The 56,739-nt window shown below is 68.7% G+C and carries 54 protein-coding genes, 1 tRNA gene and 2 pseudogenes (2 of these 57 only partly in view); 27 read left to right on the top strand and 30 right to left on the bottom strand.

Annotation, left to right across the window (positions count from 1 at the left end; all coding sequences use genetic code 11):
* Positions 1–143, bottom strand: partial view of an alpha/beta hydrolase gene (locus YWM_RS0109225; RefSeq protein WP_028850492.1) — the 5' portion only. Its footprint begins 775 nt before the window's first position; only the first 143 of its 918 coding nucleotides appear in the window; the start codon lies at positions 141–143; its stop codon lies beyond the left edge, outside the window.
* Positions 144–328: 185 nt separating this feature from the next.
* Between YWM_RS0109225 and YWM_RS0109220 the strand changes: the two genes are divergently transcribed.
* Both YWM_RS0109220 and YWM_RS22835 read left to right on the top strand, forming a co-directional pair.
* Complete coding sequence (locus YWM_RS0109220; RefSeq protein WP_052344707.1) at positions 329–1,954, top strand: flavin-containing monooxygenase; 1,626 nt, start codon at positions 329–331, stop codon at positions 1,952–1,954.
* Positions 1,955–1,981: 27 nt separating this feature from the next.
* Positions 1,982–2,281, top strand: coding sequence for an EthD family reductase (locus tag YWM_RS22835; RefSeq protein WP_052344706.1), 300 nt, complete (start codon positions 1,982–1,984; stop codon positions 2,279–2,281).
* Positions 2,282–2,340: 59 nt separating this feature from the next.
* Here the strand turns inward: YWM_RS22835 and YWM_RS0109210 are convergent, their stop codons facing one another.
* Genes YWM_RS0109210 through YWM_RS0109200 form a run of 3 tightly spaced genes read right to left on the bottom strand, consistent with a single transcriptional unit; the run spans position 2,341 to position 5,106 of the window.
* On the bottom strand, positions 2,341–3,108 hold the full coding sequence (locus tag YWM_RS0109210; RefSeq protein WP_028850490.1) for a crotonase/enoyl-CoA hydratase family protein: 768 nt from the start codon (positions 3,106–3,108) through the stop codon (positions 2,341–2,343).
* Positions 3,105–3,863 (bottom strand): SDR family NAD(P)-dependent oxidoreductase, encoded by a 759-nt coding sequence (locus YWM_RS0109205; protein ID WP_028850489.1) that lies wholly within the window; start codon positions 3,861–3,863, stop codon positions 3,105–3,107. Before YWM_RS0109205 ends, YWM_RS0109210 begins: the two co-directional genes overlap by 4 nt.
* A 37-nt stretch (positions 3,864–3,900) precedes the next feature.
* Positions 3,901–5,106, bottom strand: coding sequence for a thiolase family protein (locus YWM_RS0109200; protein ID WP_028850488.1), 1,206 nt, complete (start codon positions 5,104–5,106; stop codon positions 3,901–3,903).
* 143 nt (positions 5,107–5,249) lie between these two features.
* Between YWM_RS0109200 and YWM_RS0109195 the strand changes: the two genes are divergently transcribed.
* The 4 genes from YWM_RS0109195 to YWM_RS0109180 are packed head-to-tail and all read left to right on the top strand — an operon-like array spanning position 5,250 to position 9,153.
* Entirely contained in the window at positions 5,250–6,401 is a 1,152-nt protein-coding gene (locus tag YWM_RS0109195; protein ID WP_211232467.1) for an acyl-CoA dehydrogenase family protein, read from the top strand.
* Positions 6,402–6,444: 43 nt separating this feature from the next.
* On the top strand, positions 6,445–7,587 hold the full coding sequence (locus YWM_RS0109190; RefSeq protein WP_245565984.1) for an acyl-CoA dehydrogenase family protein: 1,143 nt from the start codon (positions 6,445–6,447) through the stop codon (positions 7,585–7,587).
* Positions 7,587–8,336: an SDR family NAD(P)-dependent oxidoreductase gene (locus YWM_RS0109185; RefSeq protein ID WP_028850485.1), complete on the top strand. Its 750-nt coding sequence runs from the start codon at positions 7,587–7,589 to the stop codon at positions 8,334–8,336. Before YWM_RS0109190 ends, YWM_RS0109185 begins: the two co-directional genes overlap by 1 nt.
* A gap of 19 nt (positions 8,337–8,355) precedes the next feature.
* Positions 8,356–9,153, top strand: a complete 798-nt coding sequence (locus YWM_RS0109180; RefSeq protein ID WP_028850484.1) for an amidohydrolase family protein — start codon at positions 8,356–8,358, stop codon at positions 9,151–9,153.
* 379 nt (positions 9,154–9,532) lie between these two features.
* Here YWM_RS0109180 and YWM_RS0109175 read toward each other — a convergent pair whose 3' ends face one another.
* Positions 9,533–10,795, bottom strand: a complete 1,263-nt coding sequence (locus tag YWM_RS0109175; RefSeq protein ID WP_028850483.1) for a cytochrome P450 — start codon at positions 10,793–10,795, stop codon at positions 9,533–9,535.
* A 218-nt stretch (positions 10,796–11,013) separates the two neighbouring features.
* Here YWM_RS0109175 and YWM_RS0109170 point away from each other — a divergent pair, with 218 nt between their 5' ends.
* Positions 11,014–11,853, top strand: a complete 840-nt coding sequence (locus YWM_RS0109170) for a mycofactocin-coupled SDR family oxidoreductase (protein WP_028850482.1) — start codon at positions 11,014–11,016, stop codon at positions 11,851–11,853.
* Positions 11,854–11,925: 72 nt separating this feature from the next.
* Here the strand turns inward: YWM_RS0109170 and YWM_RS0109165 are convergent, their stop codons facing one another.
* Positions 11,926–12,663 carry a FadR/GntR family transcriptional regulator gene (locus YWM_RS0109165; protein WP_028850481.1) on the bottom strand — a complete coding sequence of 246 codons (738 nt, stop codon included), beginning with the start codon at positions 12,661–12,663 and terminating at the stop codon, positions 11,926–11,928.
* Between the two features lie 100 nt (positions 12,664–12,763).
* Positions 12,764–14,002, bottom strand: a complete 1,239-nt coding sequence (locus tag YWM_RS0109160; RefSeq protein ID WP_052344730.1) for a CaiB/BaiF CoA transferase family protein — start codon at positions 14,000–14,002, stop codon at positions 12,764–12,766.
* 314 nt (positions 14,003–14,316) lie between these two features.
* Here YWM_RS0109160 and YWM_RS27170 point away from each other — a divergent pair.
* Positions 14,317–14,979, top strand: a pseudogene (locus YWM_RS27170) (alpha/beta fold hydrolase); the annotation flags it as partial.
* A complete protein-coding gene (locus YWM_RS26810; protein ID WP_052344705.1) occupies positions 14,876–15,193 on the top strand; it encodes an alpha/beta fold hydrolase in 318 nt (105 codons plus the stop codon). The pseudogene YWM_RS27170 and the gene YWM_RS26810, both read left to right, overlap by 104 nt.
* A 61-nt stretch (positions 15,194–15,254) precedes the next feature.
* On the opposite strand, the gene YWM_RS22825 is transcribed toward YWM_RS26810, so the two are convergent.
* Genes YWM_RS22825 through YWM_RS0109135 form a run of 4 tightly spaced genes read right to left on the bottom strand, consistent with a single transcriptional unit; the run spans position 15,255 to position 18,785 of the window.
* Positions 15,255–16,061, bottom strand: a complete 807-nt coding sequence (locus YWM_RS22825) for an IclR family transcriptional regulator (RefSeq protein WP_052344704.1) — start codon at positions 16,059–16,061, stop codon at positions 15,255–15,257.
* A 20-nt stretch (positions 16,062–16,081) separates the two neighbouring features.
* Positions 16,082–16,855 (bottom strand): maleylpyruvate isomerase family mycothiol-dependent enzyme, encoded by a 774-nt coding sequence (locus YWM_RS0109145; protein WP_028850479.1) that lies wholly within the window; start codon positions 16,853–16,855, stop codon positions 16,082–16,084.
* Entirely contained in the window at positions 16,852–17,670 is an 819-nt protein-coding gene (locus YWM_RS0109140) for a fumarylacetoacetate hydrolase family protein (RefSeq protein WP_028850478.1), read from the bottom strand. Before YWM_RS0109140 ends, YWM_RS0109145 begins: the two co-directional genes overlap by 4 nt.
* Entirely contained in the window at positions 17,667–18,785 is a 1,119-nt protein-coding gene (locus tag YWM_RS0109135; protein ID WP_028850477.1) for a cupin domain-containing protein, read from the bottom strand. Before YWM_RS0109135 ends, YWM_RS0109140 begins: the two co-directional genes overlap by 4 nt.
* Positions 18,786–19,035: 250 nt before the next feature.
* Here YWM_RS0109135 and YWM_RS0109130 point away from each other — a divergent pair, with 250 nt between their 5' ends.
* From YWM_RS0109130 to YWM_RS0109115, 4 genes are read left to right on the top strand one after another with little or no spacing between them, the layout of a single operon-like run.
* A complete protein-coding gene (locus tag YWM_RS0109130) occupies positions 19,036–20,181 on the top strand; it encodes an LLM class flavin-dependent oxidoreductase (RefSeq protein WP_052344703.1) in 1,146 nt (381 codons plus the stop codon).
* 5 nt (positions 20,182–20,186) lie between these two features.
* Positions 20,187–20,693, top strand: coding sequence for a flavin reductase family protein (locus tag YWM_RS0109125; protein WP_245565988.1), 507 nt, complete (start codon positions 20,187–20,189; stop codon positions 20,691–20,693).
* Between the two features lie 2 nt (positions 20,694–20,695).
* Complete coding sequence (locus tag YWM_RS25160) at positions 20,696–21,256, top strand: NADPH-dependent FMN reductase (protein ID WP_052344702.1); 561 nt, start codon at positions 20,696–20,698, stop codon at positions 21,254–21,256.
* Positions 21,257–21,274: 18 nt separating this feature from the next.
* The gene (locus YWM_RS0109115; protein WP_052344701.1) at positions 21,275–22,753 is read left to right on the top strand and encodes an aldehyde dehydrogenase family protein; all 1,479 of its coding nucleotides are present in this window, start codon (positions 21,275–21,277) and stop codon (positions 22,751–22,753) included.
* Positions 22,754–22,819: 66 nt separating this feature from the next.
* Here YWM_RS0109115 and YWM_RS0109110 read toward each other — a convergent pair whose 3' ends face one another.
* Complete coding sequence (locus tag YWM_RS0109110; protein ID WP_052344700.1) at positions 22,820–23,872, bottom strand: AraC family transcriptional regulator; 1,053 nt, start codon at positions 23,870–23,872, stop codon at positions 22,820–22,822.
* A gap of 406 nt (positions 23,873–24,278) precedes the next feature.
* On the opposite strand from YWM_RS0109110, the gene YWM_RS0109105 reads away from it, so the two are divergent.
* A complete protein-coding gene (locus YWM_RS0109105) occupies positions 24,279–24,584 on the top strand; it encodes a hypothetical protein (protein ID WP_028850472.1) in 306 nt (101 codons plus the stop codon).
* A 392-nt stretch (positions 24,585–24,976) separates the two neighbouring features.
* On the opposite strand, the gene YWM_RS0109100 is transcribed toward YWM_RS0109105, so the two are convergent.
* Positions 24,977–25,049, bottom strand: a tRNA-Arg gene (locus tag YWM_RS0109100).
* A 171-nt stretch (positions 25,050–25,220) separates the two neighbouring features.
* On the opposite strand from YWM_RS0109100, the gene YWM_RS0109095 reads away from it, so the two are divergent.
* The gene (locus tag YWM_RS0109095; RefSeq protein ID WP_028850471.1) at positions 25,221–26,132 is read left to right on the top strand and encodes a cation diffusion facilitator family transporter; all 912 of its coding nucleotides are present in this window, start codon (positions 25,221–25,223) and stop codon (positions 26,130–26,132) included.
* A gap of 72 nt (positions 26,133–26,204) precedes the next feature.
* Here YWM_RS0109095 and YWM_RS22815 read toward each other — a convergent pair whose 3' ends face one another.
* From YWM_RS22815 to YWM_RS0109080, 3 genes are all read right to left on the bottom strand, one after another.
* Positions 26,205–26,480: an ANTAR domain-containing protein gene (locus YWM_RS22815; protein ID WP_052344699.1), complete on the bottom strand. Its 276-nt coding sequence runs from the start codon at positions 26,478–26,480 to the stop codon at positions 26,205–26,207.
* An 87-nt stretch (positions 26,481–26,567) separates the two neighbouring features.
* Positions 26,568–27,206, bottom strand: a complete 639-nt coding sequence (locus YWM_RS0109085; protein WP_028850470.1) for a response regulator — start codon at positions 27,204–27,206, stop codon at positions 26,568–26,570.
* Positions 27,207–27,288: 82 nt separating this feature from the next.
* The gene (locus YWM_RS0109080; protein WP_028850469.1) at positions 27,289–29,124 is read right to left on the bottom strand and encodes an AMP-dependent synthetase/ligase; all 1,836 of its coding nucleotides are present in this window, start codon (positions 29,122–29,124) and stop codon (positions 27,289–27,291) included.
* A 291-nt stretch (positions 29,125–29,415) separates the two neighbouring features.
* Here YWM_RS0109080 and YWM_RS0109075 point away from each other — a divergent pair, with 291 nt between their 5' ends.
* The 3 genes from YWM_RS0109075 to YWM_RS0109065 are packed head-to-tail and all read left to right on the top strand — an operon-like array spanning position 29,416 to position 35,014.
* Positions 29,416–31,014: an alkaline phosphatase D family protein gene (locus YWM_RS0109075; protein ID WP_043660288.1), complete on the top strand. Its 1,599-nt coding sequence runs from the start codon at positions 29,416–29,418 to the stop codon at positions 31,012–31,014.
* A gap of 19 nt (positions 31,015–31,033) precedes the next feature.
* Positions 31,034–33,892: an FAD-binding and (Fe-S)-binding domain-containing protein gene (locus tag YWM_RS0109070; RefSeq protein WP_084612280.1), complete on the top strand. Its 2,859-nt coding sequence runs from the start codon at positions 31,034–31,036 to the stop codon at positions 33,890–33,892.
* Positions 33,893–33,931: 39 nt separating this feature from the next.
* Entirely contained in the window at positions 33,932–35,014 is a 1,083-nt protein-coding gene (locus YWM_RS0109065; protein WP_156914716.1) for a zinc-binding dehydrogenase, read from the top strand.
* Positions 35,015–35,017: 3 nt separating this feature from the next.
* On the opposite strand, the gene YWM_RS0109060 is transcribed toward YWM_RS0109065, so the two are convergent.
* Complete coding sequence (locus YWM_RS0109060; protein ID WP_028850465.1) at positions 35,018–35,944, bottom strand: quinone oxidoreductase family protein; 927 nt, start codon at positions 35,942–35,944, stop codon at positions 35,018–35,020.
* Between the two features lie 74 nt (positions 35,945–36,018).
* Here YWM_RS0109060 and YWM_RS0109055 point away from each other — a divergent pair, with 74 nt between their 5' ends.
* The 4 genes and pseudogenes from YWM_RS0109055 (at position 36,019) to YWM_RS0109035 (ending at position 39,944) form a co-directional block, all read left to right on the top strand.
* Entirely contained in the window at positions 36,019–36,417 is a 399-nt protein-coding gene (locus YWM_RS0109055; RefSeq protein WP_028850464.1) for a MarR family winged helix-turn-helix transcriptional regulator, read from the top strand.
* Between the two features lie 210 nt (positions 36,418–36,627).
* A pseudogene (locus YWM_RS0109050) lies at positions 36,628–37,964 on the top strand (fatty acid desaturase).
* Between the two features lie 3 nt (positions 37,965–37,967).
* Entirely contained in the window at positions 37,968–39,170 is a 1,203-nt protein-coding gene (locus YWM_RS22810) for an NAD(P)/FAD-dependent oxidoreductase (protein ID WP_052344697.1), read from the top strand.
* Between the two features lie 162 nt (positions 39,171–39,332).
* Complete coding sequence (locus YWM_RS0109035; protein WP_028850462.1) at positions 39,333–39,944, top strand: TetR/AcrR family transcriptional regulator; 612 nt, start codon at positions 39,333–39,335, stop codon at positions 39,942–39,944.
* Here YWM_RS0109035 and YWM_RS22805 read toward each other — a convergent pair.
* The 7 genes from YWM_RS22805 to cobU form a co-directional block, all read right to left on the bottom strand.
* Complete coding sequence (locus YWM_RS22805) at positions 39,931–40,197, bottom strand: helix-turn-helix transcriptional regulator (protein ID WP_043660278.1); 267 nt, start codon at positions 40,195–40,197, stop codon at positions 39,931–39,933. The genes YWM_RS0109035 and YWM_RS22805 overlap by 14 nt on opposite strands.
* Positions 40,198–40,243: 46 nt before the next feature.
* Positions 40,244–41,095, bottom strand: coding sequence for an ABC transporter permease (locus tag YWM_RS0109025; protein ID WP_028850461.1), 852 nt, complete (start codon positions 41,093–41,095; stop codon positions 40,244–40,246).
* Complete coding sequence (locus YWM_RS22800) at positions 41,092–42,051, bottom strand: ABC transporter ATP-binding protein (RefSeq protein ID WP_043660276.1); 960 nt, start codon at positions 42,049–42,051, stop codon at positions 41,092–41,094. Before YWM_RS22800 ends, YWM_RS0109025 begins: the two co-directional genes overlap by 4 nt.
* Positions 42,052–42,275: 224 nt before the next feature.
* Positions 42,276–43,088: an oxygenase MpaB family protein gene (locus tag YWM_RS0109015; protein WP_211232465.1), complete on the bottom strand. Its 813-nt coding sequence runs from the start codon at positions 43,086–43,088 to the stop codon at positions 42,276–42,278.
* A 76-nt stretch (positions 43,089–43,164) separates the two neighbouring features.
* A complete protein-coding gene (locus tag YWM_RS0109010; protein ID WP_425426532.1) occupies positions 43,165–43,923 on the bottom strand; it encodes an adenosylcobinamide-GDP ribazoletransferase in 759 nt (252 codons plus the stop codon).
* A gap of 2 nt (positions 43,924–43,925) precedes the next feature.
* Positions 43,926–44,969 (bottom strand): nicotinate-nucleotide--dimethylbenzimidazole phosphoribosyltransferase, encoded by a 1,044-nt coding sequence (gene cobT / locus YWM_RS0109005; RefSeq protein WP_425426529.1) that lies wholly within the window; start codon positions 44,967–44,969, stop codon positions 43,926–43,928.
* Positions 44,966–45,586, bottom strand: coding sequence for a bifunctional adenosylcobinamide kinase/adenosylcobinamide-phosphate guanylyltransferase (cobU, locus tag YWM_RS0109000; RefSeq protein WP_425426528.1), 621 nt, complete (start codon positions 45,584–45,586; stop codon positions 44,966–44,968). The genes cobT and cobU overlap by 4 nt, the downstream gene beginning before the upstream one ends.
* Before the next feature lie 93 nt (positions 45,587–45,679).
* Here cobU and YWM_RS0108995 point away from each other — a divergent pair, with 93 nt between their 5' ends.
* Together YWM_RS0108995 and YWM_RS0108990 are read left to right on the top strand one after the other, a co-directional pair.
* Positions 45,680–47,167, top strand: a complete 1,488-nt coding sequence (locus YWM_RS0108995) for a cobyric acid synthase (protein ID WP_028850456.1) — start codon at positions 45,680–45,682, stop codon at positions 47,165–47,167.
* A gap of 85 nt (positions 47,168–47,252) precedes the next feature.
* Complete coding sequence (locus YWM_RS0108990) at positions 47,253–48,500, top strand: aldehyde dehydrogenase family protein (RefSeq protein ID WP_342664940.1); 1,248 nt, start codon at positions 47,253–47,255, stop codon at positions 48,498–48,500.
* A 63-nt stretch (positions 48,501–48,563) separates the two neighbouring features.
* On the opposite strand, the gene YWM_RS0108985 is transcribed toward YWM_RS0108990, so the two are convergent.
* The 4 genes from YWM_RS0108985 to mce form a co-directional block, all read right to left on the bottom strand.
* Entirely contained in the window at positions 48,564–49,013 is a 450-nt protein-coding gene (locus YWM_RS0108985; protein ID WP_028850454.1) for a universal stress protein, read from the bottom strand.
* Positions 49,014–49,366: 353 nt separating this feature from the next.
* A complete protein-coding gene (locus YWM_RS22795) occupies positions 49,367–50,512 on the bottom strand; it encodes a DivIVA domain-containing protein (protein ID WP_156914715.1) in 1,146 nt (381 codons plus the stop codon).
* Positions 50,513–50,628: 116 nt separating this feature from the next.
* Positions 50,629–51,981, bottom strand: coding sequence for a crotonyl-CoA carboxylase/reductase (gene ccrA, locus YWM_RS0108975; protein ID WP_043660272.1), 1,353 nt, complete (start codon positions 51,979–51,981; stop codon positions 50,629–50,631).
* A gap of 114 nt (positions 51,982–52,095) precedes the next feature.
* Positions 52,096–52,551 carry a methylmalonyl-CoA epimerase gene (gene mce, locus YWM_RS0108970; protein ID WP_028850452.1) on the bottom strand — a complete coding sequence of 152 codons (456 nt, stop codon included), beginning with the start codon at positions 52,549–52,551 and terminating at the stop codon, positions 52,096–52,098.
* Positions 52,552–52,643: 92 nt separating this feature from the next.
* On the opposite strand from mce, the gene YWM_RS0108965 reads away from it, so the two are divergent.
* From YWM_RS0108965 to YWM_RS0108955, 3 genes are all read left to right on the top strand, one after another.
* Complete coding sequence (locus YWM_RS0108965; RefSeq protein WP_028850451.1) at positions 52,644–53,831, top strand: acetyl-CoA C-acetyltransferase; 1,188 nt, start codon at positions 52,644–52,646, stop codon at positions 53,829–53,831.
* Positions 53,832–53,859: 28 nt separating this feature from the next.
* Complete coding sequence (gene meaB / locus YWM_RS0108960) at positions 53,860–54,825, top strand: methylmalonyl Co-A mutase-associated GTPase MeaB (protein ID WP_028850450.1); 966 nt, start codon at positions 53,860–53,862, stop codon at positions 54,823–54,825.
* An 80-nt stretch (positions 54,826–54,905) separates the two neighbouring features.
* Positions 54,906–55,658 (top strand): isocitrate lyase/PEP mutase family protein, encoded by a 753-nt coding sequence (locus YWM_RS0108955; protein ID WP_028850449.1) that lies wholly within the window; start codon positions 54,906–54,908, stop codon positions 55,656–55,658.
* Positions 55,659–55,664: 6 nt separating this feature from the next.
* Here the strand turns inward: YWM_RS0108955 and YWM_RS0108950 are convergent, their stop codons facing one another.
* Together YWM_RS0108950 and YWM_RS0108945 are read right to left on the bottom strand one after the other, a co-directional pair.
* On the bottom strand, positions 55,665–56,249 hold the full coding sequence (locus tag YWM_RS0108950; protein ID WP_245565983.1) for a double zinc ribbon and FHA domain-containing protein: 585 nt from the start codon (positions 56,247–56,249) through the stop codon (positions 55,665–55,667).
* A gap of 85 nt (positions 56,250–56,334) precedes the next feature.
* Positions 56,335–56,739: the final stretch of a vWA domain-containing protein gene (locus YWM_RS0108945; protein WP_028850447.1), read on the bottom strand. Its footprint extends 906 nt past the window's final position; 405 of the gene's 1,311 nt are visible here — the last part of the coding sequence; the start codon falls outside the window, past its right edge; it ends in the stop codon at positions 56,335–56,337.

Raw genomic sequence — 56,739 nt, 5'->3', positions numbered from 1 at the left:
GCGAGCTCGGGGCCCGTTCCGTACAGGGGGGTCAGGCCCGCGTTCATCTCCCGGGCCTGCTCGACGGTCATCTCGTGCAGCGGGGGGCCGCCTGCCGCGGCGGCCTGGGCAAGGAAATCGCGGGTGGCGTCGTCGAGTGCCATGGGTTCCCTCTTTCCGTGCTGTCGGACAGGCCGTCGGCCGCATGCTTCCGCCCGAGCGACCCGAAACTCATCAGGCTAATCATGCATATGAATCTTGTGTAGTCCACCAGTGGGCGGTATCAAACACTGAAAACCATACATATGGTCTACATCATCATTTTCGTTCGGATGCTCAGGAGGAATGCATGGCTGCGGCTGCGGTGGACTCGGCAACAACTGAGCTCGACGTGCTCGTGGTCGGCGCGGGCTTCGCCGGCCTGTACCTGCTCCATCGGCTGCGTAAGGACGGCTTCGCCGTGCGTGCGGTGGAGAGCGCACCCGAGGTGGGCGGCACCTGGTACTGGAATCGGTATCCCGGGGCGCGGTGCGATGTGGAGAGTGTCGACTACTCCTACAGCTGGGACGAACAGCTGCAGCAGGAGTGGGACTGGAAGGAGAAGTATCCCGCGCAAGGCGACATCCTGGCCTATCTCAAGCACGTCGCCGACCGGTTCGACCTGCGCAAGGACATCGACTTCGAAACCACCGTGACCGCCGCGACCTGGGACGGGCAGTCGTGCCGGTGGACGGCTCGCACCAGCGACGGCCGGGAGTACGTGGCCCAGTTCCTGCTGATGGCGGTCGGCTGCCTGTCGGTGCCGAAAGAGATCGACCTGCCTGGCGTGGACGCCTTCGGTGGGCAGGTGTTGCGCACGTGGGGCTGGCCCGAGGGGACCGACCTCGCCGGGCGGCGGGTCTGCGTCGTCGGCACCGGCTCCACCGGGGCGCAAGTCATTCCGGCGCTCGCCGAGGAAGTCGAACATCTGACGGTCGTCCAACGAACGCCCAACTTCGTCATCCCCACACGTAACCGGCCGCTCAGGGAGGGCGAGCTGGAGGCGATCAAGGCCGATTACGTCGCACGCCGTGAGCGCAACCGCAACCATCCAGCCGGTGTGTTCCGGGCGGACAATCCGAAGAACGCGATGGAGGTCGACGAAGCGGAGCGCCAGGCGACCTTCCAGGAGCGCTGGGAAGGCGGCGGGATCAACTTCCTCGGCGCGTTCGCCGACCTGATGTTCGACCAGGCGGCCAATGACGCGATCTGCGACTTCGTCCGCGCCAAGATCGACGAGATCGTCGACGACCCGAAGGTCGCCGAGCTGCTGAAACCGAACTCGTATCCGCTCGGTGCCAAGCGGCCGGTGGTCGCCACCGACTACTACGAGACGTTCAACCGGCCCAATGTCGAACTCGTCGACGTCCGGCAGAACCCCATCGAGTCCTTCACCCCGGCGGGCCTGCGGCTGGCCGACGGCGAGCAGCACGAGTTCGACACCCTCGTACTCGCCACCGGGTTCGACGCGTTCACCGGCGCGTTCACCAAGATGGACATCCGCGGCCGGGACGGATTGCGGCTGCGCGACGTGTGGCGGGAGCACGGCCCCAGGACCTCGCTGGGACTGGCTTCGGCCGGTTTTCCGAACATGCTCATGGTGGCCAACGCGGGCAGCCCGTCGGTGCTGGCCAACATGGTCACGGCCATCGAACAGCACGTCGACTGGATCGCCGAGCTGCTCGACTACATGCGGGTGCGCAACCTGCGCAGCATCGAGGCGGACGAACAGGCGCAGGAGAAGTGGGTCGCCCACGTCGAGGAGGTGGCCAACTCGACGCTGTGGCCCAACGGCGACTCCGGCTCCTGGTATCGCGGCGCCAATGTCGACGGCAAGCCGCAGATCTTCATGCCCTACGCCGGCGGAGTCGTGGAGTACGGCAAGGCATTGGAGCACTCCGCCGCGAACGACTACGAGGGCTTCGTCCTCGCCTGATCCCCGCACCAGGAAGAAGGGACCCGCATGTTCCACATGGTCGTGACCTACAAGCAGCCGGCGAACAAGGACGCGTTCCTGAAGCATTACCGCGACTCGCATGCCGTCAAGGCGAGCCGGATGCCCGGATTGCGCAACTACACCTGGGGTGTCGTCGAGCCACTCGACGGCGGTCCGTCCGACACGTTCCTGGTAGCCCACCTGTCGTTCGACAGCAAGGAGCAGCTGGTGGCGGCGATGGCGTCACCGGAGGGGCAGGCCGCCAGCGCCGACATGGAGGAGCTGCCGCACAACGGCTTCTCGATGCACACCTACGCCGACGCGTGAGGCAAACAGCGAAAGGGTGGCCGGGGAAACACCCCCGGCCACCCTTTTGGTGCGTAAGCTCAGGTCCCGGTCCAGCGGGGCTGGCGCTTCTCGACGAACGCCCGGGCACCTTCCTTGGCGTCCGCCGACTCGCGCACCGGCTGCACGTACTCGTGCTGACGCTCGAACATCTCGTCCAGTGGCCAATCCTGCGAGCGCACGATCACCTGCTTCGAGGCGGCCAGGGCCAGCGGTGCGTTGGCGGCGACCTCGTCGGCCAGCTCGAGCGCGGTGCTGAGCGCGTGGCCCGGATCGGCCAGCCGGTTCACCAGATGCACGTCGGCGGCTTCGGTGGCCGGCCACATCCGACCGGTCAGCACCAGCTCCATGGCCAGGTGATACGGGATGCGACGCTGCAGCCGGAGCAGGCCGCCCGCCGCGGCGGTCAGGCCCCGTTTGACCTCGGGAAGGCCGAACTTCGCCTCGCGGGAGGCCACCACCAGGTCGCACGCCAGCACGATCTCGAAGCCACCGGCCAGGGCGTATCCCTCGACGGCCGCGATGAGCGGCTTGCGCGGCGGTTTCTGCACGAGCCCGGCGAATCCGCGGCCCTCGACGACCGGCCGCTCACCGCGCGCGAAACCCTTCAGATCCATGCCCGAGCAGAACGTCTTGTTCGCTCCGGTGATCACACCGACGCTCAGATCCGGTCGGCTGTCCAGCAGATCCAGCGCGTCGGCGATCTCGTGCGCCATCCGCAGTGACATCGCGTTGCGTGCCTCGGGACGGTCCATCTCCAGCACGAGGACGCGGCCGTGCTCGCTGACCTTCAGTTCCGGCGCGCTCATCGGGGGGACATCCTGATCGCGCCGTCGAGCCGGATCGTCTCACCGTTGAGGTACGGGTTCTCGATGATCTGCTGGGCCAGCATCGCGAACTCGTCCGGTTTGCCCAGCCGGTTCGGGTTGGGGACCTGGGCACCGAGGCGGTCTTTGATCTCCTGGGGGAACCTGGCCAGGATCGGGGTGTCGAACACGCCGGGCGCGATCGTGTTGACCCGGATGTTCTTGTTCGCCAGATCGCGGGCGGCGACCAGGGTCATGCCCACCACGCCCGCTTTGGCGGAGGCGTACGGGATCTGGCCGACCTGGCCCTCCCACGCCGCGACCGAGGCGGTGAGCACGCATGCGCCACGCTCACCGTCCACGGCCTCGTTCTTCGCCATCCGGGTGGCGGCCAGGCGCAGGACGTTGAATGTCCCGATCAGGTTGATGTCGACCAGTTTCCGGTAGAGGTCGAGGTCGCCCGGGGTGCCGTCGCGGTTCACCAGCCGCACGGTGCCGCCCTTGCCCGCGCAGTGCACCAGGGCACGCAGCGGCGCCTGCCGCTCCGCCGCGTCCAGGGCGGCGTCCACCGCCGCCGGGTCGGTGACGTCACCGTGCGCGAACGTCCCGCCGATTTCCGCGGCGAGTTCTTTGCCGAGCTCTTCGTTGAGGTCGAGGACGACCACATGGGCGCCTGCCTTGGCGAGCCGGCGCGAAGTCGCGGCGCCGAGACCGGACGCCCCTCCGGTCACCAGCGCGGAGGCATTGGTGAGGTGCACGGGAATTCTCCTTCGACGGGACAGCGGGTCTGAGTCGTCACAGCCGTTCGATGATCGTGGCGTTGGCCATGCCGCCTGCTTCGCACATGACCTGCAGGCCGAAACGCTGGTCGTTGTCCTCGAGCGCGTGCAGCATCGTCGTCATCAGTCGCGCGCCCGACGCGCCGAGCGGGTGGCCGAGCGCGATGGCTCCACCGCGTGGGTTGAGCCGCTCGGCATCGCCTTTGCAGTCCTTCAGCCATGCCAGCGGCACGGGCGCGAACGCCTCGTTGACCTCGACGTGGTCGATGTCGTCCAGAGTGAGGCCGGAACGCGCCAGTACCTTCTCGGTGGCGGGCATCGGCCCGGTCAGCATCAGCAACGGGTCGCTGCCCACGACCGCCATGCTGTGGATCCGGGCCCGCGGCCGGAGCCCGAGCTCTTCGGCCTTCGCGCGCGACATCATCAGCAGCGCGCTCGCGCCATCGCTGATCTGTGACGAGTTCCCGGCCGTGGTCGACCACGTCACCTGCGGGAACCGCTCGGCCAGCTCGGGCGTGTGGAACACCGGCTTCAGCTCGGCCAGCTTCTCCGGCGTGGTGCCGCGACGGATCGTCTCGTCGGCGGAGACGACGCCGTCCGGGGTGGTCACCGGCACGATCTCGCGTGCGAAGGCGCCTGCGTCCTGCGCGGCGGCGGCCCGCGCGTGCGACTGGGCGGAATACTCGTCGAGCTCTTCCCTGGTGAAGCCCCACTCGGCCGTCACAAGCTCGGACGCGACTCCCTGTGAGACCAGGCCAGGGGCGTAACGCTCACCAACCCCTGCGCCGAACGGGTCCGCCCCCATCCGCGCCGATCCCATCACCACGCGGCTCATCGACTCGACGCCGCCCGCCACGACGATGTCCGCGTCGCCGGAACGGATGGCCTGCACGGCGAAATGGACCGACTGCTGGCTGGAGCCGCACTTGCGGTCGATCGTCGTCGCGGGAACGTGCTCGGGGAATCCGGCCGCGAGCCAGGCCATGCGGCCGGGTGTCGCGGATTGCTCGCCGACCTGCGACACGCAGCCGATGATGACGTCATCCACCGTGCCCGGCTCCACCTGCCCAGCGCGGGCGAGGAGTCCCTGCAGAGTCTGCGCCAGAAGGTCGACCGGGTGTACGCCGCTGAGGGCGCCGCCGGCCTTGCCGCGGCCGACCGGCGTGCGTACCGCGGCCACGATCACCGGATCGCGTGGGCCATCAGGTTGCGGGTGAGCCATGGTTATTGCTTATCATGATTGTCATCTCTGTGTCCACGAGCCAATGGCGTCTCCGGTGTGGTGGGCGGCTGGCCGGAGGGTCGGCTTATTGACACTGGCTCACCAAATCTATAATAATCATTAGCAACCAAGGAGGTGAGTCCGTGTCGGACCAGCACGCGGAGATCCGGCAGCTCGCTGCCCGGGTGGCGAAAGAGATCTACGAGCCCATGGCCGAGTCGCTGGACGTCAACCGCACTCCGCTCCCGAAGCAGGAGCGGCTACGGCTCGGTGACCTCGGGTTCCTGGGGATCGCGCACCCGGAGAAGTACGGTGGAGCCGGCGCCCCGCTCGAGGAGGCGCTGGTGGTCATCGAGGAGCTGGCCAAGGTGTGCCGTCCGGCCGCGTTCCAGGTGTTCGAGTCGAACACCGGTCCGGCGCAGGTGATCACCCACCTCGGTACCGAAGAGCAGCGTGCGCGTTGGCTGCCCGACATCATCAGCGGGCGCAAGACGATGGCCGTGGCCATTTCCGAGCCGCACGCCGGGTCCGCGGCCACCGACATGCGCACCACGGCGAAAGAGGTCGGTGGCAAGCTCGTCATCAACGGCACCAAGCGGTGGATCTCCAACGGCGGCGAGGCCGACCAGTACCTGCTGTACTGCCGGCTGTCGGACGCCCCCGGCTCGAAGGGCATCGGGGCCGTCGTGGTGGAAAAGGGCACGCCCGGGTTCAGCTTCGGGGCCAGCGAGCGGCTGATGGGTTTCCGCGGGATCCCGTCCGCCGACCTGTACTTCGACAACGTCGAGGTGCCGCTCGACGACATCGTGGTCCCGGCGGGCTCGTTCGGCAAACTGTTCGGCATCTTCTCGATCGAGCGCCTGGGCAATACCACCATGAGCCTGGCCATCGGGCAGGCCGCGCTGGACAAGACGTTGCAGTACATCCAGGAGCGCGAGCAGTTCGGCAAGCCGCTGGTGGAGTTCCAGGCGATCCAGGTGATGGTCGCCGACATGGTGCTCGACGTGGAGTCCGCCCGGCTGCTGCGTGACCGGGCGGCCGCTTCCGCCCGGCAGACCGGCATCCCGGACCCGCTCCAGGTCTCGCTGGCCAAGTGTGCCGCCAACGAGATGGCCAAGCGCGTCACCGACTTGGCCATGCAGATTCACGGCGGCAACGGCTACACCGAGGAGTACGGTCTGGAACGCCTGCACCGTGACTCACATGGCTGGGCGATCGCAGGCGGGACGCCGACGATGCAGCGCATCCGCATCGTCTCCGAGCTTCTCGGTCGCAAGTTCGACCAGCGCAGCTGAGCCGTCGCTCGCCGTCAGCACTTTCGAGAAGGGACTCATCATCGTGGAAGCTGGTCAGCTGTTCGACCTCGGTCCGCAGCACCGCAAGGTCCAGGAGTTGGCCCGCGATGTCGCGGCGAAGGTCGAGCCGTTCGCGGCGGAGGCCGACGAGGCGGTCACCGTGCATCAAGGGTGCCTCGAGGCGCTGCGGGCGAGCGGTCTGGCCCGGTACGTGGTCCCGAAGGCCTATGGCGGACATGACGACGTCCTCGACCCGCTGACGATCGCCGTCGTACGGGAGGCGCTGATGTATTCGTCGGCGCACCTCGATTCGATGTTCGGCATGCAGGGCGTGGGCAGCTACTCGCTGTCCGTCGGCGGCGCGGAGGAGCTGAAGCAACAGTGGCTGCCCAAGGTGGCCGCGCTCGACGCCATCGCGGGCCTGGCACTGACCGAGCCCGAAGTCGGGTCCGACCTGCGCGCGATCACCACCACGATGCGGGCCGATGGCGACGAGCTGGTCATCAACGGGCGCAAGTCGTTCATCACCAACGGCGGTGCCGCCGCGTTCTACTGCACGCTCGTGCGGGAAGGCGAAGGCTGGTCGATGGTGCTGGTGCCCGCCGGCACGCCCGGACTCGACATCGTGCGCGGAGCCGACCTCATGGCGCCGCACATTCTCGGTGAGCTGACCTTCACCGATGTGCGGGTTCCCGCCAGCCACCGGCTCGGGGTGCCGGGCAAGGCGTTCTCGCTGATGTTGCAGACGCTGGCCGTGTTCCGGGTCTCCGTCGCGGCTTCCGGTGTCGGCTTGGCGCAGGCCGCGCTCGACGAGGCGAAAGCGCACGTGCTGTGCCGTGAGCAGTTCGGCAAGCCGTTGATCGAGCTCGGCGCGGTGTCGCAGAAGCTGGCTCAGTCGTGGACCGACGTCGAGGCCGCTCGCGCGTTCGTCTACCGGGCCGCGTCGCTGGCCAAGAGCGACCCGCTCGGACACCTCGACTACTCGTCGATGGCGAAAGTGCACGCGACCGAGGCCGCCGCCGCGGTGGTGGACCGGTCGCTGCAGGTCATGGGCCGCTTCGGGCTCGTGCGCGGGTCCAAGATCGAGCGGCTGTACCGCAACGCCCGGCCGCTGCGGATCTACGAAGGCGCCACCGAGGTGCTGCTCGACTCGCTGGCGCGTCGTCTGGCGAAGGGGAGTCGCTGATGGACCTCGGGCTCGACGGCAGCGTCGTCCTGGTCACCGGGGCCAGCCGTGGCCTGGGGGCTGCGATGGCGATCGCCTTGGCCAAGGAGGGCGCCACGGTGGTGGCCGCCGCCCGGTCCACAGACGCCCTGGCTGAGGTCGCCGCACAGGGCGAAGGCCGGATCAGCACGGCAACGGTCGACATGCGCGACGAGTCGTCCGTCAAACAGCTCGTGCCCGAAGTGCTGGAGCGGCACGGCCGTATCGACGGGCTGGTCAACAACGCCGGAATCGCGCCCGCCGGCAAGTTCGCCACGCAGGACCCCGAGGTGTGGAAGGATGCGATGACCGTCAACGTCATCGCTCCCATGATTCTCGCGCAAGCCGCCGGACGGCAGATGATCGAGCAGGGGGCCGGGCGGATCGTCAACATCGCGTCCACCACCGGTGTGCGCGGCAAGCCGTACCTGGTGCCCTACTCGACCTCCAAAGGGGCGGTGGTCCGCTTCACCGAGGCGCTGGCCGCCGAGTGGGCGGCCAAGAACGTGCAGGTCAACTGCATCGCACCGGGTGCGTTCGTGACCGAGGCGCAAAAAGCGGTGACCGAGTCGCCGGAGCTGTACGCCAAGCGGATCGCGAAGATCCCGATGGGACGGATGGCGGACCCGGAAGAGATCGTGCCGCTGACTTGCCTGCTCGTCTCGCCCCTGTCGTCGTTCACCACCGGGGCGATCTTCGTGATCGACGGTGGCGAGTCCGGAAAGCTGTGACGACCGAGAGGATGTCCGCGTGATCATCGACGCCCACACGCACGTCTGGCCCGACAGGATCGCCAAGATCGCGCTCGGCAGCAACCGGGTGCCCGGGCTCGAGGCCCGCGGCGACGGCACGGTCGGCGGACTGACCAGCGACATGGAGCGCAGCGGCGTCGACGTCAGCTGTTGCCTGGCCATCGCCAACGAGGCCCGGCACGTGGACTCGGTGAACCGGTTCGTCGCCGGGATCGCCGACGAGCGGCACGTGCCGTTCGGGACCGTGCATGTCGACCTCAGCGTCGAGGAGAACATCGCCAGCCTCGAGCGGCACGGCGTGCGAGCGGTGAAGGTGCACCCGCTATTCCAGCGGTTTGCCCTGGACGACAAGCGGTTGTGGGAGATCTTCGAGGCGTTCGGCAGCGACTACGTGGTGATCGTGCACGTGGGCGAGGGTGGCGACGCGTACACCAACAGCTTGTCGAGTCCGAAGATGATCCGGGACATCACCCGGCAGTTCCCGGGCCTGCGGCTGATGGCCTGCCACTTCGGCGGCTACAAGATCCTGGACGACGCCGAGGAGATGCTGGCGGGCGCCGATGTGGTGCTGGAGACGTCCTGGCCGCCGTCGCTCGCCCGGCTGCGCCCGGAGCGGGTGCGCAACCTGATCCGCAAGCACGGCGCGGAGCGGGTCATCTTCGGCTCCGACTGGCCGATGACCAGCCCGGGGGACGAGATCCGGGCGATCGAGGCGCTCGGGCTGTCGGACGACGAGACCGAGCGGGTGCTCGGCGGCACGCTGGCGGAACTGCTGGGCGACCGGCTGCCGCACTGACGGATCCAGGCTCCCCGTTCACTCGGAGCCTGTTGGCTTGCGCGCTGCCCGCGTGGCGGGTTCGGCTAGGTCAGGGCCGTCCGCACTACCGGGTCGCGCTACCGCGGCATCGAGTCGGCTCACTTGTCCGCCACGTGATGCCCTGGCGGGCACCGACCCCGTGCTGCGCTCTGATGGCGGCTGGGCACGTCGGCGTTGTCGAATCGCGCCGCTCGTTCGACGAGGTGTACAAGCCAGCCGTCACGGCCGCTGGCGGACGTCTTCTTCACCCCTGGTCCGGGCCGCGCCCAGACAGCACGGCGGCCGGCCGCCCCGCTCACTGACGGGCGACCGGCCGCGCTGCGTTGACGACACCCCCGATGCCGTCAGCACCGTCCGCTTATGGCTTCGCCGGCGTGAACTCCACCAGCAGTTCCGGCACGCTGCGGGTGTACAGGCCGGTTTCTGTCGGGGTGAATCCTTCCTGGTAGCGCAGGTCGTGCAGCTGGTCGAGCACCAGGTTCAGCGCCGTCTGCATCTCCCGGCGTGCCAGCAGCGAACCCACACAGAAGTGCCTGCCCAGGATGAACTGCACGTGGTTGGCCGCGCCGCTGAAGGCCTTCGCGACGTCGAGGTCCTCGCGGAAGATGTTGAACTCGTCCGGATCGGCGAATTGCCGGTCGTCCCGGTTCGCCGCGCTCAGCATCATGATGCACGTCGACCCCCGCGGAATCGTTGTGCCGTGCAGCTCCACGTCGGTCTCGGTCTGCCGCATGATCATGTGCACCGGACCGGAGTGACGCAGCGTCTCGGCGATGGCGTTGTCCACCAGGCTGCGGTCCTTGCGCACCGCTTCGAGCTGGTCCGGGTGGTCGATGAGGTTGCGGATCATGTTCGCGGTGGCCTTGTCCGTCGTCTCACCACCGGCGACCAGTAGCAGGCTGACGAATGCCTTGATCTCCTCGTCGGACATCTGGTGCCCGTCGACTTCGGCCCGGCACAACCTGGTCAGCAGATCATCGCCGTCGCCGTCGCGGCGCTCGGCGATGATCGGCAGCATGTAGTCGCGCAGCTCCTGCCGGGTCTGTTCGGCCCTGGCCGTGATCTCGGGGTCCCCGGCCAGGTTGTTCAGGTGCGCCATGATCGACTGGTACCACTTGTGGAACCGGTCGTGGTCGCTCTTCGGCAGGCCAAGCATGTCGACCATCACGTTGATCGGGAACCACGTGGAGAAGTCCTCGACCAGGTCGGCCCGGCCCGTCTTGGCGATCCCGTCCACCAGCTCCTGGCCCGCTCGCCGGACGACGTCGTCGATCAGCCGCGTGGCGTTCTCCATGATCACCGGCATGAACCGCTCGAGCCCCTTGCCGCGGAAGAACGGGTTCAGCAGGGCCCGGTGCCGCGAGTGCTCGGTGCCCTCCATCTGCAGGATCGTCCGGCCGTGGATCGGCTCCAGCTGCCATTCGTAGTTGCGGCTCGAGAAGTCGGGGTTTCGGAACGCGTTGGCGCAGTCCTCGAAGCGGCTGATCAAGAAACTGTTCGTGGCCTCGTGGTACAGCACCGGGTACTCGTCACGGAGCACTCGATAGAAGCGATATGGGTCCTCGGCGAACTCGGGGGACAGGATGTCCGGGGCCGCGTCGGCCGCTTTCGTGGTGGTCAATCGAGACACCTCGTTGCTCTTCACTGATGCGGTCGTCGGTGGGGATGTAGTGATCCGCCATTAGGCGAATGATGAATACCATACGATTCTATGGCCTGTACCACAACGGCCATTGACTCGAAGTGGTGATGATCGGTCACGGAAAGTGATCGTTGCCAAGCGTGGCATTTACTGATAATGATTGGCCTTAACGCCGACACTCACGGAGGTGCTCAGTCATGGCAGGACGGTTGGAAGGCAAAGTCGCCTTCATCACCGGGGCGGCGAGGGGGCAGGGGCGTAACCACGCGGTACGGATGGCGGAAGAAGGCGCGGACATCATCGCCGTGGACATTTGCGAGGACATCGCCACGGTGACCCCGTTCTACAACCTGGCGACGAAGGCCGAGCTCGATGAGACGGCGAAGCTGGTGGAGGCCACCGGGCGCCGCGTCGTCGCACGTAAGGCCGACGTCCGTGACTTCGACGCGTTGCAAGCGGCGTTCGACGAGGGCGTGGCGGAGCTGGGCCGGATCGACGCCGTGGTGGCCAATGCGGGTATCGCTTCCTACGGCAAGGCGTGGGAGCTCACCGCCGAGCAGTGGAAGGACATGATCGACGTCAACCTGACCGGCGTCTACCACACCGCGAAGGTCGCGATCCCGAAGCTCATCGAGCAGGACAGCGGCGGCAGCATCACGTTCACCAGCTCGATCGGCGGTCTCAAGGGGATCCAGCACGTCGCGCACTACGTGTCGGCGAAGCACGGCATCGTCGGGCTGATGCGCACACTGGCGAACGAGCTCGGGCCGCACCGGATCCGGGTGAACACGATCCATCCGACCAATGTCGACACGATCATGATCCAGAACCCGGGCACCTACGGGATGTTCGCGCCGGACGACCCGGAGCCCACCCAGGAGAAGGCCATGCCGGGCTTCATGTCGCTGAACACGCTGCCCGTTCCGTGGGTCGACTGCGACGACATCAGCAACGCGCTGCTGTTCCTCGCCAGCGACGAGGCGCGCTACATCACCGGCGTGACGCTGCCGGTGGACGCCGGCGCTTTCGTCAAGTAGCGGACAAAACATCAGGTCCGGTCGCCCTGGCGGGCGGCCGGACCTGATGTGTGTCGAGCCTGATTTCCGAAGTCAGAGGCGGCCCCAGACGATGGGGGCGTCGAGCACCTCGGGGAACTTCTTCTCGGCGTAGCGCAGGTACTCCTTGATGTGGTCCCGCATGGTTGCCGCGGCGGCGTCCGGGTCGTGCTTCTCGATCGCCTGGTAGATGCGCAGATGTGCTTTGTGCACCGCGACGCGCCGGGGCTCCGGGTAGTCGATGCCGATGGCGGATCCGTCGAGAATGCCCAGCAGTGCGTCGACGAGCAGGGCGAACATCGCGTTGCCGGAGCCCTGGGAGATCACGTCGTGGAAGCGCTTGTTCTCCTCGAGGAAGACCGCCTGGTTGTCCAGGTTCTCGTGCATGTTGTCCACGCTCTCCTTCAGCGTGGACAGGGCCTTGTCGTCCATCCGCTCCGCGGCCAACTGCGCCATGATCGGCTCCAGGCCGAGGCGGCCTTCCGCGATCGTGCGGAACGGTGCGTCGGAGAACTGCAGCAGCAGGGTGAGCGAAGTGGCCAGACTTGACGCGTCGGGTTGAACCACCACGGGGCCGCCGCCAGGTCCGGGTCGAAGCGTGATGACGCCCTGCAGTTCGAGGAAGCGCAGCGCCTCGCGCAGGGTTCCGCGGCCGACGTCGTACTTCTCGAGCATGGCACGTTCCGGGGGCAGTCGGTCGCCGATCACGTTGCCCCGTGCGTGGATGTCGGCGACGATGCGCTGCGCCACCAACATCGCGGTCTTTTGCGGCCGCAATGGGGTGGATGTCATCGAAATGTCCCTTCGACGCTTGACCAGCCCGCCCCGGACTGTGGTTCAATCATAGGGATGATCATATCGGTTCGTGGGTATTTGCGCGCCCGCGGCCCGGTCAGCCGCTGACGATGCCCTCTTGGGCGAGTCGGGCGAACTGATCGGACGGCAGTCCCACTTCGTCGACGAGAACCTCCCGCGTGTGCTCACCGATCGCGGCGACACCGTCGTACGTCGGTCCCGCATAGTTACCGAAGTGCAGGATCGGGCCGGGCATCATCGCTTGTCCGAAGACGGTGTTGGCCAGCTCGACGAGGGTGCGCTCACGGAAATGCGGGTCTTCGGTGATGTCTTTGGCGTCGTTCACCGGCGCGGCGACGACCTCGTGCTTTTCCAGGATCGCCAACACCTCGTCGCGTGGGTACGACCCCACCCAGTCGATGACGATCTTCTGCATCTCTTCGTTGTTGGCCATGCGCGCAGCATTGGTGGCGAACCGTTCGTCGTTCTTCAGTTCGGGCATCCCCATCGCGTCGAACAGTCGCATGGCGATTGTCTGGTTGGACGCGGCGATGGAGAGCCAGCCTCCGTCGGCGGCCTGGTAGATGCCCCGAGGTGACGCGGCCCCGGACGCGTTGCCGTGGCGCTGCATGATCGTGCCGCTCGCGGTGTAGTTGAGGACGGCATCGCCGAGGATGAACATCAGCGGCTCGTACAGTGCTACATCGACCTCGGAGCCTTGTCCGGTCAGTTCGCGCTTGTACAGGGCCATGGCCGTGCCGAATGCTGCGGAGATACCGGCGATCGAGTCGGCGAACCCGAACGGCGGTGCGGTGGGCGGGGTGTGCGGCCAGCCGTTGAGGAAGGCGTAGCCCGACATGGTCTCTGCGACCGTGCCGAACCCGGGACGGCCGGCGTAGGGGCCGGTTTGGCCGAATCCGCTGACTCTGGTCATCACCAGGCGCGGATTCTTGGCCGAGAGCTGTTCGAAGCCGAGCCCCCATGCCTCCATGCGCCCCGGCCGGAAGTTTTCGATGACCACGTCTGCTCCCGCGATCAGCTGCTCCGCCACCCGGCGTCCCTCGGGCGTGCGCATGTCGATACCGACGGAGCGCTTGCCGGAGTTGAGGCGCGAGTAGCCGATGGCCAGGCCCTTGTGGGAGGGCTGCCACTGTCGGGCGAAATCGCCGCTCCGCGGGTCCTCGACCTTGACGACGTCCGCGCCGAAGTCGCGGAGCATGCGTCCGGCTGTTGGGGCTGCGTACATCGAGCCCAGCTCGACGACCCGGACGCCGGCGAGCGGCCCGGGGGACTGCACGCGCTGCGCCTCGTGTGCCTGCTCGGCAGGACCGGTCATGGTCACGTCCTCTCGTGCCAAATTAATGCTTATGAATAGTAGCATTAGTGGGCGGCGGCGAGATGGTTGCCGGGACTTGAACTGCCGCACTGACGGCCCGCCGGGCGAGGTGTTCTCGTCCGATGCCTCGGTGGGGCGCGCTGCGCCTGCTCAGGGCTCGCGGGCGCGAGGGTGCGCTCTCAGTTCCTAGTTCGTGATCACGGTCGGCTGATCGTGGCGAGCAACTCTTGATATCGATTATAACCCTTGCCATAAATTGACGCCTTCGCAACGATGTTCGTCGGTCGCGGCGTGCGAACTCGCGAGAGAGCCGCATGAGCCGTATCCGGCGCCCGATGGATTCAGCCGGAGGCATACCGATGGCGACATTGACGACCAGTGACGGCGTTGAGCTGTTCGTGACGGAGGCGGGCTCAGGTGCACCGCTGGTGATCCTGCCGGGTTGGGGTGTTTCCCATCGGTGGTTCAAAGAACAGTTCACCGCCGAGATGACCTCCAGGTTCCGGGTGATCTGCTACGACCCACGTGGTCAGGGTGACTCGGAGAAGACCGAGCGCGGGCAGCGCATGGGCAGGATGGCCGCTGACCTGGCGGAGGTCATCGCCTCCGTCGGTGAACCGGTGCATGTGCTTGCCTGGTCCGGCGGTGGATCGACCGTGTTGCAGTACGTCGAGCTGTTCGGCACGGGGTCGTTGCGATCGCTCGTGCTCGTCGGCGCCGGGCCGCGGCTGATGAAAGAGCCGGACTGGGAACTCGGATTCCTCGAGTTGGCGGACGCCAAGAACTGGGTTGACCTGATTCGCGACGACGTGAATGTCGCGATGCGGAGCCTGGCGCCGCAGTTCTTCGCGGGCGACCCTGCGGGAAGAACTCGTGGAGTGGGCGATCGCGGACATGGTCCGGTGTCATCCGGCTGGGGCTTCGCGTGCCTCCTGGGATTTCCTCAATGCCGACTACCGGGACGTGCTGGACCGGATCGACGTGCCGACCCTCGTCGTTTCCGGAGATCAGGACGTGTCCGTGCCCGCAGGGAATGCGCCTTACCTGCACGAGCACATCTCCGGCTCGCGCCTGGCGGTGATCGAGGACGCAGCGCACTGCCCCTTCCTCGAGCAGCCGCGCGCGTTCAACGCTGCGGTGATCGATTTCCTCGCGAACGTCGTGGAGCCCGCTGAGCAGGGCACTGCTTAGGGCCAGTTCGTGACGGCGTGCGTCGACCGTTGCGTCGCCGCAAGTGTCAAGGACGCTCCGGCTATCCGGCGTTGCGATTCCCGGCTCGCCCGCGGGGTGCGCTTGCGCGGTTGCGGACCAGTGCGCCGGCCTCCTCGCGCGCCTTCAACAGTCGCGGAACGACGCTGTCCTTGACGTCGTCGAACCGGGCCGACGGGATGGCGACGGCGATACCCACGAGCGGCGTGTCGTCCGGTGCCAGGACGGCCACCCCGAGCGCCGAGACGCCTTTCTCGCTCTCCTCGATGTTGTACGCGACGCCGTCCGCCGCGCGCACCCGAGCCAGATCGCCGAGCAGGTCCTCGACCGACGTCATCGTGGTGGCCGGCCACGGACGCAGACCGCCCGCGTGCAGTGCACGAACCTCGGTGTCGGGCAGAGCGGCGAGCATCGCTTTGCCCCCGGAGGAACAGTAGGCGGGTACCAACATTCCGGTGCGCAGGCCGACGCGCAGGCCGTGTGTTCCCTCGATGCCGTCGATGAAGCGCACATCGGTACCGACCAGGGTCATCAGGTGAACGGTCTCGTCCACGCTGGCGTACAGCCGGTGGAGCACCGGGCGGAGCAGTTCGATCATGCTCGCGTGGTCGGTCCCGAAATTCCTGGCCCGGACGAGCATCGGACCCGGGTGGTACAGCCGACGGTCGTCCTGGGACAGGAAGCCGCGGTCCCGCATGGTGGTGAGGATCCGGTGCGCGGTCGAGGGCGCCACCCCGAGCCTGGTCGCGGCCTCGGTGGCACTGAGCTCGCCGCGGTCGAGCACCAGGGCAAGCAGCAGCATCGCGCGGTCGACCGATTCGACCCGGTACGAGTTCTCCTTCGGGTGCACGACTACACCCTAGGGATCGATCACAGCCACGACGGCAGGCCCGACAGATCGAAGCCGTCGGTGTCGAGTCGGACCGCACCTCGGCCGGTCATCCACCGCACCACATCCGCGGTGGATCCGGCGACCGTCGGGCCGCCGTCACCGATCGTCACCGTCCGGTCCTGGTCCACCAGGTGCACCTGCAAGTCGGGCACGCAGTCACGTCGCTCCCAGACAGCAACCACGTCCTTCAGGAGTGCGTCGAGAACTTCGCGCGGGAACCGGCGGAAGCTGCCGCCCAGGTCGGCGGCGTGCACCCACACCTCCCGGGTGCGCATCCACACGGTCTCGCGCGCCGGCACGGTGCGACCCTGCGCGGTCACCACGGACGCGTCCCAGGCGGCGGCGTCGAGATCGCGCCATTCGACGTCGAGGTGAATCGCGGCGTGGTGGGCCAGGTGCCGCAGCGCCCGGGGCGGCAAACTCTCCCCGCGGCGGATCTCCGCCATCCGGGCTTCGGGGGACGAATACATCGGGTTGCGGACACCGGTGCGCGCCCACTCGCACAGCCTGGTGAGCGCCCGCGCGTTGTAGCCGACGTGGGCGACCAGCGCGGCTTTGGACCAGCCGGGCAGTGCGCTGGGCCTGCGCAGCTCGGCGTCGCTGGTCTGGCTCAGCACCCGTGCGAAGTACGCGGTACCCCGTCGGGCCCACTCGAGCTCGCGCGCGGGCGCGGCGGGGGAGTCGTACCGGGCCCCGGAGCCTTGACGCTCCCGCAGGGCCGCGCGGGCCGCCGTCAGTTCCGATGTGCTCATGGCGCCTCGCGCACCACCCGGTTGACGATCTCGCCGACCCCGTCGATCCGAGTGCGCAGCGTCGCCCCTTCCCGCAGGTAGGTCGCGGGTTTGCGGGCGTGACCGACACCGCCTGGCGTCCCGGTCGCGATGACGTCGCCGGGTCGCAGAGTGGTGATGGTGGAGACGTACTCGACCAGGGCGACCGGGTCGAAGACCAAGTCCGAGATCGGGGCCGCCTGCACCTCGACGTCGTCGACGTACGTCCGTAGCCAGGCGTCGTCGGCCAGCTCGTCGGGAGTGACCAGGTGCGGGCCGAGTGGGGTCGACGCCTCCCAGGTCTTGCCTTGCAGCCACTGCGGGGAGCGGTACTGGAAGTCCCGCATCGTCACGTCGTTCATCACCGTGTAGCCGGCGATGGCCGCGCGGGCCTCGTCGCCGCGAGCGCGCCGCACGGTGGAGCCGATGACCAGTGCGAGCTCGCCCTCCCAGTCCACCGCGTCCGATTCGGGTGGCAGCGCGATGTCGTCGAACGGGCCGGTCAGCGCGTCGGCGTATTTGGCGAACAGGGTGGGGTGTTCGGGCAGCTCTCGCCCCATCTCCAGGATGTGATTGCGGTAGTTGAGCCCGACGCACACGATCTTGCCCGGCAGGCAGACCACCGGGGCGAACTCGCTGCCGGTCAGCGGATGCTCGGTGCCGTCGGCCGACGCCGCCGAGAGGCCGCCATCGCAGAGCAGCTCGCCGACGTCGCGGAAACCGAGCTCGACCACCTTGTCGTCCTCGACCCGGACTGCGGCAGTCCCGTTGGGCGTACGCAGGGTCGCGAGCTTCACGCGTCGTCCTCCTCGATGTGGGTGCGGGCAAGGTGGAGTCGTTCCATGACCGGGGCGTCGGAGAACGAGAACAAGTCGAACGTCGTCTCCGCTCGCAGCGACCACGGGACCCAGGACGGCACCACCACCAGGTCACCGATCTCCAGCTGGGTGGTCTCGCCGGCGATCGTGATCGCGCCGCGGCCGTCGAAGACCTGGTAGACGCACGAGCCGACGTCGCGCCGGGTCGCCGTGGACGTGCCCGCGCGGAGCCGGTGGAACTCGGCCCGGATGGTCGGCATGACGTCGCCGCCGGTCGTCGGGTTCACGAAGCGCACCGCCGCGTGGCCCGGCGCCACGGTCGCGGGGTCTCCTTCTTCTTCCAGCAACAGCTGCTGAGTGAGCGCGGCGTCGGTGTGCTCCCAGCGGTAGGCGGTCACCGGGCTGGCGACCGTGCCGCGCAGCTGAGAGACCGGCCGCAGCCCGGGATGGCACCAGGCGCGTTCCGCGCGCGACAGATTGGGGGTGGCGTCGTCGGTGACCCGGTTGCTGCCGAATTCGAAGAAACCGGCGTCCAGGTAGTGCACCAGCGGGATGTCCAGCCCGTCGATCCACGCCATCGGGTGGTCGGTCTCGTTGTGGTGGCCGTGGAAGTGCCAGCCCGGGGTCAGCAGCAGATCACCGCGGGACATCCGCACCGGATCGCCGTTGACGACCGTCCACACGCCTTCGCCTTCGACCACGAACCGGAACGCGCTCTGCGAGTGGCGATGCTCCGGTGCGGTTTCGCGCGGGCCGAGGTACTGGATCGCCGCCCACAGCGTGGGGGAGATGTACGGCTTGCCCTGCAGGCCGGGGTTCGCCAGCGCGATCGCCCGGCGCTCGCCGCCGCGGCCGACCGGCACCAGGTCGCCGGCCCGCTGCGCCAACGGGTACAGCTCGGTCCAGCGCCACACATGCGGCCGTGCCGCGGGAGCGGGTTCGTGCGGCATCAGGTCGCCGATCTGCGTCCACAGCGGCACCAGGTGGTGGCTGTCGTAGTCGGCATACAGCCGGCGCAGCTCCGGGCTGTCCGGGGGCTGCATGGCGTCCTCGACGGACTCTCGACGGAGCTCCTCGTCGTCGGTCAGGGACATGGTCGTCAACTACCTCGCTCGTCGGTGGAGGGGCGGATCAACCGGCATCGGATTGCGCTGTGCGCAAAGCTTCGACGCGCTTTGTGTGTGATCAGGAATCTAGGGGGTGTCCTGGCGGTGGGGAAGTGGTTTGCGCGAAGCGGACACCGCGTTGCGTCCGGCGGGATAGTCCGGCCGCGCCCGGCTTCCTACGGTGGCGTCCACAACAGCCGCGCCCGGTGTGGCGCTCTGGCACTGACCTGGAGGTTCGATGACGACGGCGACATCCAACCCGCCCACCATCCCGTACGACGAGCTAGTGCAGGCGCGCAAGGACAGCGGTGTGGCGATGTACAACGACAACGCCATGAAGCTGGGCATTTTCGGCTCCAACTGCAGCCACGGCCTGATGGCCACGCACGCCGAGACCACCTACGAGCTCACCTGGGAGCACACCGAGAAGATCGCCAAGCTCGCCGACCAGCTGGGCTTCGAAGCGATGTTGCCGGTTGCCCGCTACCGCGGCATGGGTGGCGAGACGAACTTCAACGGGGAGAACTTCGAGACGCACACCTGGGCCGCAGGCCTGGCGCAGGCGACCGAGAACATCATGGTGTTCTCCACCACGCACGTGCCGACCAAGCACCCGATCGTCGCCGCCAAGGAGTCGGTCACGGTCGACCACATCTCCGGCGGCCGCTTCGGCCTGAACATGACGATGGGCTGGTACAAGGCCGAGATGGAGATGTTCGGCGGCACGCAGCGTGAGCACGACGCGCGGTACCGCTACGGCTCCGAGTGGATCGAGATCTGCAAGCGGATGTGGACCCAGGAGCGGGTCGACTTCCAGGGCGAGTTCTTCGAGATCAAGGACGCGATGAGCGATCCGAAGCCGATCCAGAAGCCGTGGCCGGTGCTGGTCAACGCGGGTAACTCGCCCGCGGGCCTGGAGTTCTGCGCGCGCGAGTGCGAGTTCAACTTCATCGCGTTCGCCTCGCCCGAGGAGGCCAACGAGACGTCCACCCGGGTGCGCAACATCGCTCGGGAGCAGGGCCGTGACCTCGGCATCCTCGGCTACGGCAACATCGTCAGCCGGCCGACGGAGAAAGAGACCAAGCAGCTGCTCGACCACATCCTTCAGAAGGGTGACTGGGAGGTCGCCGCGATGGTCTCCAGCGGGCTGGGCACCGAGAGCGGCTCGTTCGACAAGGTCAAGAAGCTGCAGGAGCGGTTCATCCTCGGCTACGGCGGCTACCCGCTGATCGGCACGCCGGAGCAGATCGTCGACCAGATGATCGAGCTGAACAAGGCGGGCGTGAACGGCATGATGGTCGGCTTCCTCGACTACGCCGAGGAGCTGCCGTACTTCGGCGAGGAGATCATGCCGTTGATGCGGCAGGCCGGATTGCGTCAGTGACCGCCATGGCCATGCGCTCGGCACTGACCGACTCCGACCGTGACCGCGACGTCCGCCGCTACAAGGACGTCTTCGGGCGGTTCTGCACGGGCGTCACCGCGGTGACGTCCGTGGCCGCCGGCCAACCGGTGGGGTTTGCCTGCCAGTCGTTCAGCGCGCTCTCGCTCGACCCGCAACTGGCGATGTTGAGCGTGCAACGCAGTTCGACGACGTGGCCGCGGATCCGCGAGGTCGGGCGGTTCGCGGTCAGTTTCCTGGCCGCCGACCACGAGGAGGTCGCGCTCGCCCTGGCGCGCCGCGGCGGCGACAAGTTCGCCGGTCTTTCGTGGTCGGAGTCGAGCGCCGGCCACCCGATCCCGGACGGCGTGCTGGCCTATGTCGACTGCCGGCTGGCCAATGAGCTCGACGGTGGCGATCACCTGATCGTGGTCGCCGCCGTCGAGGAGATGACCGTGGTCCGCGAGGCGGAGCCGCTGCTGTTCTTCCGTGGCGAGTTCAAGAAGGTGAGTTGACGGTGCGTTTCGTTTCGATCTACGGCAGCCCCACGCCGCCCGGCAAGCTGGCCAGGGCGATGGGCATCGCCGAGGACCATGTCCGGCAACGCGACGGATGGCAGGTGCAGCGCTTGGCCAGCAGGCCCACCGACAACCCCGTGGTCGGCCTGTGGGACGCCGGCGACGTCGAGGCGGTGGCGGCCGCCGACGCGGTGCTGGTGGCCAGCCCGGTCTTCCGGGCCTCGATCCCCGGCACGTTGAAGCTGCTGTTCGACATGCTGCCGAACGAGGCGCTCCGGAACACCCCGGTGGCCATCCTCACCGTCGGCGCCGCCCCGCACCACTTCCTGTCCGCCGAACGGCACCTGCGGGACCTGCTGTCCTGGTTCGGTGCGATCGGCGCACCCAATGCCGCGTTCTTCGTCGACAGCACGTTCAAGGACGAAGTCGTGCCGCAAGAGGCCCAGGACGAGCTGGCCGAGTGTGTCGACCAGGTGGTCCACCTGGCCGAACGGCTGTCGGGGCTGGAGTTCGGCCCCGACCCACTGACCGTCCGCTACGCGCGGAAGCAACGGAACTGACACCCCTCGGAGCACCCCATGACTGCAATCGATGAATCGACCGCACCGTCGCAGACCCGGAGCGGGCCGGTGGCCCACTACGTCGACGGTCGGTGGCGAGCCGCCGGTGCCGTGGCGACCTCGTACGCGCCCGCCACCGGGGAGCCGCTGGGGGAGTACCACGACGGCGACGCCGCCGTGATGCAAGAGGCGATCGACGCCGCGCGCCGGGCCTTCACCGAGACGTCGTGGCGGAAGGACCGGCAACTGCGCGCCAAAGTCCTCAACGAGATGGCGGACGCCATCGAAGCCGCTACCGACGAGTTGGCGCTGCTGCTGGCCCGGGAGAACGGCAAGATCCTGCCGGAGGCCCACTTCGAGCTGAGCCTGACGCCGTCCAAACTGCGCTACTACGCGGCGCAGGCGTTGACCGGCAGTGGTCGCGGTGATCAGGCCACCGCCGGGGTGCTGTCCACGCTGGTTCGCGAGCCGATCGGGGTCGCCGGGGTGATCGTGCCCTGGAACTCGCCTGTGGTCCTGGCGGTGCGGTCGTTCGCGCCCGCGCTCGCGGCCGGGTGCACGGCGGTGGTGAAGATGGCCGCGCAGACCGCGCTGACCAACGGCAGGTTGGCCGAACTGCTGGCCGCCTGCCCGTCGTTGCCGGCCGGTGTGCTCAACATCGTCACCGAGTCGGGCAGCGACGGCGCCAAGCTACTGGTGTCCTCGCCGGACGTGCCCGCCATCAGCTACACCGGCAGTACCGCGGTCGGCCGCGTCATCGCCGCCGACGCGGCAGCCAACCTGAAGCGGCTGTCGCTCGAGCTGGGCGGCAAGACGCCCATGATCGTCTTCCCGGACGCCGACCTGGACAAGGCCGTCGGGACGATCGTCGCGGGCATCACCACGTTCGCCGGTCAGTTCTGCATGACCGGAAGCCGTGTGCTGGTGCATGCGGACGTGGCCGAGGAGGTGCGCAACCGCCTGGTCGGCGCGCTGAGCGACGTCGTGGTCGGGCCGGGTGACGACGAGAACTCCCAGATGGGGCCGATGATCGACAAGGCGGCCCGTGATCGCCTCGCGCAGACCCTGGCCACCCACGCCACCGACGCTGGGGTGCTCGTCGAAGGTGGCGTGCCGGAAGAGCCCGAACTGGCGGCGGGCGCGTACTTCCGTCCCGCGCTGTACGAGGTCACCTCCGTGAAGTCCCCGCTGGTGCAGAAGGAACTGTTCGGACCGGTGGCGACGTTCGAAGTGTTCACCGACGAGGCGGATGCGATCGCCCGGGCGAACGCGACGGAGTACGGCCTGGCCGCGTCCGTCTGGACGGCTGATGGCGCGCGCGGTTTGCGCATGGCGGATGCGCTCGAGGCGGGAACGGTTTGGGTGAACGCCTGGGCGGTGGTGATGGATCAGTTCGAAGAGGGCGGATTCAAGCAGAGTGGCCTGGGACGGCTCAACGGGCATCGCGCCGTCGAGGAGTTCCAGGAGTTCAAACACATCGTGCAGACGATGGGCTGATGTGTTGCGCGGGCCGGCGTTCCTTCCCGGGGCGCCGGCCTCGTCGCGCGCCGGGCCCGGGTGGCGTCACGCCATCCGGGCCCGTGCGCGTCGGAGCGTGGCGGACGGAGATTCCCCGTACCGCTGTCGGTACTGGTCGGCGAACCGGCCCAGGTGGTAGAAGCCCCACTCGATCGCGACGTCGGTGACGTTCGTTTCCGGCGTGGGATGCCGCAGCGCCTCGTGCACCCGGCGCAACCGCACCTCGCGCAGGTATTGGATCGGGCCGACCCCGACTTCTTCGCGGAAGCGAGTCTGCAGCGTTCGTGCGCTCACGCCCGCCACCCGCAGCAGATCCGACAGGGTCGGCAGGGATCGCGCGTGTTCGTGGATGTACTCCTTGGTGCGGGCGACGAAGTCCGCGGGGCCGGGGCCGAGTTCGTCCAGCAGTTGCCGGTGGGGTCCACCTGCTGCCATCAACAGGCTCGTGAGAACCAGTTGCTCGAGGTGACGTCGAGCGGCCGCGCTGCGCGTCAGCACGCCGTTGGTGTCCCACTCGGTCGTGGTGTACTCCAAGGCGCGCAGCAGGCTCTGCCCGTCGGGCGTGGTCAGGTCCACCGCCAGGTCGAGATCCAGTGATCGACGGCTGCTGCGGTTGAGCAACGTGGCCAGGTGGTCCTCGAGCGGGTCACGAGGTATTCGGATGGCCAGCTGCTCGGTGTCGGCGTCCCAGTGGATGCGTTGCTCGCGATGCGGCAGCAGGATCGCGGCGCCCCGCCTGCCTGCGGTGACGGCAGTGGCGCCATCGCTGCGGCTGACCCGGCTTCCGCCGCGCAGCGTCACGTTGACGTGGTACCAGCGGTCGTTGGCGGGGAGCCGAATCCGGGTCGGCAGGCCGTAGGTCAGGTAGCCGATCGTGACGTCGCCGGTCTGGACGGCGTTCATGCGAGCGTTCAACGGCGTGGATTCCAGCGGGCGCAGCGAGTGCGGCTCGAAGACTTCCGAGACGACGCTCTGCGCCTCGTTGACGTCCCGCGTGTGCAGGCGGCCGAATCGCCGCAGTGGTTCGACTCCGTCGGGGAAAGGTTCCTGCGCGCTCGAGTGCAGGCCGTCCGCTTCGAGACGAGTGTGCGTCCTCACGGCTGTCACCTCCGCTCGCCCCCTCCCCGCCACGTCGCGGTAAGGGTAGCGGAAATTTACCGTCATGCGGTATATGCGAACCACAAGATTCTGCATGGCGCAATAGCGTCTGTTTTGTCGCGATCATCGGGGCGCGCTCGGCTGGGGTGGAGGGTGGTGGCTCGGTTGGCGCTTGCGATGGGCAGAAGGAGTCGGCGCCAGGGGCGTGTGCGGAGTCGAGGTGTCCGCGCACCTTCGGGAGAGCCAGGCGCACCCCTGCGGGCCGTGGCGACCGAGTCCGCCGGCCACGGTTTGCGTAACAGAAATCCATCAACCGGCAAACCAGTAACCGAGGAACTACGGAGAAGCCGGCAAACGAGCAAGTGCGCTACGCCGACCCAGGGCAGCTCGCGAAGGAGATGCAGCGGTGACTGAGCAGCAGCGGAAGACGATCGGCAGGACGGCGGCTGTCGCCATCGCGGTGCTCACCTTCTTGGCCGGTGCGGGGGTCGGCAACGTGAGCAATTCCGCCCCGGCTGCGTGCTTGGCGGCGATCAGCGCTGCTGAGGACGTCATCGATGTCAAGAGTCGAGCGCTCGTGCTCGGCGGTACGGCAATCCGGAAAGGAACCATCGACGAGCCGACGGCCGAGCTCGAGGAAGCCCTGCCGGACATGCAAGAAGCCTCGTCCGACTTCGGGACCTATGCCGCTCAGTGCAGGACGGGGAGGTGATGGGCGAAGAACCTCGACCCCGAGCTGCATGGCGCGCCGAGCGCTACACCGAAGTGCTGGTCCAAGCCTTGGCGCTCGCCCGGGTGGCAGGGGTTCGGGGGTAGCCCGACGAGCCCGGCGTACTGCTCTGGCGGAGGTCGGATCGGCTGTACGGCCGCGGTCGTCCCCGCCGATCGTGGAGTCGCTGAAGCCGGATGTCTGCGCAGAAGCCGACGTGCGTGCGATCAAAGCAATCGCTGCTGATCCCGCGCGCGGAACTACCAAGTAGCGCGGTAGGCGGAAAGGTGCTCATCAGCTGCACGCGCATTGCACGGAGATAGGCGTAGACGGCTGGGTGCTGACGGGAGAAACGACAACGGCCCCGACCGATGGTCGGGGCCGAGTTCCTGGGGCGCCCTCGGCAGGATTCGAACCTGCGACACCTGCCTCCGGAGGGCAGTGCTCTATCCACTGAGCTACGAGGGCAATCACCTGTGTGGTGTGCTGGAAGCAAGCCTAGCGTACGGCCTCGGCGGGCTTGTCACGCGGTCGGCATCACGACGCCACGAACATTGTGTGAACACATGCGCATGTGACAATGTGTCTGCGACCGTCAGGACGGGATATCTCGCATCAGCAAGCGGAGAGGGAGATGTAGTGGCCCACCAGCACGGACCGGCGCGGCCCGAGCACGCGTCGGGGCGTTACCTCAAGCGCCTGATGGCGGCGTTCGGTATCGGCCTGGTGTTCATGGTGCTGGAAGTGGTCGTCGGTGTGCTGACCGGATCGCTTGCCGTGCTCTCCGACGCCGCGCACATGTTCACCGACGTGTTCGGCATCGGCATGGCGCTGGTGGCCATCGTCCTGGCGCGCACCGCCAAGCCTTCGTGGACCCGCACGTTCGGCATGTACCGCGGTGAGGTCCTGTCCGCGCTGGTCAACGCCGCGCTGCTGTTCGCCGTCGCCGGCTACGTGCTGTACGAGGCGATCAGCAGGTTCAGCGCACCTCCTGCTGTGCCGGGCCTGCCCGTGCTGCTCACCGCCGTCGCCGGGCTGGTGGCCAACGTCGTGGCCTTCCTCCTGCTCCGCTCCGGAGCGCAGGAAAGCCTCAGCGTGCGCGGCGCGTACCTCGAGGTGCTCGCCGACCTCGTCGGCTCGGTGGGCGTGCTGATCAGCGGGGCCGTCATCCTGCTCACCGGCTGGCGCTACGCGGACCCGATCATCGGTGTCGCACTTGCGCTGTTCGTGCTGCCGCGAGCCGTCGGCTTGGCGAAGCGCTCGCTGCGCATCCTGTTCCAGCACGCCCCGGAACGGATCGACGTGCAGGAAGTCGCAGGCAGGCTCGAAGGCATCGACGGCGTGGCCGACGTGCACGACCTGCACATCTGGACGCTCACGTCCGGAATGGAGGTCGCCTCGGCTCACCTGACCATCGACGACGACGCCGACAGCGCCGACGTCCTGGCGCAGGCGCAGCACGTGCTGGCCGAGGACTTCCACATCGAGCACGCCACGATGCAGGTGGAGCCGCGCAGCGCCGCGGCGCGATGCGCCGAGATCACGTGGTGAAGACCCCCAGGTGACAACCCCCAGTCATGACACTGGCCCGGCACAGGTGCCGGGCCAGCTGGTGGTACGCGATCAGGCTACTGCGTGACCAGCTGGTGTCGCCGCTGCCGATGTGTCAGGACGGACGGTCAACGCCCGCGCGGCATCGGCGATCTTGAGGTTGTGCGAGCGGCAGTACGAGCGAAGCAACTGGAACGCCTCGTCGACACCGATGCGGTAACGCTCGGAAAGAATCCCCTTGGCTTGTTCGATGGCGATCCGGCTCTCCAACGCGTGCTGCAACTGCTCACTCAGCGTCTTGTAATGCTGGACCGTCTTCAGAAGCTCGGCTTCGCTGGTAGTAGGCATTCCCGACCTCCTCGAGAACGATGTTCTCAGCGGCGCCAAGTCACTGAAAGGGCAAAAAGTCCCCAACCACGCGGGGACCATGGCCGCTCATCGGCCCTGGTTGCGCAGCTTCGCGGCGAGCACCGCGACCTGGGTGCGGCGCTGCATTCCGAGTTTGGTGAGCAGCCGGGAGACGTAGTTCTTCACCGTCTTCTCCGCCAAGAACATCCGCTCGGAGATCTGGCGGTTGGTTAATCCTTCCCCGATCAGCTCGAGTAATGTTCGTTCACGCTCGGTGAGCGAGGCCAGCGGGCCCTCCGGCTTGGTGTCCGAACGCAGTTTGGTGATCAACGCGCTGGCCGCGCGGTTGTCCAGCAACGAGCGACCGCCGGCCACGTCGCGCACCGCACGGACCAGGTCCATGCCCTTGATGTCCTTGATCACGTAGCCGCTCGCGCCCGCCATGATGGCGTCCAGCATGGCCTGCTCGTCGGTGTAGGACGTCAGCATCAAGCAGTGCAGTTCCGGCATCGACGAGCGCAGTTCCCGGCACAACTCCACGCCGTTGCCGTCGGGGAGCCGGACGTCCAGCACCGCCACGTCCGGTTTGAGCGCGGGAATCCGGGCCAGCGCTTGCGCGGCCGTGGCCGCTTCGCCGACGACGGTCAGCTCCGCGTCCGACTCCAGCATGTCCGCCACCCCGCGGCGGACCACCTCGTGGTCGTCGACCAGAAACACCCGGATCATGCGACATCCTCCCGCTGGGCCGTGGCGGACGCGCGAGCGGGAGGGCTCCGGCTCGACCCGCGCGGAGCCCTCCCACTCGACGTCAGCCGAGATCGATCACCGCGGGGCCGGCCGGCGTCGAGTACAGGGCCTCGATGTCTGCCGCGTATTTCTCCGCGATCGGCTTGCGCTTCAGTTTCATGGTAGGCGTGATTTCGTCCCCGCCGGGCTCCCAGAATTGCGGCACGATCGTGAACCGCTTGATCTGCTCGACCCGGGACAGCTTCTTGTTGCCTTCCCGAATGGCCGCGGTCACCGCCGCGCGCACCTTCTCGTTCTCCACCACCGCGGACGGCGCGAGCTCGGTGAGTCCGAAATCGTCCTTCTTCGCCTGCACGGCTTCGGGGTCGAGCACCACCAGCGCGGTGATGTACGGCCGATTGTCGCCGATCGCCACCACCTGACCGATCAGCGGCGAGGCGGCCTTCATCGCGTTCTCGATGTTGGTCGGCGACATGTTCTTGCCGGCCTCGTTGATGATCAGCTCCTTCTTGCGGTCGACGATGCGCACGTAGCCGTCCTCGTCGATGGAGCCGATGTCACCGGTGTGCAGCCAGCCGTCGGAGTCGATCGCCTCGGCGGTCTTGTCCGGCTGTTTGCGGTAGCCGCGCATCACCACCGCGCCGCGGATGAGCAGCTCGTTGTCCTCGGCCAGCGAGACCTCGATGCCGTACATCGGCTTGCCCACCGTGCCGACGCGGTTGGCGCCCGCGACGTTGGAGGTGGCGCCGCCGCAGTTCTCCGACATGCCCCACACTTCGTAGACGGGGATGCCCAGGCCCCAGAAGAAGTACAGCGTCTCCTCCGGGATGGCGGCCGCACTGCTGATGCCGTGCCGGAGCTGATCGAAGCCCAGAGCGGACCGCACCTTGCTGAGCACCAGCTTGTCCGCCAGCTGGTGCTGGGCCTGCAGCGGCAATGGCACGCTCTTGCCGTCGAGCTTGAGCTTGGCGGTCTTCATGCCGACGTCCAGTGCCCATGCGGCCAGCTTCTTCTTGATCGGGCTTTCCTCGGCGGCCAGCTTGGCCTCCACCCCCGCCTTGAGCTTCTGCCACACCCGCGGCACGCCCAGCCACACCGTCGGCCGGGTGTCCGGCAGCGCCTGCGCGATCGCCCGCGGATCGTCGACCGTGGTGACCTGCACGCCCATCAGCAGGTTCGAGTAGTGCGCGGTCATCCGGTCCGCGATGTGGGCGTGCGGCAGATACGACGTGATCCGGTCGTCCGGGCCCACCTTGGTCAGGTGGACGATCGACTCCGCCTCGGCCATCAGGTTCGCGTGGGTGATCTCCACCCCCTTCGGCGGGCCGGTGGTGCCGGACGTGTAGATCAACGTGGCCAGGTCGGACGGCTTGACGGCCTGCCATGTGGCCTCGAAGTCGAAGTCCTCCGCGCCCCGCTCGATCACGTCGTCCAGGGTCAGCGTGCCGTCGCCGGAGTCGCCGTCGACCACCACGACGTGCTCGACCTCCGACTGCGCGGACTGGATGGTCTTGAGGAACCGCTGCTCGGTGACCACCACCTTGTTCTCGGCATTGCCGAACAGGTAGCTGATCTGTTCCGGAGACGAGGTGATGTAGATCGAGAACGGCGTCGCACCCAGGTGCAACGCAGCCGTGTCGACCAGATGAAACTCCGGCCGGTTGGTCAGCAGCACGCCGACGGTGTCACCGCGCCCCACGCCCAGGGCGGCGAAGCCTGCGGCCAGTTTGCGCACCTGCTCGGCGTACTCCCGCCACGTGATCGCGACCTTGTCTCCCGGCGTCCGCAACGCCACCGCCGATGGCCGCAGCCGAGCGGTTTCCTGGAACGCTTCCGTCAGCGTCCGCACCTGTTTGCCACTCTGGTGTGTCAGCGTGATGTCGCCAGTTCTGGTCATCGTTGGCCTTCCCAGCTCGGAGGATGCGAACGCCGGCTCCCACCGGCCCCTGCAGACTAGGGGCTGGTAGTGACCTGTTTCACCCTTTGACTTATCAATCGTGACAAATCCGCGAGCGTTTCGGATACACGCGTATCCGGATTTTCCCCGCCGGGGCGGGCCCAACTATGCAGACTTTCGGCCGACTTTTCGGTGATCTTGCCCGAACCGGCGTACCCGATCGCCGAGCTCGCAGTTGAATGAGCCGTGCCCGAGACAACGCATACTGCCAGCGATTCCCAGTCCCACCTCGTGCGCAGGCGCTCGGTCATCCGAGCAGGCGGTGCGGCCGCTCTGGTGTTGCCCGCGCTGAGTCTTCCTTCCGCGCGAGCGGAATCGGACGCCTTCCGCCACGGTGTGGCCTCCGGTGATCCCCTCCCGGACCGCGTCATCCTCTGGACCCGGGTGACGCCGACCGACGACGCGACTCCCGGCTCGGGTCGCGGACCACGGGTCACGGTGACCTGGCAGATCGCCACCGACCCGGACTTCACCCGCGTGGTCGGCAGGGGTGAGTTCGTCACCGGCCCGGAGCGGGACCACACGGTCAAGATCGATGCCGCAGGCCTGACACCCGCCACCGACTACTTCTACCACTTCGGCTACCAGGGCAGCTTCTCGCGGACCGGGAGAACGCGGACCGCCCCGGCCGCAGGCGAGCAACCGCAGCGGCTGCGGTTCGGCATGGCGTCCTGCGCGAACTGGCAGGCCGGACACTTCGCCCCGTACCGCAGGCTGGCCGAACGCGGCGACCTCGACGCGATGCTGCACCTGGGCGACTACCTCTACGAGTACGGGCCGAACGAGTACGGCACGTTCCGCCCGCACGACCCGCCGCACGAGATGGTCACGTTGTCCGACTACCGGCGGCGGCATGCGCAGTACAAAACGGATCCGAGCCTGCAGGCTCTGCACGCCGACTGCCCGTGGATCGTCACGTGGGACGACCACGAGACGGCCAACGACACATGGTCGGGCGGTGCCGGCAACCACACCGAAGGCGAAGAAGGCACGTGGGCCGAGCGGCGAGCGGCCGCCAAGCAGGCCTACCGCGAGTGGATGCCGATCCGGCTCGGGCCGGGCGGAGTGATCTACCGGAGCTTGCGGTTCGGCTCGCTCGCCGAGCTGATCATGCTGGACCTGCGCAGCTACCGGGCCGAACAACTGGGCTACGACCAGCTGGGGCGTGCCGACGATCCGGACCAGGTCATGGCGGGCAGCGAGCAACTGGCCTTCCTGCAGCGGGCGTTGCGCAGCGAGGCGCAGTGGAAGCTGGTGGGCACGTCGGTGATGTTCGCCCCGCTGGCGATCCCGCCGGTCCCGCGCATCCTCGGCAAGCCGCTGGCCGACCTGGTCGGGCTGCTGCCCGAGGACGGCCTGCCGATCAACTTCGACCAGTGGGACGGCTACCAGTACGAGCGGCGGCAGATCGTCAACCAGCTGCGCTCCGAGGGCGTCCGCGACACGGTGTTCCTCACCGGCGACATCCACATGTCGTTCGGTGCGGAGATCCCGGTCGATGCGGGCTTGTATCCGCTGTCGCCGACCGTGGCCACGGAATTCGTGGTCACCTCGGTGACCTCGGACAATCTGGACGACATCGCCGGAGTACCGCCGCGCACCGCGTCGCTGCCGGTGGAAACCGCAGCTCGCACGCTCAACCGCCACCTGAAGTACGCCGAGATGGATTCGCATGGCTACGCCGTGCTGGACGTGACCGCGGAGCGCACCCAGTGTGACTGGTACTACGTGGCGGATCGGGAAGATCCGGACAGTCCGGCCCGGCACGCGCACTCGCTGGCCACTCGGGCAGGCACGCAGCGTTTGCGGGCTGTTGCGAATCCGGTGTAGCGCGGCAGACTGAACCGCGATGTTGCACTCCGAACTTGCTCACGCGCTGACTGCTGCCGTCCGTGGCGAGGTGGATTTCTCCGCTCGACGCCGCGCCGAGTACAGCTCCGACGCCTCGAACTACCGCAAAGTGCCGCTCGGTGTCGTGTTCCCGCTCGACGCCGACGACGTGGCTGCCGCCGTCGAGGTGTGCGCGGCTCACGACGTCCCGATCACCACACGCGGGGGTGGTACGTCGATCGCCGGCAACGCCGTCGGCTCGGGTGTGGTGATCGAGCTGTCCCGCCACATGAACCGGATCCTCGAGATCGACCCTCAGCAGCGGACGGCGCGCGTCGAGGCGGGCGTGGTGCCGGGAGCATTGAACGCCGTCCTGGCCGAGCACGGCCTGCGGTTCGGCCCCGACCCGTCGACGCACGCGCGCTGCACGATCGGGGGAATGATCGGCAACGACGCGTGCGGCTCGCACTCGGTGGCGTGGGGCAAGACGTCGGACAACATCCTCGAGCTGGACGTCCTCTGTTACGACGGCACGCGGATGACGCTCAAGTCGCTGTCCCCGGCCGAGCTGGACGAGGTGATCAGCCGCGGCGGCCGCGAAGGACGCATCCATGCGGCGCTGCGGGCGCTCGCCGACGAGCACCGGGCGGCCCTGCGCACCGAGCTCGGCCGGTTCGCGCGCCAGGTGTCCGGTTACGCGCTGCACCACCTGCTCCCGGAGAACGGCTACAACGTGGCGCGGGCGGTCGTCGGCAGCGAGGGAACCTGTGTGATCGTCCTGGCGGCGAAGGTCAAGCTGGTGCCGTTGCCGCAGTGCCAGCGGCTGATCGTGGCCGGTTTCGCCGACTCCGTCGCGGCGGCGGACGCGGTCCCGGCGATCCTCGAGAAGAAGCCGCTGACCTGCGAGGGCATGGACGATCGGATCCTCGACGTGCTGCGCGATCGGCGGCCGGACGCGGTGCCGGACGGCGTGTTGCCGCAAGGCTCGGCGTGGTTGCTGATCGACGTGGACGCCGCGGCGTGGGAAGTCGAGGAGATCGTCCGGGACCTCCGGGCCATCGACGGAGTGCTGGATGTTCGCGTGGTCGCCGATCCCGACGTGCGGCGCACGGTGTGGAAGATCCGGGAGGACGGCTCGGGTCTGGCCACCCGCTCGGTCGACGGCGTGCTGTCCTGGCCCGGCTGGGAGGACGCCGCGGTTCCGCCGAAGAACCTCGGCGGCTACTTGCGTGATTTCCACAAGCTGCTCGACGAGTTCGGCCTGAAAGGCGTCGTGTACGGCCATTTCGGCGAAGGCTGCCTGCACGTCCGGCTGGATTTCGATCTGCGGTCCGACGGTGGTGTCGCGCACTTCCAGCGCTTCATGGCGGCCGCGGCCGAGCTGGTGGTGCAACACGGCGGCGCGCTGTCCGGCGAGCACGGCGACGGCCGGGCGCGGTCGGAGCACCTGCCCGCGATGTACAGCCAGGAGCTGATCCGGGCGTTCGGTCAGTTCAAGGCGATCTGGGACCCGCGAGGCAGGCTCAACCCCGGCGTGATCGTCGAGCCCGCCGGGGTGGCCGACGACCTGCGCATGCACCACGAGTGGCGGAAGTCGCCGCGGGTCGAGCTGGCCTTGCACGACGACCGCGGGTCGCTCGGGCAGGCGGTTCACCGCTGCGTCGGCGTCGCCCGGTGCCGGGTCGGCTCGGGTGGCGTGATGTGCCCGAGCTACCGGGCGACCAGGGACGAGAAGGACTCCACCCGCGGGCGTGCGCGCGTGTTGCAAGAGATGCTGCTCGGCGAGACCGTCACCAGGGGCTGGAAGTCGCCGGAGGTCGGGGAGGCGCTGGATCTGTGCCTGTCCTGCAAGGGCTGCAAGATCGACTGTCCGGTCGGCGTCGACATGGCCAGCTACAAGTCGGAGTACCTCCACCAGCGCTACAAGCATCGGATCCGGCCCGCGTCGCACTACTCGATGGGCTGGCTGCCCCGCCTGGCGCGCGTCGCCGCCAAGACCCCGCGGCTGGTCAACTGGGTGATGTCGTCCAAGATCAGCGGCTTGTTCAAGCGACTGGGCGGCATCGCGTCGGAACGCCAAGTGCCCGCGTTCGCCCGGCGCCCGTTCACCGAGGCCTTCGAGCCCGCCGCCCATGAGTCGTCGCCCGGTAGATCCGTGCTGCTCTGGCCGGACACGTTCACCAACTACTTCGCGCCGCACATCGGCGAGGCCGCGGTCAAGGTGCTGCGCGCGGCAGGCTTCGAGGTGCTGTTGCCGTCCCGCCCGGTGTGCTGCGGCCTGACGTGGGTCAGCACCGGACAGCTGCCCGCGGCTCGCCGCAAGCTGCGCCGGTCGCTGCAGACCGTGGCGCCGGTCGTCTCGGCGGGTGTTCCGATGCTCGTGCTGGAGCCGAGCTGCGCGGCTCTGTTCCGGTCCGACGCCACCGAGCTGTTGCCCGACGATCCCAACGCCGCGTTGCTCGCGGAGAACACCTACACGCTGGCCGAGCTGCTGGCGAAGTTCGCGCCGGACTGGGAGGTGCCGAAGGGCGGCGAAGCCGAACCGGCCGCCCTGCAGGTGCACTGCCACCAGCACGCGATCATGGGCGCCGGGCCGGACGCGGCGTTGCTGCAGGCCACGGGCGCGGACACCACGGTGCTGGACGCCGGGTGCTGCGGGCTCGCCGGGAACTTCGGCTTCGAGCGCGGGCACTACGAGGTGTCGCGCAAGGTCGCCGAGCAGGGTGTGCTGCCCGCGTTGGCGGCCACGCCACCGGGCACGGCCGTGGTCGCCGACGGCTTCAGTTGCCGCACCCAGTTCGAGCAGCTGGCCGGGATCAGGTCGCGTCACCTGGCGGAGATCCTGGCCGAGCGGCTGGACGCGCAACCCGGCGACTGACATTCCGGCAAGCGCCGGTTCACGGGTAGCCTGCCGGGCATGGTGCAGGCGCTCATCTCTCGCGGTGTGGACTCCGAACTCGAACTGGCCGACGTCGACCTGGGCCCGACGGAACCCGGACACGTACGGGTGTCCATCCGCGGTGCGGGCGTCTGTCACTCGGACCTGTCCATGATCAACGGCGTGCTGGCGCCGTCGTTCCCACTGATCCTCGGGCACGAAGCCACCGGCGTGGTGACCGAGGTGGGCGAGGGTGTCTCGCGCGTACGCGCGGGCGACCACGTGGTGCTGAACTGGAGCCCGCCGTGCCGGGAGTGCTGGTTCTGCCAGCAGGACGAGCCGTGGCTGTGCACGACCAACGAGGGCATCGCGTCGGTGCCCCGCGGCAAGCTCGCGGACGGCACCGACACCCACCTCACGCTGGGCGTCGGGGGACTGGCCGAAGAGGTGCTCGTCACCGAGAACGCGGTCATTCCGGTGCCTGCCGAACTGCCGCTGGCGGAAGCCGCCCTGCTCGGCTGTGCCGTGTTGACCGGGGTCGGCGCGGTCCGCAACAACGCGAATGTGCGGCCCGGGCAGACGGTCGCCGTGGTCGGCCTCGGTGGCGTCGGCCTGTCGGTGATCCTCGGTGCCAAGCTCGCCGGGGCCGGCCGGATCGTGGCGCTGGACATCAACGAGGACAAGGCCGACCTGGCCAAGACCGCGGGAGCGACCGATTTCGTCGTCAGCGACAAGGCGGCTCCGAAGGCCGTACGCGCCGTGACCGAGGGCAGGGGAGTGGACGTCGCGTTCGAGTGCGTCGGACGCTCGGCGGCCATCCGCACGGCGTGGTCCAGCACGCGTCGCGGCGGCCGGGTGGTCACGCTCGGCCTCGGGGCCCGCGACGACCAGGTCTCCTTCACCGGGCTCGAGCTGTTCCACTTCGGCCGGACGCTGAGCAGCTCCATCTACGGCACCGCCGACCCCGACAAGGACGTCCCGGTGCTGGCGCAGGCTGTGCTCGACGGCTCGCTCGACCTCGATGCGTTGATCACCCACCGGATCGCGTTGGCCGACGCGCCGCAGGCCTTCGACCGGCTGGTTCGCGGCGACGGCGGCCGGTCGCTGGTGGTGTTCGACTAGCGGCTACGGCACGAAGACGAGGCGCTCGTCAAAGGCCGCATTCCACGTCTCGGTCACGTCGGCAAGCGGCACCGCGCGGGCCCGGACGTCGATGGCGCCGTCGTGCACGGCAGCGGCGATACCGGGCAGCTCGGCCAGGTATTCCTCCGGGGTCACCGACCCGATGCCGCTCCCGCTGACCTGCAGCCGAATGGCGCGCAGCCACTCGGCGTCCAGCGTCAACTCCTGGCCGGCGACCGATCCGACGTGGATCCAGTCCAGCGGGGCGCGCCGATCGGTCCTCGACGCCACCACGGCACGGATCGACCGAGCGGCGGGCTCACCCCACACGAAGTCGAGCACCACGTCGATATCGGCGGCCTTGCCGACCTCGTCGAACGTCACGGTGACATCCGCGCCGAGCGCACGCACCTCGGCCAACCGGGCTGCGTTCCGCCCGGCCGCGGTGACATGCGAAGCGCCGAGGTGCTTGGCGATCTGCACGGCCATCCGCCCTGCGACACCGGTGGCGCCGAGAACGAGCACACGCCCGCCCGCCTGGAACGAGATGCGCTGCCGCAACGCCACCCACGACGCCATGGCAGGATTCATCGCCGCGGCGATCCGCACCGGGTCGGCGTCATCCGGCAGCGGCACGCTGAGCCGGCGGTCGATCACCGTCCGCTCCGCGAACGTGCCGACGTCCCGGCCGAAGGCCATCGTGTACCAGAGCTTCCCGTCCTGATCCCGTACCACGGCGTCCACGCCCGGGACCAGTGGAAGCGCGGTGGTGGTGGTGTAGTGCAGGCCGGCTGCCCGAGCGCGCGCCAGTCGATGCAGCGGCGCGGCGAGAACGTCGACGACCGCCTCGTGCGGACCCTCTGCGACCGGGTCAGGGTGCTCGCGGTACTGCGGCGGCGCGGCGAAATCGGTGACGACGGCGGCGTGCATCAGACCTCCAATAGGTTGGTAATACCAACAATATTGGTTGGGAATACCAACGATGTCAAGTACGATCCCGGGTCATGGACGAGCTGATGGAGGCCGTGGTTCGCACGACGTTCCGAGTGACGGCTGTGTTGACACGGATCGCTGCCGCGCATGACCTGTCGTTGACGCAGCTTCGCGTGCTGGGGATCCTGCGCGACCGCCCGTCTCGGATGACCGAGCTCGCGGCGTTTCTCGGCCTCGACAAGTCCACGATGTCCGGGCTGGTGGAACGCGCGGAAAAGCGAGGCCTGCTGATCCGGGGTCGCTCGCCGGACGACCGCCGGGCCGTCGACGTCGCCCTCACGCACCAGGGGCGGGAGCTGGTGGACGCGGTGCAGCGGGAGGTGTACGACGCGCTGACGCCCTTCGTCGGGAAATTGGACGCCGCTCAGCGGCGGCAGCTGGCGCGGTTGCTGAACACCCTGTCTGCCTGACGGACGCCGTCTTTACGCATCCGCGATCGTGTGTCGCACTGTTGACACCACTGGGGTCTCGTGTCAACGTTACCTGTAACTTCAAGTTACACCCAGATCGCCTGGGTCGCGAGCACGCGAGGAGGCGTGGGCATGACATCGGTCGCCGCAGGTCAAGGTGTTCCGGACGGCGCAGGGCAAGCCGGCCAGGACGACGCGAGCCAGGAGAAGGTGAGCTGGCACGACCCCAAGCGGTATGCGTGGATGCTCGGCCTGGTGGTCCCTGCCATCCCGTTTCTCATCTGGTGGTCCTACCAGGGCTGGGAAGGCACGTGGGCGATGCACCTGGCCTGGTGGATGGCTCCGATCGTGGTGTTCGGGCTCATCCCGCTGCTGGACATGATCATCGGCACCGACGGGGAGAACCCGCCGGACGAGCTGATCGAGTGGTTGGAGAACGACCGCTACTACCGCTGGATCCTGTACTTGTTCCTGCCCATCCAGTACGCGGGACTGGTGCTGGCCTGCTGGATGTGGTCGACCTACGAGCTGAACGTGTGGGACCGCCTCGGCCTGGCGATCTCCGTCGGTGTGGTGGCCGGCATCGGCATCAACACCGCGCACGAGCTGGGGCACAAGAAGGTCGAGTACGAGCGGTGGCTGGCCCGCGTGGCGCTGGCGCAGACGTTCTACGGCCACTTCTTCATCGAGCACAACCGCGGCCACCACGTGCGGGTCGCCACCCCGGAGGACCCGGCCAGCTCGCGCGTCGGGGAGTCGTTCTACCGGTTCTGGCCGCGCACGGTCAGCGGCAGCCTGCGTAACGCGTGGGAGCTGGAGAAGAAGCGGCTGGCCCGGAGCAACAAGGGCCCGTGGACGCTGCGCAACGACGTGTTGTCCGCGTGGCTGATGTCGGTGGTGTTGTGGGGCGCGCTGATCGCCGCCTTCGGCTGGGGCGTCCTGCCGATGCTGCTCATCCAGGCGTTCTTCGGGTTCTCGCTGCTGGAAGTGGTCAACTACCTCGAGCACTACGGCCTGTTGCGGCAGCGCACGGCGCAGAACGGCAGGTACGAGCGGCCGACCGCACGGCACAGCTGGAACTCCAACAACGTGGTGACCAACGTGTTCCTGTACCACCTGCAGCGGCACAGCGACCACCATGCGAACCCGACGCGCCGGTACCAGGCGCTGCGGGACTACGAGGAGGCTCCGCAGCTGCCCGCGGGCTACGCGTCGATGATCTTGTTGGCGTGGATTCCGCCGCTGTGGCGCAAGGTGATGGACAAGCGGCTGCTGGACCACTACGACGGGGACATCACCAAGGCGAACATCCACCCGCCGAAGCGGGAGAAGGTGTTGGCCCGCTATGGCGCGAAAGCCACCGCGGGGTGAAGCTAACGGCTATGAGCAAGTATCAGTGTCCGGTGTGCGAGTACGTCTACGACGAGGAGGTCGGTGCCCCGCGGGAAGGATTCCCCGCGGGCACACCGTGGTCCGAGGTGCCCGATGACTGGAACTGCCCCGACTGCGGGGTCCGCGACAAGATCGATTTCGAACCGGTCGGTTAGCCGGTGAGCACGACAACGGTCATCGTCGGCGCGGGCATCGCGGGCGCCAGTGCGGCGTTGCGGCTGCGCAGCGGGGGCTGTCCGGGCCGGGTGGTGTTGATCGGCGACGAGCCGCATCCGCCCTACCGGCGGCCCCCGCTGTCCAAGGACCTGCTCAGCGGGAAGACGCCCGAGGAGCGGATCCGGATCCGGCCGCAGGAGGCCTGGAGCCAGCAGGGGATCGAGCTGCGCACCGGCACGCGTGTGGTGGCGCTCGACGTGGAGTCGCGCAAGGTGGAGCTGGCCGACGGCGAGCAGTTGGCCTACGACCAGCTCCTGCTGGCCACCGGTGGTCGGCCGCGAGAGCTGCCGCAAGCCCGCGGCGTTCCGGACGTGTTCACCTTGCGCACCATCAACGACGTGTCCGCGTTGCGGGACAAGCTGCGTCCGGGGAGTTCCCTGCTGGTCGTCGGCGCCGGCCTGATCGGCGCGGAGGTGGCGGCAACGGCGCGCGGGATCGGGTGCGCGGTGATGATGCTGGAGGCCGAGCAGTGCCCGCTGTCGCGGCTGCTGCCGCCGCAGCTGGCCGAGGTCTACACCGAGCTGCATCGGAGCAACGGTGTCGATCTGCACTACGGCGTACAGGTCGCGTCGCTGGAGCGCGTCGACCTCGGAGTGCTGGTCACCGACACCACGGGCCGGAAGTGGATCGCGGACACCGTGCTGGTGGCCGTCGGCATCGCACCCAACACGGAGCTGGCCGAGCAGGCGGGGCTGGAGATCGACGCGGAACTCGGCGGCATCGTGGTCGACGAGTACTTGCAGACCTCGGCGCCGGGAGTGTTCGCTGCCGGGGACGTGGCCTGTGCGCCCAACTTGCACCTGGGTGGTCGTCACCGGGTGGAGCACTGGACGAGCGCGCAGGAGCAAGGGGCGGCGGCCGCGGCCGGCATGCTGGGGGAGCGCACCAGCTTCGACAAGGTGCCGTGGTGCTGGTCGGACCAGTACGGCAAGAGCCTGCACGTCGCCGGGTGGCCCGCGGCTACCGACCAGGTCAGCGTGCGCGGCAGTCTCGAGGATTACGAGTTCACGGCGGTGTTTCACCGGGACGACCGGCTGGTCGCCGCCGTCGGGCTGAACCGGCCGAAGGACGTGCGGACGGCGCGCAAGCTGATCGCCGAGCAGCCGCACGTCACCGCCGACGAGGTGTTCGCGCAGCTCGGGTGACTCGGCGCTGTCTCCAGCTCGGGTAGCTCGGCGCCGCGTCGAGCTCGGTGACTCAGCGCTGCGTCCGGCTCGGGTAGCTCGGCGCCGCGTCGAGCTCGGGAGTGAGCGGCATCGTGTCCAGTTGGTTGACACCGAACGCGGGTGGTGCCAACGTCGACAGACGTGACCCGTCCGCGCAATCGCATGCAATACCCCGAGGCCGCGCGCAAACTGTTGCGGGAGACGCTGTTCGACGCGGCCAGTGACCTGATCGCACAGCGCTCGTGGGCCGAGACCCGCATGGCCGACGTGGCCGAAGCCGCGGGAGTCAGCAGGCAGACGCTGTACAACGAGTTCGGGTCCCGGCAAGGGTTCGCGCAGGCGTTCGTGCTGCACGAAGCGAGCCGGTTCCTGTCCGCGGTCAACGACGCGATCACCGCGCACGCCGACGACCCGCGGGCCGCGCTGGCGGCCGGCGTCGAGGTGTTCTTGAAGTCGGCCGAGCAGGACCCGTTGATCGCGGCGATCGTGAGCGGCCGAGGTGACGAGGGTTTGCTGCCGCTGTTGACCAACCAGGCGGGCCCGGTGCTCACGTTCGCCACCGAGCAGCTGACCGAGGTGCTGACGACGACGTGGCCGGACGTGCCGGATGACGCCGTGCGCATGGTCGCGGAGAACGTGACCCGGCTGGCCATCAGCCATGCGGCGACGGCCACCGCTCCTGCCGAGCAGACCGCTGCCCAGCTCGCGGACCTGTTCGGTCCCTACCTGGACTGCGTGGTCAAGCGCCGCTGATGTCGGCGCGCCGGCCGCGGTGGACGTCCTCGCTACCCAGCCGCGGGAACGGCTTGGTCGAGAAGATCACCTCGACCGGCACCTCGAAGTACTCCGCGATCTTCAACGCCAGGTACAGGCTCGGGCTGTACTCGCCGCGCTCCAGATAGCCGATCGTCTGGTAGTGCACCTTGAGTGCGTCGGCGAGCTGGCGGCGTGAGATGCCCCGTTCGGCACGTAGCATCGCGATCCGGTTGTAGATCACTTCGCCCATGTCGGGTGCACCTCACGCTCGCCTGCCGCCGTACTTCGTGGACGATTCACTGCACTCGCTGCATCGCGCGATCGCGTCGAGCGGCCATGCTCGATCCGGATTCTCGCCTGGCCATCCTGCGCAACAGTATTGGCGCCAGCACCAATCCGATGATCGCCCAGATGCCGAGGACTCCGATCATCTCCGCGTACCGCCACGACCCGTCGATCTCCACGGCGGCGGCGGAATCCGGCAGCAGGGCCGACCGCATGCCGAGGCCGAGCCAGTAGATCGGGAAGCACTGGCCGATGAACTGCAGCCAGTCGGCAAGCGCGGTCATCGGATAGAAGATTCCGGAAATCGCCGTCAGCCCCATCAGCGGCAGCATGATCAGACCCAGATTGCGTGGGTTGTCCGACAGCGACCCGAGCACCGCGCCGATCGGAATGGTGGCGATCAAGCCGAGTGCCAGCACCCAGGCGAGCGTCAGCCAAGCGCTCACCCCGTCGATGCTGAATCCCTCGAACAAGAACAGCCCGGGGATCAGAACGATGAGCACCGCGATCACACCGTTGATCGTCGCGTTGACGATCTTGCCGATCAGGTAGCCCAGCATGCCGTTGGGAACTGCTTTGGCGCGCAGCAACGTGCCGTCCTCGCGTTCCACCACCAACTCCGCCGCGACCCCGAGGAATCCGGTGAAGGCGACCTGCATGCCCAGGATGCCCGGCATGGCCGCGGAGCCGATCGAGATGTCCGTCCCCGGGATCGTCGAATCCCGCAGGAAGAACATCACGACCAGCGTGATGGTGGGGAAGAACACCATGTTGAACAGGTCGGGCCCGCTGGTCAGCAGGTGTCGGATCTCGGCGAAGCCGCGATAGATGCCGGAACGGATGGCCACAGCCGAAGCGTTCATCGGATTCCCTCCTCGGCGCTGCGCTGGTCTTCGCCGAACAGGACCCGGGCGGCGTCTTCGCCGTCGGCCAGTCCGGACTCCATGCCGTAGACCAGCTTCATGTAGGTGTCCTCCAGGCTGGCCCGCCGGACTTCCAGGTCCTGCACGGCCGAGCCGTGTTGCTCGAACAGCTTGCGCACGAAGGTCGTCGCGTCAGCACTGGAGTGCACGTGGCGCACTCCGTCGACGGTCCAGTGCACCTCGGCCTCGATCGACACCCGACGCGCCAGCTCGTCCGCCGTCCCGTCGGCGATGATCCGGCCGCCTGCCAGCACCAGGATCCGGTCGGCGAGCTTCTCGGCCTCGTCCAGGTCGTGCGTGGTGAGCAGAACCGTGGTGTGCTCGTCGGCCAGGCGGTGCACCAGGTCGTGGAACTCGCGCCGCGCGTGCGGGTCGAACCCCGCGGTCGGCTCGTCCAGGAACAGCAGCTCGGGCTTGCCGACGATGCCGATCGCCACATCCAGCCTGCGCCGCTGACCACCGGACAGCCGCATCACGCGCTTGTCGGCATGGTCGGCGAGGCCGACCGCTTCGATCAGTTCGTCGGTGTTCCACGGCCGGCGGATCTTCTCCGACGAGTACGGCGCGTAGAACGTCCCCAGGTGCTGCAGCAGCTCGCGTACCCGCCATTTGCCGTGGTCACGCCACGACTGCAGGACGACCCCGAGCCGTGCCCGCCATGCCTCGTTGCCGTGTGCCGGGTCGGTGCCCAGGACCGACACCGCGCCGCCGGAGCGCATCCGGAAGCCTTCGAGAATTTCGATCGTCGTGGTCTTGCCTGCGCCGTTGGGTCCGAGCAGCGCGAGCACCTCGCCCCGTTCGGCGCTGAACGTGACCCCCTTGAGCACCTCGTTGGTGCCGTACGTCATACGCAGATCCCGCACGTCGAGCACGGTGTCGCCGGCGGGACCGGCCATTACCCCATCTTCGGTTGCCGCCCTGCCGACCGCGACCGAAGTGCCTCCCTTGTTGGCCTCAGTCATGCGATTGAATGTAGCACTTGTACTATATGCTGATGCACCAGTATTTTCGGCTGTTCTCGATTGACTACGGTTAGTTGAGCTACTGCTACGCGGCGACGACAGGTGTCACCGTGTCGGGATGTGGTGGCCGACGCGTCGAACGAACGGGGCGAGCAGGGTCAGACGACGGGGCGGCCGGTACGCAGGCGGCGCCGTGTGTCCCAGGCGAGCACGTTGAACGGAAACTCGCGCAGCGGTCGCGGCAGCCTGCGATTGATCTTGCCGAGAACTCCGATGACGCGCTCGAACCGCCGCTGTTGCCGCTCGGACCACGGCACCCCGAGCTCAGCGCGGAACTCGGGGTAGAGGAAGCCGATGGACATGAACTCCAAGAACGGGCCGAGCAGGCCGCGTAGCGGCTGCGGGAAGAACGTGCCGCGCGCGATGCCGCGTAGGTAGCTGCGCGTGTCGTCGTCCATCTTGATCTTCTGGACCTCGCGCTGCCAGTACTCCTCGAACGCATCGCGGTTCTCCGGCCACTGGTCCTCGCGGACCTGCAGTGTGGTGCCGAAGTGGCGGGCGTCCTGGTAGAGCGCCTCCCGCGTGCGCTCGTCCGGCTCGCCCCACAGCATGCGGTAGGTGTCCTCGGTGCCGCGGTAGATGCACGCGGCGACCCAGAGCTGCAGTTCCGGGTCCATCGCGTGGTACTTGACCGGACTGTCCGGCCCGGAGCGCACCTGGGCGTGCACCCGGTTGATCTGGCGACGCAGCTCCGTGCGCTCGGCCGGTGTGCTGTCGATCGCCATCACCAGGTACATCAGCGTGGTACGCGTCCGTTTGAACGGGTGGCGATAGATGTTGCCGGATTCCACCGGGCTGTGCACCACGCCGTGGCCGACCGGCAAGCGGGCCAGCTGCATGATGACGTTCGCGCCGCCGGCGAGCAGGGCGAGACCGGTGAGTCCGTCCCGGATCCTGGCCGTCTCGGACACGGGCACCACGCCTCTCGCGGGCTTGTTGGCACGCTGACAACAGTGCGCTCATGACAGCATGTGACGGCGCGCGTTGTCAATTGAACGACAGCCCGACGAGGGTGCCCAGCGTGGCGATCTCGACGCACGCTCCCAGCACGTCGCCGGTCACGCCACCGAGTCGCCGGACACACCTCGCCAGCAGCAGTGCCGCGCCGAGAACGCCCACCGCGACGGCCAGGGCGGCGCGCCAAGCAGACAGCGCAATCACCAGACTCCCCGCTGCAGCCAACCCGACACCGACGACCAGTGCCGCGGTTGCCGCCGAGCGGCCGACGGTCCCCGCGACGGTTGCACCAAGCCCTCCGGAGCGTGCGGCCGGAATGCCCCGGACACAGCACAGCGCCAACACCATGCGCCCGGCCAGCACCCCGACGACCGCGGCGAATGGCCCGTGGCCTGCGGCGATGGCGCCCGCCAAGGCAGCGGCCTGGCCGCCCAGCACGAGCACCACGGCGACCACGCCACTCGGGCCGATGTCGCCGCTGCGCATGACCTCCAGCGCGCGGTCGCGGTCGTAGCTCGAGCTCAAGCCGTCGGCGGTGTCGGCAAGGCCGTCCCAATGCAGACCACGGGTTCCGAGCGCGCCGGCGCCGACGCACAGCAGCGCGGTCAGCAGGGCGGGCAGCCCGAGCGCCTCACCCGCGGCGGCGAGACCGCCGACGAGGACCGCCAGCGGCAGCACGGCGATGGGGGCGAGCAACATCGCGCGACCGGCGACGCGGCTGTTCACCGCGCGCGGAGCGGGCACCGGCAGGGCGGTCAGTGTCCCGACGGCGAGCAGCAGGGCGTTCACGGTCAAGCAAGGACGTCGGACAGCGAGCCCATGTCGCTGATGATCGCGCGGGCGGCCCGCAGGACCGGGACGGCCTGCACGGCGCCGCTCCCTTCGCCCAGCCGCATCCCGAGGTCCACGATCGGCTGGAGCCCGAGCGACTTGAGCGCGTACTCCTGGGCGGGTTCGGTGGAGCGGTGGCCGGACAGCCACCAGGCGGCCGCGCCGGGCGCGATCTCGGCGGCGACGAGCGCAGCGGCGGTGGTGAACACACCGTCGAGGACGACCGGCGTCTTGAGGGCGGCCGCTTGCACCACGAACCCGGCCGTGGCGGCTGCGCACGCGCTGCCGAGCGCGGTGAGCAGGTCGAACGGATCGTCGAATCGGCCCTGCGCCCGCTGCAGCGCCGCGCGGACCACCCCGACCTTGTGCGCGCGGGTGGCCGGGTCGATGCCCGTCCCGCCGCCGACCACCTCGTCGGGTGGCAGCCCGAGCTGGGCGGCCACCAGGGCGGATGCGACCGTGGTGTTGCCGATGCCCATGTCGCCCGGGATCAGCACGTTGGCGCCGTCGGCGATCTCCGCCCGAGCGATCGCTTGCCCGGCGCGGAAGGCCCGGACGGTTTGCTCGGGGGTGAGGGCGTCCGTCGTGTCGATCGGACCGGAGCCACGGCACACCTTGTGCGCCCGGATCTCGGCGGGCAGGTCGCTCAGGTCCGCGTCGACACCGATGTCCAGGACGCGAACGGTCGCGCCGACCTCGCGGGCCAGCACGTTCACCCCGCCCTTGCCGCTGTGGAAGACCCGCACCATGGCGGCGGTGACGTCTCGGGGATAGGCCGACACCCCACTGCGGCTGACGCCGTGGTCACCGGCGAACACCACGACGTGCACCGGGTCGATCGGCCGCGGCGGGACGGTCTGGTGGGCGGCCGACAACCACGCGGCCAGTTCCTCCAGCCTGCCCAGCGAGCCGACCGGCTTGACCAGGCCGTCCAGCACGCGTCGGGCGCGTTCCCGCGTCGCCTCGTCGGGCGCGGGGATGGCCGGGATGCCGTGGACGGTCACGGTGCCTCCAAGCGGATCGGGCGGCCCGCCACCATCAGCAGTACCGCGTCGGACTCACCTGCCATGCGGCGATTGAGCACTCCGAGCTGGTCGCGAAACAGCCTGCCGGACCAGGTGCTCGGTACCACGCCGCTGCCCACCTCGTTGCTGACCGCGACGACCGGGACGCGCGCGGTGCGCCACGCCTGGACCAGGTCGTCGACCTCGGTGGCCAGGCGCTGTCGCCAGTCCGGCTTGTCGTCCCACGCGCCCACGTCGTCGCAGATCCGGGCGAGCCAGGTGGCCAGGCAGTCCACCAGCACCGGGGCGTCGGCGGCGCGCAGCACCGCGGCCACCTGTGTGGTCTCCACCGTTTCCCAGTGATCGGGTCGGCGCTCGCGGTGGCGCAGGACGCGCTCGGCCCACTCCTGGTCGTCGCCCGGCGGCAAGCCGGTGGCGACATACACCACCCGTCGCGCGTCGTTCAGCAGCTGCTCGGCGTAGCGGGACTTGCCGGAGCGTGCGCCGCCGAGGATCAGGGTGCGCCGAGCCGGGTGCACCTCAGCCGCTAGCGTGCTGAGCAGCCGAGCGCCGTGGCGGGCGGCCGTCGCGAACGTCGCCCGCAGGATGGATGCCACGCGATCATTGTGTCAGCGCAGCGGGCGATCAGAGGTGTGAGCTTTCGAGCACTCGGCTCGCGACGCCGGACCGCTTGGCTAGCGTTGGCGGACATGGGCTCCGTCGGCAAAGGCCTGCTGGTGGCCGGCACGACGTCGGACGCGGGCAAGAGCCTGCTGACCGCCGGACTGTGCCGGGTACTGGCCAGGCGCGGGATCTCCGTCGCGCCGTTCAAGGCGCAGAACATGTCGAACAACTCGATGGTGTGCGCCGACGGGGCGGAGATCGGTCGGGCGCAATGGCTGCAGGCCCGCGCCGCCGGGGTCGAGCCGGAGGCGGCGATGAACCCCGTGTTGCTCAAGCCGGGCAGTGACCGGCGCAGCCACGTCGTGGTGCTGGGCAAGCCGTTCGGGACGCTGGAAGCGGGGGAGTTCGCCGTCGGACGACGGGAGCTCGCCGAGCGGGCCTTCGCCGCGCTCGCCGACCTGCGACAACGCTTCGACGTGGTGGTGTGCGAGGGTGCAGGAAGCCCCGCCGAGATCAACCTGCGCGACGGTGATTACGTCAACCTCGGGTTGGCGCGCGAAGCCGGCCTGCCGGTGATCGTGGTGGGGGACATCGACCGCGGGGGTGTGTTCGCGTCGATGTACGGCACACTCGCCCTGCTCGACCCGGCTGACCAGGCGCAGATCGCGGGCTGGGTGGTCAACAAGTTCCGCGGTGATCAGGGGCTGCTCGAACCCGGACTGCGCGCGCTGGAGCGGCGCACCGGTCGGCCGGTGCTCGGTGTGCTGCCGTGGCTGCCCGGCGTGTGGATCGACTCCGAGGACACGCTGCCCGTGGACGGCTGGCACGGCAGCGCCACGCGTGGTCTGCACGTGGCGGCGGTGCGCTTCCCGCGGGTCTCCAACGCCACCGATCTTGACGCGCTGGCCGCCGAGCCCGGTGTGACCGTCACCGTGACCGCTGACCCCGACGTCGTGCGAGCCGCCGACCTGGTGGTTCTGCCCGGCTCGCGGGCCACGGTGGACGACCTGGCCTGGTTGCGGGAGCGGGGCCTCGACGACGTCCTGCGGGCCCGTGCCCTCCAGGGGCGACCCGTGTTGGGCATTTGCGGTGGCTACCAGATGCTCGCCGAGCGCATCGTCGACCGGTGCGAGTCGCGCGTGGGGGAGGTCGACGGCTTGGGATTGCTGCCCACTCGGGTCACGTTCGCCGAGGACAAGGTGCTGGGCAGGCCGCGGGGGACGTGGCGTGGGCACGAGATCGTCGCCTACGAGATCCACCACGGCACCGCAAACGTCACGGGCGAAGCCGAGCCGTTCCTGGACGGGTGCCGTCGCGGTGCGGTCTGGGGGACCACGTGGCACGGCACCTTCGAGAACGACGGGTTCCGGCGTGCCTGGCTGGCCGAGGTCGCCACGCAGGCCGGCATCGCCTGGCAGCCGAACCGCCACGCGCCGGGCTTCGCCCAGCTGCGGGAACGGATGCTGGACACGGTGGCCGACGCCGTGGCGGAGAACCTCGACGTCGACGCGATCGCGCGGCTGATCGAGCACGGTCCGTGCGACCTGCCGGTGGTGCAGTCGATGCTGCGGTGAGCGCCTCCTGCCCGCGGCCAGTGCCGATCCGCGTGCGGTGCATACTGAGCCGGGAGTCGAGACGAGCCAGGAAGGACTCACCAGCGTGCAGCAACAGGTGCCGGATCACGTGGCCAAAGCCGTCGAGCAGTGCGCCCGCGCCGCCAAGCAAGCCGCTCCGTCGCTGGCAGCGGCCTCCGACGAGGTGATCGACGCGGCGTTGAGCGCGATGGCCGACCGGCTGGAGTCGGCGCGGGACGACGTGCTGGCCGCCAACGCCGAGGACGTCGCGAAGGCGAAGGCCGACGGGATGAGCGCGGGCCTGCTGGACCGGTTGACCGTCACCGAGCAGCGGCTGGCCGGCATGGTCGAGCAGCTCAGGTTGTTGTCGTCCACTCCGCACCTGCAGCGCGAGGTTCCGGTCAAGGAGCTGGACGGCGGGCTGCGGCTGATCGAGCGGCGTCGCCCGGTCGGCGTCATCGGCGCGAACTACGAGGCGCGGCCGAACGTCACCGTCGACATCGCCTCCCAGCTGGTGAAGTCGCGCAACGGCGGCGTGTTGCGGACCGGTGGTGCCGCGCTGGCGTCGGCTCAGCGGCTGATGGAGGCCGTGATCGCGCCCGGTCTGTCGGACGCCGGGCTCGACTCCGAGGTCGTGCAACTGGTGCCGGTCGCCGAGCGGGAAGCCGCGACGGCGCTGGTGAGCCTGCCCAAGCTGGTGCCGCTGGTGATCCTGCGTGGAAGCGGTGAGAGCACCCGGATGCTCGCGCGTGCGGCGGCGGCCAACGACGTGCGGACCCTGGCGCACGCCGACGGTGGCGGGGTGCTGTTCGTCGAGCGCAACGCCGATCTGCAGAAGGTGCGCGAGCTGGTGGTCAACAGCCTGGACCGGCTCGGCGTGTGCAACCGGCTCAACCTGCTGCTGATCGACGAGCCGATCTACGACTCGGCGTGGGAGGTCGTCTCGCAGGCGCTGAACGAGCGCGGTGTGCGGCCGTCCCTGCCGCCGTACGACCACCCGATCGGCTACGAGTGGGCGCTGGACTCCGAGCGCGAGGCCACCGTGACCGTGTCGAAGGTCGACGGTGTGGATGCCGCGGTGGCGATCGCCAACGAGGAGACTTCCGGCTTGGCCGCAGGCATCGCCACCGAGGACGCCGACGCGGCCGCGCGATTCCTGGACGGCTACACCGGCACCGGCGTGTTCTGGAACGCCACGACCCGCCTGCTGGACGGTTTCAAGCTGCTGGCGGTGCCGGAGACCGGGATCAACCTGGACCGGGTGCCCGGCCCCCGCGGCCCGGTGACGTACCAGGACTTGTCCATCCGCCAGTACGCGGTGGTGCCCGCCTGACGGATCGCCCGCCCGGCGCCGCCGGTCAGCGCATCGGAGGTGGATCGCCCACGGCGCCGCCGGTCAGGTGGTGTGCACGATCAGCACATCGATACCCGCCTTGCGCGCGGCCTCGGACGGGACAGAGCCGAGGATCCGGCCGGCGAGCGTGTTCAGGCCCCGGTTTCCGACCACGAGCAGGTCGGCCGAGTACTTCTTGACGACCCGCAGTAGCGTGGCGACCGGTTCGCCTTCCACGGCAACGGAGTCCACGTCGGTGGCGCCCTGGGCGGCCGCGCGCTCGCGTGCGGTGTGCAGCGTCTCATCGGCCGGGGCGGAGCCCACCACCTGATACGCCTCGTCGCGCAGCACGTCCTGGGCCTTGTTCACCGTGTCCTGGTCAGCCGGATAGTAGGCACACGCCACCACCAGTTTCGCCTGCGCGGCGGCAGCCACCTGGGCGGCCCGGTCGACGGCGGCGTAAGAGGACTCCGAGCCGTCGGTTCCGACGACTACGGTCCGGTAAGCGGTCATGGAGGCTCCTTCGTGTCATTCCGCCCGAACCAGCGAGCACGCGCTGAGACTATCGACGCGCGCAACCGTATGCAGATCGACAACGAGCCATCGGGTGGCAAGTTTCGGCCCGACCGGGTGGTGTGATCGAGACGGTGTGGAAACGAACTGGGCGGCGAGCGGGCGTGAGCCTCGTCGCGGGTGGCGCCGGGATGGTGGCGGATCGCCGGCGCTGATGAGCGCGGCGGGCTCTTTCGCGGCTCGACCTTCACCGGGCGGCCGCTTCGGACACTTGCCGTCCTCGAGGCACCCGACGGTGGTCGGCGAGGTTCCGGGCAGCATCCACCCGCTGGGGAGTGGTCGGCAGTGGCCGCCTACTTGGAGCTGTCCGCCTGTGTGGCGGGCTTCAGTGCCGTGACGGTGTCCGCGTCGGCGTTGTTCTTCTCGTCGGTACCCGTGGCGCCGGTCGAGCTCTCGGCTTCCGCGCCGTCCTCGTCCGCCTTGGCGGTGCGTTGCTCGGCAACGGAGGTCGCCTCGGCCAGCAGGCCGTCGGCCTCGGTGATCACCGACCGGGCCGCGGTGATCTGCGCCGCGATCTTGGCGCGCAGCTCGCGCAGCGCCTCCACTCGCTCGGCCGCGTAGTTGATGCGGTGGTTGGCCAGTTCGGTGGCCTCCCGGACCCGCCGGTCGGCTTCGCTGGTCGCTTCCGCCAGCCGCGCGTTGGCCTCGGTGATCGAGTCCTGCTTGCGCCGGTTGGCCTCCTCGATCGACTCGCGCCGCTCCTTCTCCAGCCGCTCCTTGTGCTCGGCCAGCTCGCGGGCGATCCGCTCGCGGGTCGCCTTGGCCTCCTCGGCCGCTTCCCGCAGCCGCTTCTCCGACTCGGCCTTGCTCTGCGCCTCCTGCTCGGCGAGCATCTTCATCGACTCGGCCCGCCGGGACGCCATCGCGATCTCGAAGTCCTCTTCGATCTTGGTGCGACGGTCCTCGGCTTCCTTGTCCAGCCGCTTGCGCTCCTCCTCGGCCTTGGCGAGCAGCTCCGCGGCCTCCTTGCGCGCCTGCTCCATCGTCTTGCGATGCTCTTCCTCCATCGCTTGACGACGCTTGTCCAGCTCGGCCAGCTGCTGGTCGTAGCGAGCCCGCATGGCACTGGCGTCGGCCTCCGCCTTCGCCCGGATGTGCGCCGCCTCGGCCTCGGCGCGGGCCTTCGTCTCGGACGCCTCGTCCTGCGCCAGCCGCAGCATCCGCTGGAGCCGTTCGGACAGGCCTTCCATCGTGGTGGGCGGCTGGGACAACCGGTCGACCTTCTCGCGCAGCTCGTCGATCTCGGTCCGGGCGGCTTCCAGCTGACGGGCCAGGTCACCCGCCTGCTCGATCGCCGCGTCCCGGTCGGAGGTGAGCATCTTCAGGTCCGCGTCCAGGCGCTCGAGATGCTCGTTGACCTGGCCGGGGCTGTACCCGCGCCGCACGACATCGAAGCCGGCGCCCAGCGGCACCAGATCCGAATCCTCGCCGAAGTTCATGGATGCCAACGTTACCCGTTCGGGTTTGATCTTCCGTGTGGGTTCCCCCGGACGATGCAGCTTCCGGCGTGTCGGCCTTGCCCGCGAACCCCGGCGGTCAGTAAGGCGGCGACCGCTCAGACCCCGCGGAACCGGTTGATGTCCGCCAGGTGCTTCTCCCGGGTCTCCGGGTCGCGCACGCCGAGGCCCTCCTGGGGAGCCAGGCACAGCACACCCACCTTGCCCTGGTGCGTGTTGCGGTGCACGTCCAGCGCGGCCTGCCCGGTCTCCTCCAGCCGGTAGGTCTTGGACAGCGTCGGGTGGATCATGCCCTTGCTGATCAGCCGGTTGGCCTCCCACGACTCGCGGTAGTTGGCGAAGTGGGAGCCGATGATCCGCTTCAGGTTCATCCACAGGTACCGGTTGTCGTACTGGTGCATGTAGCCGCTGGTGGCCGCGCAGGTGACGATCGTGCCGCCGCGCCGCGCGACGTACACCGAGGCGCCGAAAGTCTCTTTGCCCGGGTGCTCGAACACGATGTCCGGGTCCTCGCCGCCGGTGAGCTCGCGGATCTTCTTGCCGAACCGCTGCCACTCCTTCGGGTCCTGCTCGGTGTCGGACTTCCAGAACTTGTAGCCCTCACCGGTGGCCTCGCTGCGGTCGATCACCAGCTCGGCGCCCATCTTCCGGCAGATCTCGGCCTTCTCCGGGCTGGACACCACGCACACCGGGATCGCCCCACCGTTGAGCGCGTACTGGGTGGCGTACGAGCCGAGGCCACCGGAGGCGCCCCAGATGAGCACCACGTCGCCCTGCTTCATGTTGGCGCCGTTGGCCGACACCAGCTGGCGGTACGCGGTGGAGTTGACCAGGCCGGGGCTGGCCGCCTCCTCCCACGTCAGGTGCTTCGGCTTCGGCATCAGCTGGTTGGCCTTGACCAGCGTGAGCTCGGCCAGCCCACCGAAGTTCGTCTCGAAACCCCAGATGCGCTGCTCGGTGTCGAGCATCGTGTCGTTGTGGCCCTCCGGGCCCTCCAGCTCCACGCTCAAGCAGTGCGCCACGACCTCGTCGCCCGGCTTCCACTTGTGCACGCCGGGTCCGGTGCGCAGCACCACGCCGGACATGTCCGAACCGACCACGTGATACGGCTGGTCGTGCCGCTTGGCCAGCGGCGACAGCTTGCCGTAGCGCTGCAGGAACTTGAACGTGGGGATCGGCTCGAAGATCGAGGTCCACACGGTGTTGTAGTTGATCGCGCTGGCCATCACCGCCACCAGCGCCTCGCCCGGGCCCAGCTCGGGCGTGGGCACCTCGTCCACGTGCAGCGACTTGCGCGGGTCCTTCTCCCTGGTGGGCACGCCCTCGAACATGTCGACCTCGTCGGCATGCACGGTGACACCCCGGTAGCTCTCCGGTACCGGCAGCGAACCGACGGCATCGAGGTTGTCGCTCAGGATTGCGTCGGTGATCTGCTGGATCTGCTGCACCATTGCTGCGACCTCCGTGCGCTCGGCATGCGGTGACGAGATGCCCGGGATTGAAGCACGTCGGAGCGGAAGTTACTTACAAGTAGCGAGCCATCTCACTTTGCCGCCGACGGACGTTTAATGCTCGCCTTCGGCGGGTTGCACCAGCTCAACGAGCACACCACCGGCGTCCTTCGGGTGGACGAAATTCACCCGGGAGTTGGCCGTCCCACGCTTGGCCTGGTCGTAGAGCAGGCGCAGGCCGTTACCGCGCAACAGATCAGCGGCCTTGTCGATGTCGGTCACCCGGTAGGCCAGCTGCTGCAACCCGGGACCGTTGCGGTCGATGAACTTGGCGATGGTGGACTGCTCGTTCAGCGGGGCCAGCAGCTGGATGGCCGTGCCGTCCTCGTCGCCGGGCGCGTGCAGCATCGCCTCGCGTACGCCCTGCTCCTCGTTGACCTCGGTGTGCGTGGCCACCAAGCCGAAGTTGGTCCGGTAGAACTCGATCGCGGCGTCCAGATCCGGCACCGCGATCCCCACGTGGTCCACGGCGGTCACCAGACTGTGCACGGGCTGCATGGCGTCGTTCATGGACTGCAGAGTAGGTCACAGCCGCTACTGCGCAGTAGCCCACGGCGGTAAGGTCCCCGACAGGGACGACGTCGAACGCTTGGAGGCTCACTGTGTCTGGTTCGGTCATTGTCGGCGCGGCGCGAACCCCGATCGGCCGCCTGCTCGGCTCGCTCAAGGACTTCTCCGGGGCGCAGCTCGGTGGCGTCGCCATCAAAGCGGCCCTCGAGCAGGCAGGCGTGTCTCCCGACCAGGTGCAGTACACGATCATGGGCCAGGTGCTCACCGCGGGCGCGGGCCAGATCCCGGCGCGGCAGGCCGCCGTGGCCGCAGGCATTCCGATGGACGTTCCCGCGCTGACCATCAACAAGGTGTGCCTGTCCGGTATCGACTCGATCGCGCTGGCCGACCAGCTCATCCGGGCCGGTGAGTTCGACATCGTGGTGGCCGGTGGCCAGGAGTCGATGACGCAGGCCCCGCACCTGCTGCCCAAGTCCCGCGCCGGCTTCAAGTACGGCGACACCACGCTGGTCGACCACATGGCCTACGACGGCCTGTTCTGCGCGTTCGACCAGGTGGCGATGGGTGCCAGCACCGAGAAGTACAACTCGCGCTACGGCCTGACCCGCGAGGAGCAGGACGCGTTCGCCGCCGCTTCGCACCAGAAGGCCGCCGCGGCCATCAAGGAAGGCCGGTTCGACGCCGAGATCGCTCCGGTGGAGATCCCGCAGCGCAAGGGCGACCCGGTGGTCTTCCGTGAGGACGAGGGGGTGCGTGCGGACACCACGGTGGAGACGCTGGCCAAGCTGCGTCCCGCGTTCGCCTCGGACGGCACGATCACCGCGGGTTCGGCGTCGCAGATCTCCGACGGTGCCGCGGCCGTCGTGGTGATGAGCCGCGCCAAGGCCGAGGAGCTGGGCGTGGCCCCGCTGGCCGAGATCGGCGCTCACGGCGTGGTCGCGGGCCCGGACGCCTCGCTGCACGAGCAGCCGTCGAACGCGATCAAGGCCGCACTGGCCAAGGAAGGCATCGGCGTCGACGACCTGGACCTGGTGGAGATCAACGAAGCGTTCGCCGCCGTGGGCCTGGTGTCCACCCGGCAGCTCGGCGTCCCGGAGGAGAAGGTCAACGTCGACGGTGGCGCCATCGCGCTCGGCCACCCGATCGGTGCGTCCGGTGCCCGCCTGGTGGTGCACCTGGTGCACGAGCTGCGGCGGCGCGGCGGCGGCACCGGCGTCGGTGCGCTGTGCGGTGGCGGCGGTCAGGGCGACGCGCTGCTGATCAAGGTTCCGCGGTCGTAAGGCACGCGGGGCTCTAGGCTCACCGGGTGTGACCGGGCAGCTGGACGTCGGCGAGCTGGTCGACCGCGCGCGTGCCGGACAGCCGCGCGCCGTCTCCCGCTTGCTGTCGTTGGTGGAGGACGACCACCCGCGGCTTCGCGAGGTCGTCCGCGCACTGACGCCGTACACCGGAAACGCGCAGGTCATCGGGCTTACCGGGCCGCCGGGCGTCGGCAAGTCCACGTCGACGTCGATGCTGCTGGCCGCGCTGCGCGCGCAAGGCAAGCGGGTCGGCGTGCTGGCCATCGACCCGTCGTCGCCGTTCACCGGCGGCGCGCTGCTCGGCGACCGGATCCGGATGGCCGAGCACGCCACCGACCCGGGGGTGTTCATCCGCTCGTTGGCCACCCGAGGCCACCTCGGCGGGCTGTCCTGGTCGACGCCGCAGTCGGTGCGGGTGCTCGACGCGGCCGGGTTCGACGTGGTGCTGATCGAGACCGTCGGGGTCGGCCAGTCCGAGGTCGACATCGTCCGGCTCGCCGACACCGTGTTGGTGCTGCTCGCTCCGGGCGCGGGTGACGGCGTCCAGGCGGTCAAGGCCGGCGTGCTGGAGATCGCCGACGTGTTCGTGGTGAACAAGGCCGACCGCGACGGGGCCGAGACCACCGTCCGCGAGCTGAAGAACATGATCGCGCTCAGCCGCCGGGAGCTGCGGGGCCGCCGGTGGCGGCAGCCGATCGTGCGCACGGTCGCCGCCCAGAACCAAGGCGCCGAGGAGGTTCTGCAGGCGCTCGACGAGCACCGGGCGTGGCTGGAGTCCGAAGGTGAGCTGGCGAGTCGCCGGCAGATCCGGGCGCGCACCGAGGTGGAAGCGATCGCCCTCCGCGAGCTGCGCAGCAGGCTGGCCGACCTCGGCGGCGGCGAGGCCCTCGAGATGCTGACCAAGCGGGTGGTCGACCGCGAGCTGGATCCGTTCACGGCGGCGGACGAGTTGATCCGCACGTTGCGGCGCTGACATCCACCACGGCTGCCCTTCCGGGCGTGCCGTCGGCGAGTGGGCGGGCGGTCGTCGCGAAGTCCGGTAGAAAGGGTTGGGTGACCGCTCGAGATCTGTTGGACCTGCACGTGCCGGGTCGCCCGTTGGTGCTGCCGAACATCTGGGACGCCGACACCGCGCGCCTGGTCGTGGAAGCCGGTTTCCCCGCCGTCGCGACCAGTTCGGTGGCCGTGGCGGCCACGCTCGGCTACTCCGACGGGGAAGAGGCCACCGCGGCCGAGATGTTCGCCGCCGCCGGGCGCATCGCGGCGGCGGTCGACGTGCCGGTGACCGTGGACGCGGAGTCCGGCTACGGCCTGCCGCCGAGCGCGCTGGCGGAGCTGCTGTTCGACGTCGACGCCGCGGGCTGCAACATCGAGGACACCGACCAGCAGGAGCGGCGCAGGCGCGAGCCGCGCGAGCAAGCCGTGTTCCTCGCGAAGCTGCGGGACAGCGTCGGTGACGGTGTGGTGATCAACGCGCGGATCGACACGTTCTTGGCGACCGATTCCGAGGAAGCGGAGCGGGCCGCGTTGCCGGACGCCGTGGAGCGGGCCCGCGCCTACCTGGACGCCGGGGCCGATTGCGTGTATCCGATCCACGTGCGGTCCGCCGCCGTGCTGGAGGAGTTCGTCTCGGCGGTGGCCCCGGCCCCGGTGAACGCCACGTATCTGCCCGGCGGCCCGGACCTGGGGCAGTTGGCCGAGCTCGGCGTCGCCCGGATCTCGCTCGGGGGCGGCCTGTGGCAGGCCGTGCGGCACTGGCTGGCCCGCAAGCTCGCGGACGTGGCGGCCGGCACGGCGCCGTACTGACCCTGCTCAGTGGGGCGGATCGACCTCGATGGTGATGACCGTCCAGGCGCCCAGATAGATCCGGTCGCCGTGGCGCAGCGGGTGCGGGACGTTCGCGGCCAGCGGATACGGCTGGTCGTTGAGCATGGTGCCGTTGGTCGAGCCCACGTCGACGATGCTCCACGTGTTGTCCGTGCGCGGCACCAGCACGGCGTGCAGGTGGGAAACGCCGTAGTCCTCCGGCGGGCCCGCCAGGTCGATGTCCGGCTTGATGTTGCGTGTGCGGCTGCGCCTGCCGATGCTCACCTGGTTGCCGTGCAGCTCGAAGCGTCGTTCCTCCCAGTCCGCGGGGAACCCGCCGGGTGCGGTGCCGTTGCCCGCGGCGGTCACCGCGTCGAAATGCGCGCGGTCCACGCTCACCACGGCCGTCCAGGTCGCGGGCGGCGGCTCCGGTTTCGGTGGTTCGACGTGCGCGGGCTGCTGCACCGGCACCGGTGGGGGAGCGCCCGGCAACGTGTCCGTGCCGCATGCTTCGCAGAACCGGCCCTGCAACTGGGTGCCGCACGTCGGGCACTTGGCCAGGCCGGGAATGGGGGAGGTTCGCTTGGACACATGAAGCGAGAGCCCGCAGACGTCACAGAACTCGACGTCGGCGGATTGATGTCCGCCAGGGCACCTCGGCATCGCTGTCACCCCTTCAGATTCCGGTGCGTCGCGAGACCCGCTTGGTCACCGTCGACCTGGTGTCCAACGTCATCTCGTCGATGGCCGAGACACGACTCTTGAGCTTGACGGTTCCCTGCACCGCGTCTTCCACATCCACCACGCCCGACAGCAGGCTGACGGCGTCTTCGTGGCCGGATTGTGTGGCCAACGCCACAGCTCGGCCGAGCTTCTGCGTGGCGGTCTCGATGTCGCCCGCCCGGCGCGCCGCCAAGCCGGCATGGATCGCATCGGCCAGCTCCGCCTGGCCGGTGTAGTGGGCCACCGTGGGATCGATGACGGTCGACAGCGAGACGTCATCGGTCCACACCGCCAGCACGCGTCCCTTGCCGAGGACGATCTCGGACTTGTTCGGTCCGGACGACACCAGGCTCACCCG

The organism is Thermocrispum municipale DSM 44069 (assembly GCF_000427825.1).
Taxonomy (GTDB): Bacteria; Actinomycetota; Actinomycetes; order Mycobacteriales; family Pseudonocardiaceae; genus Thermocrispum; species Thermocrispum municipale.
Note: the sequence above shows the minus strand (reverse complement) of the source record. Positions and strands in the feature narration are given on the sequence as shown.

Excerpts from the sequence above, each read along its gene's own strand:
- YWM_RS0109220 (WP_052344707.1), top strand. The coding sequence starts at position 329 with ATGGCTGCGGCTGCGGTGGACTCGGCAACAACTGAGCTCGACGTGCTC.
- YWM_RS22835 (WP_052344706.1), top strand. The coding sequence starts at position 1,982 with ATGTTCCACATGGTCGTGACCTACAAGCAGCCGGCGAACAAGGACGCG.
- YWM_RS0109210 (WP_028850490.1), bottom strand. The coding sequence starts at position 3,108 with ATGAGCGCGCCGGAACTGAAGGTCAGCGAGCACGGCCGCGTCCTCGTG.
- YWM_RS0109200 (WP_028850488.1), bottom strand. The coding sequence starts at position 5,106 with ATGGCTCACCCGCAACCTGATGGCCCACGCGATCCGGTGATCGTGGCC.
- YWM_RS0109185 (WP_028850485.1), top strand. The coding sequence starts at position 7,587 with ATGGACCTCGGGCTCGACGGCAGCGTCGTCCTGGTCACCGGGGCCAGC.
- YWM_RS0109170 (WP_028850482.1), top strand. The coding sequence starts at position 11,014 with ATGGCAGGACGGTTGGAAGGCAAAGTCGCCTTCATCACCGGGGCGGCG.
- YWM_RS0109165 (WP_028850481.1), bottom strand. The coding sequence starts at position 12,663 with ATGACATCCACCCCATTGCGGCCGCAAAAGACCGCGATGTTGGTGGCG.
- YWM_RS0109160 (WP_052344730.1), bottom strand. The coding sequence starts at position 14,002 with ATGACCGGTCCTGCCGAGCAGGCACACGAGGCGCAGCGCGTGCAGTCC.
- YWM_RS0109145 (WP_028850479.1), bottom strand. The coding sequence starts at position 16,855 with ATGAGCACATCGGAACTGACGGCGGCCCGCGCGGCCCTGCGGGAGCGT.
- YWM_RS0109135 (WP_028850477.1), bottom strand. The coding sequence starts at position 18,785 with ATGTCCCTGACCGACGACGAGGAGCTCCGTCGAGAGTCCGTCGAGGAC.
- YWM_RS0109130 (WP_052344703.1), top strand. The coding sequence starts at position 19,036 with ATGACGACGGCGACATCCAACCCGCCCACCATCCCGTACGACGAGCTA.
- YWM_RS0109125 (WP_245565988.1), top strand. The coding sequence starts at position 20,187 with ATGGCCATGCGCTCGGCACTGACCGACTCCGACCGTGACCGCGACGTC.
- YWM_RS0109115 (WP_052344701.1), top strand. The coding sequence starts at position 21,275 with ATGACTGCAATCGATGAATCGACCGCACCGTCGCAGACCCGGAGCGGG.
- YWM_RS22815 (WP_052344699.1), bottom strand. The coding sequence starts at position 26,480 with ATGCCTACTACCAGCGAAGCCGAGCTTCTGAAGACGGTCCAGCATTAC.
- YWM_RS0109085 (WP_028850470.1), bottom strand. The coding sequence starts at position 27,206 with ATGATCCGGGTGTTTCTGGTCGACGACCACGAGGTGGTCCGCCGCGGG.
- YWM_RS0109080 (WP_028850469.1), bottom strand. The coding sequence starts at position 29,124 with ATGACCAGAACTGGCGACATCACGCTGACACACCAGAGTGGCAAACAG.
- YWM_RS0109070 (WP_084612280.1), top strand. The coding sequence starts at position 31,034 with ATGTTGCACTCCGAACTTGCTCACGCGCTGACTGCTGCCGTCCGTGGC.
- YWM_RS0109065 (WP_156914716.1), top strand. The coding sequence starts at position 33,932 with ATGGTGCAGGCGCTCATCTCTCGCGGTGTGGACTCCGAACTCGAACTG.
- YWM_RS0109060 (WP_028850465.1), bottom strand. The coding sequence starts at position 35,944 with ATGCACGCCGCCGTCGTCACCGATTTCGCCGCGCCGCCGCAGTACCGC.
- YWM_RS0109055 (WP_028850464.1), top strand. The coding sequence starts at position 36,019 with ATGGACGAGCTGATGGAGGCCGTGGTTCGCACGACGTTCCGAGTGACG.
- YWM_RS22805 (WP_043660278.1), bottom strand. The coding sequence starts at position 40,197 with ATGGGCGAAGTGATCTACAACCGGATCGCGATGCTACGTGCCGAACGG.
- YWM_RS0109025 (WP_028850461.1), bottom strand. The coding sequence starts at position 41,095 with ATGAACGCTTCGGCTGTGGCCATCCGTTCCGGCATCTATCGCGGCTTC.
- YWM_RS22800 (WP_043660276.1), bottom strand. The coding sequence starts at position 42,051 with ATGGCCGGTCCCGCCGGCGACACCGTGCTCGACGTGCGGGATCTGCGT.
- YWM_RS0108995 (WP_028850456.1), top strand. The coding sequence starts at position 45,680 with ATGGGCTCCGTCGGCAAAGGCCTGCTGGTGGCCGGCACGACGTCGGAC.
- YWM_RS0108985 (WP_028850454.1), bottom strand. The coding sequence starts at position 49,013 with ATGACCGCTTACCGGACCGTAGTCGTCGGAACCGACGGCTCGGAGTCC.
- YWM_RS22795 (WP_156914715.1), bottom strand. The coding sequence starts at position 50,512 with ATGAACTTCGGCGAGGATTCGGATCTGGTGCCGCTGGGCGCCGGCTTC.
- ccrA (WP_043660272.1), bottom strand. The coding sequence starts at position 51,981 with ATGGTGCAGCAGATCCAGCAGATCACCGACGCAATCCTGAGCGACAAC.
- mce (WP_028850452.1), bottom strand. The coding sequence starts at position 52,551 with ATGAACGACGCCATGCAGCCCGTGCACAGTCTGGTGACCGCCGTGGAC.